This window comes from Streptococcus suis (assembly GCF_002964575.1).
Lineage (GTDB): Bacteria > Bacillota > Bacilli > Lactobacillales > Streptococcaceae > Streptococcus > Streptococcus suis_R.
In genome coordinates, this window is record NZ_POQQ01000021.1 from 1 (window position 1) to 46,265 (window position 46,265).

Here is a 46,265-nt window from a genome sequence, read left to right on the forward strand (position 1 = left end):
GGGTTGCCCCCTGTGAGATACGGTAGTCGCTTAGCGCAAGGGAGTTTAGCTCAGCTGGGAGAGCATCTGCCTTACAAGCAGAGGGTCAGCGGTTCGATCCCGTTAACTCCCATAGGTCCCGTAGTGTAGCGGTTATCACGTCGCCCTGTCACGGCGAAGATCGCGGGTTCGATTCCCGTCGGGACCGTTCGAAATATCTAGGAGATATTTCGAAGTTGGAAATAGAGTAAACGAAAGTTTGCGACATATTTACGACTCGTTAGCTCAGTTGGTAGAGCAATTGACTTTTAATCAATGGGTCGCTGGTTCGAGCCCAGCACGAGTCATATGCGGGTTTGGCGGAATTGGCAGACGCACCAGATTTAGGATCTGGCGCTTTCAGGCGTGGGGGTTCAAGTCCCTTAACCCGCATATGGAAATACTAATAGGCCGGCTTAGCTCAGTTGGTAGAGCATCTGATTTGTAATCAGAGGGTCGCGTGTTCAAGTCATGTAGCCGGCATTTAGAATAGGTTGCGAACGTAGTTCAGTGGTAGAACACCACCTTGCCAAGGTGGGGGTCGCGGGTTCGAATCCCGTCGTTCGCTTTGAGAGGCCGGGGTGGCGGAACTGGCAGACGCACAGGACTTAAAATCCTGCGATGGCAACATCGTACCGGTTCGATTCCGGTCCTCGGCATGGACTTTATAGAAGCACCCTTAGCTCAACTGGATAGAGTACCTGACTACGAATCAGGCGGTTAGAGGTTCGAATCCTCTAGGGTGCATAACTCGCTTAATGATCACATTAGGGGAGCTTTATTTTTAATGATAGCGGGAAGTAGCTCAGCTTGGTAGAGTACTTGGTTTGGGACCAAGGTGTCGCAGGTTCGAATCCTGTCTTCCCGATTGATATTTTGGCGGTGTAGCTCAGCTGGCTAGAGCGTCCGGTTCATACCCGGGAGGTCGGGGGTTCGATCCCCTTCGCCGCTATTTACTCTTGTTTGCTGGACCTTTAGCTCAGCTGGTTAGAGCTCTCGGCTCATAACCGAGCGGTCGTAGGTTCAAGTCCTACAAGGTCCATAATTGGAGGATTACCCAAGTCCGGCTGAAGGGAACGGTCTTGAAAACCGTCAGGCGTGTAAAAGCGTGCGTGGGTTCGAATCCCACATCCTCCTTTCATTCATTTGGGATGGAGTAGCTAGGACTTGAGGCTCTTAGGTTCAAATTCAGGTCCCGCAATAATCTTATGGCTCGGTAGCTCAGTTGGTAGAGCAATGGATTGAAGCTCCATGTGTCGGCGGTTCGATTCCGTCTCGCGCCATTATTTACTTGTCCAAGTATATGTTCTTGGGCGCGTAGCTCAGATGGTTAGAGCGCACGCCTGATAAGCGTGAGGTCGGTGGTTCGATTCCACTCGTGCCCATTATTTTCAATAAATGGAGAATTACTCAAGAGGCTGAAGAGGACGGTTTGCTAAATCGTTAGGTCGGGTAACTGGCGCAAGGGTTCGAATCCCTTATTCTCCGTAATGAACGAGATTATCATTTGATACTCTCGTTTTATTGTATCTTGTTGGAGGAGTTATGAATAAATTTTCTAAATTGTTGATTGCAATTTCTGTTTTTCTCTTATTATCTTTTTCGTTGTTGTTTTTAACTTTTTCAAAGGGAGCAGAATTACCAGTGGTAAATTCTGCTGTAAATGCCTTAGTAAGTCCCATTCAAACCTTTTTATCTGTACCTACTCGTTTTTTCTCTGAACAACAATCATCTATTTCTGATTTATTGGCTACTTATGAAGAAAATAAGGATTTAAAACAATCCTTGCTTTCTGTGCAAGATTTTGCAAATGAGAATACTAGTTTGAAAGCTGAAAATGAATCATTAAGAAAGAGTTTGGAAATGGCTTCGGCTTTTCCAGAAAAGTCCTATATTCCAGCTTCTGTTTTGGTAAGAACGCCTGCTTCATGGTCAGAACATTTGACGATAGATGTTGGTCAGAATTCGGGTGTCTCTGAGAATGCTCTTGTTCTTGCGAATGGAGGCTTGGTTGGTGTTGTTAGTTCCCTTGATGCTAACTCATCAGTTGTAAAATTATTTACTAATGCTGATGAATTTACAAAACTTCCTGTAAAGATTACAATCAATTCGAAAGATGTCTATGGCATTCTATCTGGCTTTGACTTGGATTCTAATAGTTTTATCGTCAATCAGTTGAACGCTACGGATGATATTGCTGTCGGTAGTAATGTGGTGACAAGTGATTTGGCTGGTGCAACTCCTGCAAATGTTCAAATTGGTAAGGTTCGTTCGGTCAAGTCTAGTAGCAATAATCTAAATCGCGAGCTGTATGTAGAGCCTTCGGCAAGCTTTTCAGCTATTTATTCAGTATTAGTAGTGGGACAATCAGATGCACAATAGAGTTTTAGAATTTTTCATGTTTCCTGTTCTACTTTTTATCTTATTGATAGATGGTCAAGTATCAACCCTTTTGTCAAATATGTCTGTAGGTCTATTTGCCATATCTAGCCATATTTTGCTCATGTTTGCTATTTTTTATGCAAACTATGTTCCCTTATCTATTTCTTTAGTTGTTTTTGCACTTTTGGGCTTAGTTTATGATGTTGTTTATCTTGGCTTCATTGGGATGGCAACAACTACTCTGCCCTTGGTTATTTTTTGTATTTATTTTTATTTTCAAGGTGTGGGAAGTAAGAGGGCAATCAATTTATTGATTTTATTGGTTTCAATTTTTCAGTTTGAATTCATTAGTTATTTATTTGCTCGTGTTTTTCAGATGACAAACCTGTCTGTTTTCATCTTTGTTTTTAACAAATTACTGCCTAGTCTATTGTTTAATCTTATTTTATTTTTACTTATCCAGCCTGTGTTAGAGCGTATTTTTGGAATTACAAATAAGACATAGAAATGTAATAATTGCGTAATATACTTACGCAATTTTTTTGTTAAAATGGTATAGTCAGAAAGTATAGAGGAGTTAGTATTAGTTTATGAAGAAAAAAATCTTAGCTACATTACTGTTAAGCACAGTCGTTCTTACAAGTTTGAATGATGTGGCTGTGATTGTTGCGAATGATATTGATAGTCAGATTGCAGCTAAAAATCAACAAATTAGTGAACTTACAGCTCAACAAGCAGAAGCTCAACAACAGGTTGATGTTATCCAAGGGCAAGTAGATGAGATTGTTGCTGAACAGGCAAAATTGACAGAAGAGAATACACGTTTGGAGGCTGAATCACAGGCTTTGGCTGCTGATATTGAGCGTCTATCGGCAGATATTGTTTCACGCGATGGTGCTTTGAAGGAACAAGCTCGTAGTGCTCAAACAGATGCATCTGCATCTAGCTATATCAACACGATTTTGGACTCTAAATCAATCGTGGATGCTGTATCGCGTGTCAATGCCATGCGTGAGATTGTTGCTGCTAACAACCGTATGTTAGAACAACAAAAGACGGATAAAGAAGTTATTGTAGAAAAACAAAAGGCAAACCAGGAAGCAATCAATACTTTAGCAGCTAACCGTCAGAAATTAGAAGACGACGCCCAAATCTTGCAGGTTCGTCAGGCAGAATTACAAGTTGCTCAATTAAATCTTGCGGCTCAAAAAGCAACTGCTGAAGATGAGAAAAATTCTTTGCTTGAGCAAAAAGCTGCTGCTGAAGAAGCAGCACGTCAGGCTGCGGCGCGTCAGGCAGAATATGAAGCTCAACAACGTGCCTTAGCAGCACAACAGGCTGCATCAGTTGCGGCTCCAGTAGTAGCTGCATCAGAAACTGCTCAGGCAGCAGTGGCTAGTGAGCCTGTTGTTACACCAACTGTTTCTACTCCAGTGGTATCCTCTTCATCTGGTTCAGGTAGCTCAGCAGCAGCTCGTAATGCTAGCTTTGATGCTTCATCTTACCCGGTTGGTGAATGTACTTGGGGTGTTAAATCACAACTTTCATGGGTTGGTCCATACTGGGGTGATGCGAAACACTGGTTAGCTTCTGCAGCTGCGGAAGGTTTCCGTACAGGTTCTACTCCACAGGTTGGAGCAATTGCGGTATGGACTGGTGGCTACTATGGTCACGTTGCGGTTGTTACTGCGGTTGAATCTTCTACAAGTATTCAAGTTGTAGAGTCTAACTATATGGGTCGTCGTTATATTGGCAACCACCGTGGTGGCTACTTCAATCCAACAACAACTTCAGAGGGTGCTGTTTATTACATTTATCCTCCATATTAAGATTTTTCATAGGGGCGTAGTGAAACTGCGCTCTATTTTTGTTTGAAAAATGAAAGAAAAAGCGTTAGAATAGTAAAGGTAGAAATATAGAGGAGGCTGTCATGGCGTTTACTGACTTAAAATTGTTCGCTCTTTCGTCAAATCAAAAGTTAGCTGAACAGGTGTCGAAAAAAATAGGAATTCCTTTGGGAAAATCAAGTGTTCGTCAATTCTCAGATGGTGAAGTTCAAGTAAATATTGAAGAATCAATTCGTGGAACCCATGTCTTCATTCTTCAGTCAACTAGCTCACCTGTTAATGATAATTTAATGGAAATTTTGATTATGGTAGATGCCCTAAAACGTGCATCTGCTGAATCAGTAAACGTAGTAATGCCTTATTATGGCTATGCACGTCAGGATCGGAAAGCTCGTGCTCGTGAGCCAATCACTTCTAAATTAGTAGCCAATATGTTGCAGACTGCTGGTGTGAATCGTTTGTTAACCATTGACCTTCATGCTGCCCAAATTCAAGGTTTCTTCGATATTCCGGTGGACCATCTGATGGGGGCTCCTTTGATTGCTGATTATTTTGAACGTCGTGGTATGGTTGGTGATGGCTATGTGGTTGTTTCACCAGACCATGGTGGTGTGACACGTGCCCGTAAATTAGCACAATTCTTGAAAACACCGATTGCGATCATTGATAAACGCCGTAGTGTTGATAAGATGAATACGTCGGAAGTCATGAACATTATTGGCGATATTAAAGGCAAGACCTGTATCTTGATTGATGACATGATTGACACTGCTGGTACCATTTGTCATGCGGCAGATGCTTTGGCGGAGGCAGGTGCAACGGCTGTTTATGCATCATGTACCCATCCTGTTTTGTCAGGACCAGCTATGGATAATATTACAAAATCAGCAATTGAAAAATTGGTTGTTTTGGATACAATCGAAATTCCCCAGGAACGTTTGATTGATAAGATTGAACATATTTCAACAGCAGATTTGTTGGCGGATGCTATTATTCGTATCCATGAAAAACGTCCACTATCACCTTTGTTTGAAACTAGAATTGCTAAATAATAAGTTGGAAGAGCCTGATGGCTCTTCTTTTTGGTATAATGTTCTTATATAAGTAATGAGAGCGTTAAGAAAAGCGTATGATGTTAGGAAATCTGTGAGGAAGTCGGTAGGACTTTAAGGGGATTTATCTACATCACTAGCTTTTTAGTTCGCATACAATTATGAGTTTAAGGGAGCCGGCTATGAAGTTACATGACCGTTTTAATAAAAATTTGAATCGCATTGAGGTTTCAATGATTCGTCAGTTTGATCAGTCCATTTCAGACGTTCCTGGGATTTTGAAACTGACCTTGGGAGAGCCTGATTTTACAACGCCAGACCATGTTAAAGAGGCAGCCAAGGCTGCCATTGATGCTAACCAGAGCTATTATACAGGGATGGCTGGTCTTTTGGAGTTGCGTCAGGCTGCGGCGGAGTTTGTGGCAGAAAAATACAACTTGCACTACAATCCAGAAAATGAAATCCTCTCTACAATCGGTGCAACAGAGGCTTTGTCAGCCAGTTTAGTTGCAATTTTGGAAGCTGGAGATACGGTACTTCTACCTGCCCCTGCCTATCCTGGTTATGAGCCGATTGTCAATATGGTGGGAGCAGACATCGTTGAAATCGATACGACGGCAAATGATTTTGTGTTGACACCTGAGATGTTGGAAGAGGCGATTATTGCCCAGGGGGACAAGCTAAAAGCGGTCATTCTAAACTATCCTGCCAATCCAACGGGTGTGACTTATTCACGAGAACAAATTCAAGCTTTCGCGGATGTTTTGCGTAAGTACCCTATCTTTGTCTTGTCGGATGAGGTTTATGCGGAGTTGACTTATACTGGTCAGCCTCATACTTCGATTGCGGAATTTTTGCCAGAGCAGACCATTTTGATTCAGGGTTTGTCCAAGTCCCATGCCATGACAGGTTGGCGGATTGGCTTGATTATGAGTCAGGCTCCCATCATCGCTCAAATTATCAAGAGCCATCAGTATCTTGTGACAGCGGCGTCAACTGCTATGCAGTATGGTGCAGTTGAGGCCCTGAAAAATGGTAAGGATGATGCTCTGCCAATGCGGGCGGAGTATATCAAGCGTAGGGATTACATCATCGAGAAGATGACGGACTTGGGCTTTGAGATTATTAAGCCTGATGGTGCGTTTTACATCTTTGCAAAAATCCCTGCGGGTTACAATAAAGATTCCTTTAGTTTCTTACAGGACTTTGCGAGAAAGAAAGCGGTGGCCTTTATTCCAGGTGCAGCCTTTGGCCAGTATGGGGAGGGCTATGTGAGGATTTCCTATGCAGCAAGTATGGAGAAAATTCAAACAGCCATGGCTCGTTTGAAGGAATATCTAGAAGAAAATGGAACGAATTGAAACTAGAGGATTAGTCCTTTACAATCGGAATTTTCGAGAAGATGACAAGCTGGTCAAGATTTTTACAGAGAAGGCTGGCAAGCGAATGTTTTTCGTGAAACATGCCTCTAAGTCCAAGTTGGTAGCTTCTATCCAACCTTTGACCTATGCGGATTTTATCGTTAAAATCAATGATGATGGTCTGTCTTATATTGAGGACTTTCATCAGGTAGAGCCATTTAAGAATATTAACGGTGATATTTTTAAACTTAGCTATGCTACCTATATCTTGGCCTTGGCAGATGCGGCCTTGCAGGACAAGGTCTATGACCCAGCTCTTTTTGCATTTTTGGTCAAGACTTTAGACTTGATGGAGTCGGGTCTGGATTATGAAATTTTAACCAATATCTTTGAAATTCAGCTATTGGGTCGATTTGGTGTTAGTTTGAATTTTCATGAGTGTGCTTTCTGCCATCGTGTTGGTTTGCCTTTCGACTATTCCTACAAGTATAGCGGGGTCCTGTGTCCGCAGCACTATCAGGAAGATGAGCGACGGGCTTATCTGGATCCCAATGTACCTTATCTACTTGATCAATTTCAGGCTATTTCCTTTGATGAGCTGGAAACCATTTCCATCAAGCCTGAGATGAAGCGAAAATTACGGCTCTTTATTGACCAACTTTATGAAGAATATGTGGGTATTCACTTGAAATCCAAGAAATTTATAGATGATTTGTCTTCTTGGGGGCAGATTATGAAGTCAGAAGAATAAGAACAGCCTTCTCAATGGAGAGGGCTGTTTTGTAGATAATCTGTTAATTCTGTTTGGGCTTGGTGTGGTGTCAGGACAGCTAGGAAGGAGAGGTGGCTTCGGAAGCAGACTTGGTAGTCAGGCTCTTCATCAATCAGGATGAGTTGTCCAGTGTCATCCCGCTGGCGAATGGTTTTTGCTACCTTCATTCCATCCCAGAATATATTTTGAGGGGTATTTATGATAAAATAGTAGTTAATTTGATGGGCGACGGGAAAATCTTCCTTGTGTTTAACTTGGAAGGGTCGCCCAAGTTGGTTTAAAATCCTTTCTATCGTGTTTGGATAGAAGAATGGTTTTAGGATATAAATCATGTAGGTTCCTTTCCTTTCTTTGATATATCTTAGTATAGGAAATTTTAGAGAAAATGGGGTGGAGCTGTCATGAACAGTCTTTATTTTGTCATGAATGGGGGATGAGATGTTACGGATTTTTATCTTGGAAGATGATTTTATGCAACAAGCTAGGTTGGAGCAGGCGATTGAGGAAGTTGTAAAAACGAGTGACGTTGCCTACAAGACCTTGGAAGTATTTGGTAAACCTCAGCAGTTACTTGAGGCTGTGACAGAGACTGGAAATCATCAGCTCTTTTTCCTAGATATTGAGATTAGGGGTGAGGAGAAGAAAGGGATGGAGATTGCACGGGATATAAGAGCGCGTGATCCGCATGCTGTGATTGTTTTTGTGACGACGCATTCGGAATTTATGCCTTTGACCTATAAATACCGTGTGTCAGCTCTTGATTTTATTGATAAGGGGTTGGATGAGCTTGCCTTTAAGGAAGCGGTAGCAGATGTTCTCCAACATGCTTATAGTCATATCCGTCAGACTGTGAGCGATGATGCTTTTGTTTTCAAGAGTGAGTTTTCTCAAATTCAGGTTCCTTTTTCAGATATTTTGTATTTTGAAACCTCTTCAACGCCTCATAAGGTCGTCTTGACAACCAAGTCAGGTCATACAGAGTTTTATGGCAAGGTGTCGGATATTGCTAAAACGGATGAACGCTTGTACCAGAGCCATCGGGCTTATGTGGTCAATCCTGCTAATATTCTTCGTGTGGATGCTGTGGAGCGGATGGTTTATTTTGAACAGGAGGAATCTTGCTTGGTCTCTCGAATGAAACTGAAAGGTTTGCTGGAGAGGGTGGGTAAATGATAGCGATTGTTCTCATTTTTCTAGTGTCCTTCATCGATTGGTTTATCAAGCTTGGAGTGTTTAATCAGTTGAGTCAGCTGAGCTTGAAATGGTGGCGATTGCTTGCTTTCTCAGGTCTATTTTCTGGGTTATTCATCCTTTTTCCAGATAGTATTCCTTACCTTGAACCCTTTTATTTCCTGGTCTATCTCTTGGTGTTTCAGCGGTCTTGGACTTGGTCTCAATCCTTGTTCTACGGTTTGGCACCTTTTGTCTTGGTTGATTTATTTCAGCGAACCTTTGGGATTTACCAGCTTAAGTGGACAACATTTCAACTATGGCAGACGAATCTGGAATGGCTTGATATTCTCTTTGTGGTAGTGGTCCTTTTGCTCTTTATTCCTTTTTATCGAACCTTTATCCGTTTGCTGGGAATTGATTTTCAGCACATGAAGAAGGTCTTTGCTTACCCTAAGTTTAAAAAGAGTCTCAAGAACCTAATTTATTCTATGCTCTTCTATGTTGTTGTGGTGCATGCGTTGCTCGTTTTTGGGCAATCAGTAGGCGAAATGGACTTTTCGGTAGCTATTGGCATAGGGGACAGTCAGGTTTATCTAGATTTTATTAAGATTTACTTTGCTTACTTTATTGGTAGTCTCTTTTTCCTCAATACCAAGCTAAAAGAGCAGTTGACTGAGGAATTGCAGGAGGCCAAGGATACTCAATTATCTTCTTTAGAAGACTACAGTCAGCATGTGGAAAGCCTGTATAAGGACATTAGAAGTTTTCGACATGATTATACCAATATCTTGGTCAGTCTCAATGAAGCTATCAAGCAGGAAGATGTCAGTGAAATCAAGGCAATCTATCAAACGGTATTAGCAGGGACAGACCAGAAATTTTATCAAGATGCCTATGATATTGGAAATCTAGCTCATCTGGATAATACTGCGATGAAAAGTATTTTATCTGCTAAGCTGATGGAAGCTCAAAGTCGGGGGATTCAGCTGACCATTGAGATAGAAGAAGCCAGCACCGCTCCAGTAGGAATCGAATTGCTGGATATGGTGACTATCCTATCAGTCTTTTTAGACAATGCCATAGAGGCAGCCAGTTTGTCAGCTGAGAAGAGTCTGCTTGTGGCTTATTTTGAAGACCAAGGTGAAAAAATCCTTATCATTGAAAATAGCACAGCGGAAGAACGGATTCAAACAAAATCTATCTTTTCTTATGGAAAATCCAGTAAGGGAGAGGGGCGAGGGATTGGTTTGGCCAATGTGCAGAAAATCCTGTCACACTATCCGTCTATTAGACTGGTGACGACTAGTCAGGCTTTTCGATTCCGTCAAGAACTACATGTGCCACAGACGGTTGAAATATAACATTTACCGTTCATGACAAATAAACGACCATTCATTAGAGTGGTCATTTTTTATTGCTCTTTTGGGGTATACTCTTCTTGTAAAATAAATCAATACTCTTAGAAAATCAAAATCAGGCGTTGTTGACTTGATTTGATGACTGAAAAGCTCCAGTGGAGGTTTTCAGCCTGTTACTTGAAAATATGAAAAGTAACAGAGTTCTATCTGCACCATATAGACACGAACGATGTTCGCTCTATTTCCAACCTCCAAAGGTTCCCCAAACCTTTGGAGCTAGCCTGATTTTGATTTTCATTGAGTAGTAGTCCTAAGGAGTTAAATTATGAATCTGTTTCCTTCAGTATTTCAATCCGTTTTTAAAAGACGTGATGTGAATATTCTTTTAGCCTTTGCCTTCTTGCCCTTGTTGGTAACTAGCTTGGCTGGTATAGGAGCTCAAATCAACACAGATGTGGCAAGTAGTTGGCTTTCCTTTATCGTGTCGGCTTTGGAGTTGCAATTCCAGTTGGTCTTACCTGCCTTAATCATGGGTTTTATCGTATCGTCGGTCTTTCGTGATGAGATTGGTTCAGGAATCCTGTTTCTTTACAAGGATATCAAGAAATCTAGTATTCTTCATGCCAAGTTACTCAGTCTCTTTGCTGTCTATTTGATTTACTTCTTGGGGACGGTTCTTATCGCTAGCCTGACCTATGTCGTTACAATTGCTCCCCGGTATGGTTTTCACTGGCTTCCTGCTCATCAAGCTGCTTATAGTTGGCTCTATATCTTGACGATGATTGGCTTAAATCTGATTTTAATCAGTCTGGTAGTGGCAGTATCCATCAAGCGAACAACCTTACTGGCTGTCTTGACTGGGGTACTTTTTAACATTTTTGCTCAAATCGCTCCACTTTTAAATGGTTTTCGCTATACTTTCCCACAGACCTATGCGACCAAACTGGCTGGACAGTTTCCATTTGGACTTGCTCTTGCTATTAGTCTAGGTTTGCTCCTGCTATATTTTGGATTAGCCTATCGTTCGGTACGCAAGAATTTTGAAAAAATTGAATATTAAAAGATATCTAAGAAAGAGAGAATAACAATGCTTACAATCAAGAACCTATCAAAACAATTTGCTGGAAATGACTTTTACTCATTGAAAGATGTGAGTTTGGAGATTAAAAAAGGTGAAATAGTTGGCCTGATCGGTAAAAACGGAGCTGGGAAATCTACCTTGATGAAATTGATGGCCAAATCCCTCAAGCCGACAACAGGAACCATTACCTATAATGGTGTGGATATTCATACGGCAGATAACTTGCTCAAGGATTTTGGGATTATGATTGACCCTGTTTTCTATCCAGAGATGTCGGTTATTGATAATTTGAAGTTTTACCTTACTTTGCATGGTCGGACAGAGATGTTTCCAAATATTGAAAAGACTCTCAAGCTCTTAGACTTGTGGGAGGCTCGCAATCGTAAGCCAAAAGGGTTCTCATTTGGTATGAAACAGCGGACGGCTTTGGCTATCGCGATGGTAGCAGAGCCAGACTTCCTCATCTTGGATGAGCCTTTCGTGGGCCTGGACCCTGTCGGTGTCCAACAGTTGATCGATATTCTCAAGTCTTGGTCACAGGAGCGCAATATCTCTATGCTGATTTCCAGTCACCAGCTTGGCGAGTTGGAAGCTCTCTGTGAGCGCTATGTCTATATCGAAAAAGGTCAGTTGGCAGATGAGTTTGCTGGGCAGTTAGCTCCAAGCGTCTTGGTAGAGGTCAATAGCAGAGCAGATAAGGAAGCTCTCTCAGCTTATCTGACAGGGACGATTACTCTGGATGGGGATGTCCTAGAGATTTCCACTCAGGCAAGTAGTGGAGAACTCAATGCTGTCCTAGCCTACCTAGCTAGTCAAAACTTGATCAGCAAGCTTCATGTAAAAGAAAACCACTTGAAAGAAATTTTTAGTCGAGGTGAATAATATGTTAGCAATTTTTAAACCTGTTTTTGTCAGTGTTTGGAAGAGGAAGGAAACCAAGATTTTCCTTGCCTTTGCCCTCCTCTTTCCGACTCTTTTTCTGGCTTCAACCTTTTTACCAAAAGGTTCCAACTTCATGGTGCCTGGTGCAAGTGACGGCTATCTTTATTCATTTGTAGCTTTGACTGGTAGTTTATTTAAGTCTTCAAATGACTTTACTCTACCTATCCTTGCCCTTTTCTATCTAACCTATACAGTCTTCAAGGGTGAGGCGGATAGTCATACTATGTTTCTCTATAAGGACATCAAGCGTCAGGACATCTTTTGGGCCAAGGTCTTGAGTCTGGTGACGATTGTCCTTATTTATACAGGAATCTTCCTATTGGTGATGGTGCCTTATTACTACACACGTTTTGGACATATGGATTATGCTACCTTGACTTTCTGGGATCAACTGGCGGATGAAAATGCAGGGTTTGTTCAAAGTATCCTTGGTGGCATGCTAGATATGTTGGTCTGTGTCTTGCTGGCTGCTTGTGTTTCCTTGTACTCAGGGGTCGGAGCGACTATGGCAGTTGCCTTTGGTTACTCACTTGGGTCAAGTATTTTAGGTGTATTTGGTTTGGCTAGTTTCTTTCCAACTGGTAACATTAATGCCTTGTATGAAGGAGCAAGCCTGTTTTCAACATTAGGAACATCTGTTTTGGTTACTTTGGTTTATTCGACAGTATTAGCCTATCTGACCTTAAAGTATTTTAAAAAGATGGAATTTTAAGATCTTATTCCCTTTCTTGCTGTGAGAAGGGGGATTTTTGTTTTGCTCTGCTATTTTCAATAATAGGAAAAAAGCTGAAATCGTGCTATAATATCTCTAAGACTAAAGTGAAGGAACTAGATAGATGAAACGTATTGCAGTAGATGCTATGGGTGGGGACCACGCCCCTCAGGCAGTGGTAGAAGGTGTCAATCAAGCTTTGGCTACCTTTCCAGATATTGAAATTCAGCTCTATGGCGATGAGGCAAAAATCAAGCAGTATTTGACAGCGACAGAACGTGTCAGCATCGTCCATACGACTGAGAAAATCAATTCAGATGATGAGCCTGTCAAGGCCATTCGTCGGAAGAAAGAGGCTTCTATGGTCCTAGCGACCAAGGCTGTCAAGGATGGCCAAGCAGATGCGGTCTTGTCAGCTGGAAATACAGGTGCTCTTTTGGCGGCAGGCGTCTTTGTGGTCGGTCGGATCAAGAACATCGACCGTCCTGGTCTTATGTCTACCTTGCCGACTATGGACGGTAAGGGATTTGATATGATGGACTTGGGGGCAAATGCTGAAAATACAGCTCATCACCTCTATCAGTATGGTATTCTCGGCTCATTTTACACGGAGCACGTGCGTGGTGTCAAACAACCTCGTGTGGGACTTTTGAACAACGGTACGGAAGATACCAAGGGCACGCCAGTTCACCAAGAAGCCTATAAACTTTTGGCGGAAGACAAGTCGATTAACTTCATCGGAAATGTGGAGGCGCGTGAGTTGCTCAACAGTGTGGCGGATGTGGTCGTGACGGATGGTTTCACGGGAAACGCTGTGCTGAAAACAGTCGAAGGGACTGCAAAATCCATCGTCGGTCAGTTGACTGGCTCAATCAAGAATGGTGGTCTGCGTGCTAAATTGGGTGGTCTTTTGGTCAAGCCAACCTTGAAAAAAGCCTTGGGGGCTATGGACTATAAAACTGCAGGGGGAGCTGTCTTGCTTGGTCTGAAAGCACCTGTCATAAAGGCCCATGGATCCAGCGATGCTCAATCAATTTTCTACACTCTTAAACAGACGCGTTCAATTTTGGAGGCCGGTATTGTGGATAAATCAGTTGCCAAATTTTCTGTAGTGGAGGAAGACAATGAATAGAGAACAAGTCTATCAGCGGGTTGTTGAATTGATTCAAGATGAAAAAGGTGAGGATTTCAATGTTCAACCTGAGTCTACCTTGGCCGATAATATTGCTGCAGATTCGGTGGAAATCATGGAATTTGTCCTGACCTTAGAGGATGAGTTTGGAGTAGATGTGCCGGATGCGGCCATTGAACGCTTTGAAACCCTATCTGATATTGTGGATTTTATTTATGAAGAATTACAAAAACGTTCGTAGTTTACGGGCGTTTTTCTTTTTATTCGACAGTATTTTAGATTTTTGTTTGTTAACACGAATATTGTGTGATAGAATAAACGAAAAGACTAGAATATTTTACGAAAGGCGAACATTCTCATGAAAACAGACCTTCTCTATTCAGGAAAAGCCAAAGACATCTACGCTACGGCTGATAGTGACCAGATTGTTGCGGTTTATAAGGATCAGGCGACGGCTTTTAATGGTGGTAAGAAAGAACAGATTGTAGGTAAGGGCCGGCTCAATAATCTGATTTCATCTTTGATTTTTGAAAAGTTGAATGCTGTAGGTGTCCAAACACATTTCATCAAGCGCTTGTCGGATACGGAGCAGTTGAATAAGAAGGTGGAGATCATTCCTCTTGAGGTGGTTTTGCGAAATGTGACAGCTGGGTCTTTCTCAAAACGCTTCGGTGTGGAGGAAGGGATTGCCTTATCTACTCCTATCGTGGAATTTTACTATAAAAAAGATGAATTAGACGATCCTTTTATCAACGATGAACACATTGCTTTCCTTAATCTAGCTAGTTCAGAAGAAATTGCCTATATCAAGGAAGAAACAAGACGAATCAATGGGTTCTTGAAGGACTTGTTTGCGCAGATTGGGCTGACTTTGGTGGACTTCAAGCTAGAATTTGGGGTCGACTCGTCTGGTCAGATTTTATTGGCGGATGAGTTTTCGCCTGATAATTGTCGTTTGTGGGATGCGGATGGCAACCATCTGGACAAGGATGTTTTCCGTCGGGGTCTCGGGGAATTGACCGAGGTTTACGAGGTCGTATTGGCAAAGTTACAAGAAGTGAAGTAAGGATTGGAAAAATGGCGAAGCGGATTTTTGTTGAGAAGAAGGCGGATTTTCAGATTAAGGCGGAGGCTCTTCGCAAGGAGTTGACCCATAATTTACAGTTGACAAGTTTGATGAGTGTACGTCTGGTGCAGGTGTACGATATTTTCAATCTTGAGGAGGACTTGCTGGAGCAGGCGATCAAGCATATCTTTACCGAGCAGGTGACGGACAAGGTCTTGTCAGAAGCTGAGCTTGACTTGGAGGGGGCTGCTTATTTTGCGATAGAGGCTCTTCCTGGGCAGTTTGATCAGCGGGCGGCCAGCAGTCAGGAGGCCCTTCTCTTGTTGGGCAGTCGTCAGGAGGTGCGTGTCAATACAGGTCGGCTTTACATCTTGAATGGCAATGTGCAGGAAGAAGAGTTAGCTGCTATCAAGAACTATTTGCTCAACCCTGTGGATTCACGTTTCAAGGACTTGGATGCTCCTTTGGTGGCCCAGGAGTTTTCGGTGTCAGATGCGACTATTCCAAACTTGGACTTTTTTGATAGCTATGGGACAGAGGAATTTGCGTCTTACAAGCGTGAGGCTGGCTTGGCTATGGAAGTGGAAGATTTGCTCTTCATTCAGGACTACTTCAAGTCAATCGGGCGAGTGCCAACTGAGACAGAACTCAAGGTCTTGGATACCTATTGGAGTGACCACTGCCGTCATACGACTTTTGAAACCGAATTGAGGTCTATTGACTTTTCAGCTTCAAAATTCCACAAGCAACTGCAGGCGACTTATGACAAGTATCTGGCTATGCGAACAGAGTTAGGTCGGACAGACAAACCGCAGACGCTTATGGATATGGCGACGATTTTTGGTCGTTACGAGCGGGCAAACGGACGTCTGGATGATATGGAAGTGTCGGACGAAATCAATGCTTGCTCGGTGGAGATTGAAGTGGATGTGGACGGCGTGAAAGAGCCATGGCTCCTCATGTTCAAGAATGAGACCCATAATCACCCAACAGAAATCGAGCCTTTTGGTGGAGCCGCAACCTGTATCGGTGGAGCCATTCGTGATCCTTTGTCAGGACGTTCCTATGTCTATCAGGCCATGCGGATTTCAGGTGCGGGTGATATTACCCAGCCTCTGACAGCTACTCGCCCAGGGAAATTACCACAGCAAATCATTTCTAAAACAGCAGCACATGGTTATTCTTCATACGGTAACCAAATCGGTCTTGCGACCACCTATGTACGTGAATATTTCCACCCAGGCTTTGTCGCTAAACGTATGGAGTTGGGTGCCGTAGTCGGTGCAGCTCCAAAGGAAAATGTGGTCCGTGAAAAACCAGTCGCAGGCGATGTGGTCATCTTGTTAGGAGGCAAAACAGGTCGCGACGGTATCGGTGGAGCAACAGGTTCGTCCAAGGTACAGACAGTCGAGTCTGTCGAAACAGCTGGTGCGGAAGTCCAAAAAGGAAACGCTATTGAAGAACGCAAAATCCAACGCTTGTTCCGCAATGGTGACGTGACTCGCTTGATTAAAAAATCCAATGACTTCGGTGCAGGCGGTGTCTGCGTAGCCATTGGGGAACTGGCAGACGGTCTTGAAATCGACTTGGACAAGGTACCGCTTAAGTATGCAGGCTTGAACGGAACGGAAATTGCTATTTCGGAATCACAAGAGCGGATGAGCGTCGTTGTTCGTCCTCAAGATGTCGATGCCTTCATCGCAGCCTGCCGTCAGGAAAATATCCATGCGGTTGTCGTAGCTAAAGTCACTGAAAAACCAAACTTGGTCATGACCTGGAATGGACAGACCATTGTTGATTTGGAACGTTCCTTCCTTGATACCAACGGGGTGCGCGTGGTGGTGGATGCCAAGGTCGTTGACAGCCCTGTCAACTTGCCAGAAAGACGTACAACATCTGTCGAAACACTACAGGAGGACTTGAAAGACCTTCTTTCAGACCTCAACCATGCTAGTCAGAAAGGTTTGCAGACGATTTTCGACTCATCTGTTGGTCGTTCAACCGTCAACCACCCTCTCGGAGGACGTCACCAGCTGACACCGACAGAAAGTTCTGTGCAGAAACTACCTGTCCAACACGGCGTGACGACGACGGCTTCTGTCATGGCTCAGGGCTATCATCCCTATCTGGCAGACTGGTCTCCTTATCACGGGGCTGCCTATGCGGTCATTGAAGCGACAGCTCGCTTGGTGGCAACAGGGGCTAACTGGTCCAAGGCTCGCTTCTCCTATCAAGAATACTTCCAACGCATGGACAAGCAGGCGGATCGTTTCGGCCAGCCAGTAGCGGCCCTGCTTGGTTCGATTGAGGCTCAGATTCAGCTTGGCCTACCATCTATCGGTGGCAAGGACTCCATGTCTGGTACTTTTGAGGACTTGACAGTTCCGCCGACCCTGGTTGCCTTTGGTGTGACCACGGCAGACAGCCGCAAAGTCCTCTCGCCTGAGTTCAAGGCGGCTGGTGAGCACATTTACTACTTACCAGGTCAGATTTTGTCCGAAGATATTGATTTTGCCCTGATCAAGTCTAATTTTGAGACTTTTGAAAAATGGCAGAGCGATTATGTGATTACGGCTGCTAGTGCAGTCAAGTATGGTGGTGTTCTAGAAAGCCTAGCCCTCATGTCCTTTGGAAATCAAATCGGAGCAAGAGTCGAACTTGCAGATCTTGAAACTAGCTTGACAGGTCAGCTTGGCGGCTTTGTCTTCACATCGACAGAAGACATTCCAGATGCTGTAAAAATTGGACAAACCACTGCTGACTTTACACTCCTTGTCAACGGTGTCAACCTAGCTGGACAGGATTTGCAGGCAGCCTTTGAAGGCAAACTAGAAGAAGTATATCCAACAGAATTTGAACAGGCGACGGAGTTGCAGGATGTTCCGGCAGTCACAAGTTCAGCGGTTATAAAAGCAAAAGAAGCCGTTGAGGTTCCTGTAGTTTACATTCCAGTCTTCCCAGGTACCAACTCAGAATATGATTCTGCCAAGGCCTTTGAACAGGCTGGTGCCAAGGTTAATCTGGTGCCATTCGTGACTTTGGATGCAGAGAGTATTGAAAAATCAGTTGACACTATGGTTGACAATATTGCTAAGGCACATATTCTTTTCTTTGCAGGAGGATTCTCGGCTGCGGATGAGCCAGACGGGTCTGCCAAGTTTATTGTGACCATCCTACGAAACGCCAAGGTCCGCTCTGCTATTGACCAATTTATAGAAAAAGGTGGCCTCATCATCGGTATCTGTAATGGTTTCCAGGCCCTTGTCAAATCGGGCTTATTGCCGTATGGAAACTTTGAGGAGGCAGGTGAAACCAGTCCGACCCTCTTCTACAACGATGCCAACCAGCACGTTGCCAAAATGGTGGAAACGCGGATTGCCAATGTCAACTCACCATGGTTGGCAGGTGTCCAGGTCGGTGATATTCACGCTATTCCAGTTTCCCACGGGGAAGGAAAATTTGTGGTGACGGACGAGGAATTCGCTATCTTGCGGGATAATGGGCAAATTTTCAGCCAATACGTTGACTTTACTGGTCAGCCAAGCATGGATTCTAAGTACAATCCAAATGGATCCAGCCATGCCATTGAGGGTATTACCAGCCGCAACGGTCAGATTATCGGGAAAATGGGGCATTCGGAGCGGTACGAGGACGGTCTTTTCCAAAACATTCCAGGTAAGAAAGACCAAGGGCTCTTTGTTTCAGCGGTTCGCTATTTTACAGGAAAATAAATATGACATACGAAGTTAAATCACTCAATGAAGAGTGCGGTGTTTTCGGTATTTGGGGACATCCACAGGCTGCTCAGGTTACTTATTTTGGGCTCCATAGTTTGCAGCACCGTGGACAAGAAGGGGCAGGGATTTTAGCCAATGATGGTGGGCATTTACGTCGCCATCGTGGAACTGGCCTGATTGCAGAAGTCTTCAAAAATCCAGCAGATTTAGAAGCCTTGACAGGAAGGGCTGCTATTGGTCATGTCCGCTATGCAACTTCTGGCTCTGCTTCTATCAATAATATCCAGCCCTTCCTCTTTGATTTTGCAGATATGCAGGTGGGTTTGGCACACAATGGGAATTTGACCAATGCGGTTAGTTTGAAGGCTGAACTTGAAAAAAATGGTTCTATTTTCTCTTCTTCTTCCGATACGGAAATTCTCATGCACTTGATTCGCCGCAGTCACAATCCAGATTTTATGGGCAAAATCAAGGAAGCCCTCAATACTGTTAAAGGTGGTTTTGCCTACCTGATTATGCTGGAAGACAAGCTGGTCGCAGCTCTGGATCCAAATGGCTTCCGACCACTTTCAATAGGCAAAATGAAAAATGGTGCTTGGGTTGTTGCTAGTGAGACCTGTGCTTTTGAAGTAGTGGGGGCTGACTGGGTTCGAGATGTGGAGCCTGGTGAAATTGTCGTCATTGATGATTCAGGAATTCAATATGATAGCTATACAAGGGATACGCAACTGGCAGTTTGCTCCATGGAGTATGTCTATTTTGCCCGCCCAGATTCCGTCATTCATGGTGTCAATGTCCATACAGCCAGAAAAAACATGGGACGTCGTTTGGCCCAGGAATTTCAACAGGAAGCAGACATTGTCGTTGGTGTGCCCAACTCCTCCCTATCTGCTGCTATGGGATTTGCAGAAGAGTCTGGCTTGCCAAATGAAATGGGGCTGATCAAAAACCAGTATACCCAGCGGACCTTTATTCAACCGACCCAGGAATTGCGGGAGCAGGGTGTGCGCATGAAGTTGTCAGCCGTTTCAAGTGTTGTCAAAGGCAAGCGCGTGGTTATGATTGACGACTCTATTGTTCGCGGTACAACTAGCCGCCGCATTGTCCAGCTTCTTCGTGATGCAGGGGCAAAAGAAGTCCATGTGGCTATCGGTAGCCCAGAACTCAAGTACCCGTGTTTCTATGGCATTGATATTCAGACCCGTCGGGAGCTGATTTCAGCCAACCATACTGCTGAGGAAGTTTGTGAGATTATCGGGGCAGACAGTCTGACCTACCTTTCTCTTGAGGGGATGATTGAGGCTATCGGTATTGAAACAGACGCTCCAAAAGGCGGGCTCTGCGTAGCCTACTTCGACGGAGAATTTCCAACTCCTCTTTATGATTACGAGGAAGAATACCTCCGAAGCCTAGAAGAGAAAACGAGTTTTTATATTGAAAATGTCAAGTAAGTAACAGAGGTGTCAATGTTACTTGACAGACCTGTAAACTGTTGAAAGGAATCAAAATGACAAATAAAAATGCCTACGCCCAGTCGGGCGTTGACGTCGAAGCGGGATATGAAGTTGTCGAACGCATCAAGAAGCACGTAGCTCGGACAGAACGCCTGGGTGTTATGGGAGCCCTTGGTGGTTTTGGCGGGATGTTTGACCTGACTAAACTGGATGTCAAAGAGCCGGTCTTGGTATCAGGAACAGACGGCGTCGGCACCAAGCTCATGCTGGCGATTCAGTACGACAAGCACGACACCATTGGTCAGGATTGCGTGGCCATGTGTGTCAACGACATCATCGCAGCAGGTGCGGAGCCACTTTACTTCCTCGACTACATCGCGACAGGAAAAAACGAACCAGCCAAGCTGGAGCAGGTGGTGGCCGGTGTGGCTGAAGGCTGTGTCCAAGCTGGTTGCGGCCTGATTGGCGGTGAAACGGCTGAAATGCCTGGTATGTACGGAGAGGATGACTATGACCTGGCTGGCTTTGCCGTCGGCATTGCGGAGAAGTCCCAGATTATCGACGGCAGTAAGGTCCAGGAGGGCGACATTCTCCTCGGCCTAGCTTCCAGCGGCATTCACTCCAACGGCTATTCTTTGGTCCGTCGCGTTTTTGCAGATGTTTCTGGCGACGCTCTGTTGCCAGAGTTCAATGGCAGAGCTCTAAAGGATGTTCTCTTAGAGCCGACACGTATCTATGTCCAGCAGGTATTGCCTTTAGTAAAAGCAGGGCTAGTCAACGGTATTGCCCATATCACAGGCGGTGGTTTCATCGAAAATATTCCCCGTATGTTTGCTGATAATCTTGCGGCTGAGATTGAAGAAGATAAGATTCCAGTCCTCCCAATCTTTACGGCCCTTGAAAAATATGGCCACATCAAACATGAAGAAATGTTTGAAATCTTCAATATGGGTATCGGAATGGTCCTGGCTGTCAGTCCAGACAAGGTTGACAGCGTCTGTCAACTAGTTGACGAGGAAGTTTACACCATTGGTCGCATCATCGCCAAGGAAGATAAGAGTGTGGTCATCAAATGAAACGAATAGCAGTGTTTGCATCAGGCAACGGCTCCAATTTCCAGGTCATCGCAGAGCAGTTTGAAGTAGACTTTGTCTTTTCAGACCGTAGAAACGCCTATGTCTTGGAACGAGCTGAAAAACTAGGGGTTCCTGCCTTTGCTTTTGAATTAAAAGAGTTTGCAGATAAGCAGGCCTACGAAGAAGCCATTATCCAACTGCTAGACCAGCACCAGATTGACTTGGTGGTCTTGGCAGGCTATATGAAGATTGTGGGACCAACCCTGCTGGCTCAGTATGAAGGTCGGATCATCAATATCCACCCCGCCTACTTGCCTGAATTTCCAGGAGCCCATGGGATTGAAGATGCCTGGCAGGCTGGCGTGTCTGAAAGTGGCGTAACAGTCCACTGGGTTGACAGTGGCATTGACACAGGACAAATTATCCAGCAAGTCCGAGTGCCCCGATTGGCTGATGATACTTTAGAAACCTTTGAAGCCAGAATACATGAAGCAGAATACCAACTCTATCCAGCAGTCTTGGAGGAGTTGGGGGTAGTGAGAAAATAAGGAGAAATCATGACAAAACGTGCGTTAATTAGCGTATCTGACAAGGCGGGCATTGTAGAGTTTGCCCAAGAATTGACCAAGTTTGGTTGGGAAATTATCTCCACCGGTGGTACCAAGGTTGCCTTAGATCAGGCTGGTGTGGGCACTATTGCCATTGACGATGTGACAGGTTTTCCTGAGATGATGGATGGCCGCGTCAAGACCCTGCACCCCAAAATTCACGGGGGCTTGTTGGCTCGTCGGGATTTGGACAGCCATTTGCAAGCAGCTAGCGACCATGAAATCGGCTTGATTGACTTGGTGGTGGTCAACCTTTATCCCTTCAAAGAGACCATCTTGCGTCCAGACGTGACCTACGACTTGGCGGTGGAGAACATCGACATCGGCGGGCCGTCTATGCTTCGTTCAGCAGCCAAAAACCACGCCAATGTAACCGTTGTGGTGGATCCGGCAGATTATCCGACGGTTTTAGGGGAAATTGCAGAGCAGGGTGAGACGACCTACTCAACGCGTCAGCGATTGGCTGCCAAGGTCTTCCGACACACCGCAGCCTACGATGCCCTGATTGCAGATTATTTCACCAAGCAAGTCGGTGAAGACAAGCCTGAAAAATTAACCATTACTTACGACCTCAATCAGCCTATGCGTTACGGAGAAAATCCTCAACAGAATGCGGATTTCTACCAAAATGCCCTTCCAACAGCTTATTCCATTGCCTCTGCTAAACAGTTAAATGGCAAGGAATTGTCTTTCAATAACATTCGTGATGCGGATGCGGCCATTCGGATTATCCGTGATTTCAAGGACCGTCCAACTGTTGTGGCTCTTAAACATATGAATCCTTGTGGTATCGGACAGGCAGAAACGATTGAACAGGCTTGGGATTACGCTTATGAGGCTGACCCAGTATCGATTTTCGGAGGCATCGTCGTGCTGAACAGGGAAGTAGATGCTGCGACGGCTGAAAAGATGCACCCGATTTTCTTAGAAATCATCATCGCACCGAGCTACTCGGCAGAAGCACTAGCTATTTTGACCAATAAAAAGAAAAATCTTCGGATTTTAGAGTTGGCTTTTGATGCACAAGATGCGAGTGAAGTTGAAAAGGAGTTCACAGGCGTTGTCGGCGGGCTCTTGGTGCAGGATCAGGACGTGGTGGTAGAAAGCCCAGCGGACTGGCAGGTGGTGACCGAGCGTCAACCGTCCGATCAGGAGTGGGCGGCCATGGAGTTCGCTTGGAAGTCCTCCAAGTACGTCAAGTCCAACGGCATCATCATCACCAATGACAAGATGACTTTGGGCGTGGGACCGGGGCAAACCAACCGTGTAGCGTCCGTCCGTATCGCCATCGAGCAGGCCAAGGACCGTTTGGAAGGAGCTGTTTTGGCGTCGGATGCCTTCTTCCCATTCGCTGATAACGTGGAAGAAATCGCTGCGGCAGGCATCAAGGCTATCATTCAGCCAGGTGGCTCCGTCCGTGACCAAGACTCCATTGATATGGCTAACAAGTACGGCTTGACCATGGTCTTTACAGGAGTCAGACATTTTAGACATTGAGAAATTTGCTCACCTCGTGTGAGCTTTTTCCATTCCCGAACATTCTTCTGTTCTTTCTATCAAAATCCGTCTGTTTTTGCTATACTATTCATAGAAAATCCGTTTTTGAGGTGTAAAAAATGAAACTTTTGGTTGTTGGGTCTGGTGGTCGTGAACACGCTATTGCAAAGAAGTTGTTAGAGTCTGAGCAGGTAGAACAGGTCTTTGTCGCTCCTGGAAATGACGGAATGACTTTAGACGGAATTGAGTTGGTTAATATCGGAATTTCCGAACATTCTGCTCTCATCAACTTTGCCAAGGAAAATGACATTGCCTGGACTTTTGTTGGTCCAGACGATGCTCTGGCAGCAGGTATCGTTGATGATTTTGAACAGGCGGGACTAAAAGCTTTTGGTCCCAGTCGTCTCGCCGCGGAGCTGGAGTGGTCAAAAGACTTTGCCAAACAAATCATGGTCAAATACGGCATTCCAACAGCAGCCTTTGGCACATTTTCCAACTTCGAAGAAGCCAAAGCCTACATCGAAGAGCAGGGGGCTCCAATCGTGGTCAAGGCGGACGGCTTGGCACTGGGCAAGGGCGTGGTCGTGGCGGAAACCGTCGAGCAGGCGGTCGAAGCGGCACGGGAGATGCTCTTGGACAACAAGTTCGGTGACTCGGGTGCCCGCGTGGTCATCGAGGAGTTCTTGGCGGGCGAGGAGTTTTCCCTCTTTTCCCTGGTCAACGGCGACCAGTTCTACATCCTGCCGACAGCCCAGGACCACAAGCGTGCCTTTGACGGCGACCAGGGGCCTAACACAGGTGGCATGGGGGCCTACGCTCCTGTTCCCCACCTGCCTCAAAGCGTGGTGGACACAGCGGTTGACAACATTGTCAAGCCCATTCTGGACGGCATGATTGCGGAAGGGCGGTCTTATCTTGGCGTGCTCTATGCTGGCTTGATTCTGACCGACCAAGGTCCCAAAGTCATCGAGTTTAACGCCCGTTTCGGCGACCCAGAAACCCAGATTATCCTGCCTCGCCTGACCTCTGACTTTGCTCAGAACATCGACGACATCCTCCACAAACGCCCGACCCAGCTGACCTGGCTGGATAGCGGCGTGACGCTGGGCGTTGTCGTGGCTTCAAACGGCTACCCACTGGACTACGAAAAAGGCGTAGAGTTGCCAGCGAAGACTGAAGGCGACATCACGACCTACTATGCAGGGGCTCGTTTTGCGGAAAATAGCAGAGCACTGCTCTCAAACGGCGGTCGAGTTTATATGCTGGTCAACACAGCAGACACCGTCCAAGAAGCCCAAGAAAAAATTTACTCAGAGCTGAAAAATCAGGATATAACAGGCCTCTTCTATCGGACAGATATTGGAAGTAAGGCCGTGAAATAAGGGATAAAGAAAAGGAAGTACAAGCATGAACATTCCAATTTCCATCATCATGGGCTCTAGCTCCGACTGGAAAACCATGAAAAAAGCAGCAGATGTGCTGGATAAATTTGGCATAGCCTACGAAAAGAAAGTGGTTTCTGCCCACCGCACACCAGACCTCATGTTCCGTCACGCCGAGGAAGCACGTGGCCGTGGCATCAAGGTCATCATCGCAGGAGCGGGTGGTGCGGCTCATTTGCCAGGTATGGTAGCAGCCAAGACGACCCTGCCTGTCATCGGTGTTCCCGTCCAATCTCGTGCCCTCAGCGGTGTGGATTCCCTCTATTCTATCGTGCAGATGCCGGGCGGTGTGCCTGTTGCGACCATGGCAATCGGTGAAGCAGGTGCGACCAATGCAGCTCTGACAGCTCTTCGCATTCTCTCTATTGAAGACCAAACCATTGCAGCTCAGCTGGCAGACTTTGCCAAGGAGCAGGAAAAAATTGCGGAGGCGATGACAGATGACCTCATCTAAGACAATCGGAATTATCGGTGGCGGTCAGCTAGGGCAGATGATGGCTATTTCCGCTATTTACATGGGTCACAAGGTTATCACGCTGGATCCTGCGGTGGACTGCCCAGCTTCCAAGGTCAGCGAGGTCATCGTCGCTCCCTATCACGATGTAGCGGCTCTCAAACAGCTGGCGGAGCGGTGTGATGTCCTGACCTACGAGTTTGAAAATGTCGATGCCGACGGACTGGACGCGGTCATCAAGGACGGCCAACTCCCTCAGGGGACAGACCTGCTCCGCATTTCCCAGAACCGCATTTTTGAAAAAGAATTTCTTGCAAAAAAAGCAGGTGTACAAGTCGCTCCTTACAAAGTTGTCACTTCTAGCCTGGATTTAGAAGGCTTGGATCTTTCTAAGCGGTATGTCTTGAAGACTGCTACCGGGGGATATGATGGACATGGTCAAGTTGTGATAAAGTCGGCTGCATCAGTCCTGATGGCAAACAAATTAGCTAATTCTGCCGAGTGTGTCTTGGAAGAGTTTGTGAATTTCGACCTGGAAATCTCCGTCCTTGTGTCTGGGAATGGCTCCGACTACACAGTCTTTCCTGTGCAGGAAAATATCCACCGCAATAATATTCTTTACAAAACTATCGTGCCTGCCCGTATTTCAGATGAACTAGCTGAAAAAGCCAAAACAATGGCCTTGCAAATCGCGGACAAGCTTCAATTAGCAGGCACCCTTTGTGTTGAAATGTTTGTGGCAGGTCAGGAAATTCTTGTGAATGAGATTGCCCCTCGACCACACAATTCAGGACATTATTCCATTGAAGCCTGTGATTTTTCACAGTTTGATACCCATATCCGAGGCATTTTAGGGGAGCCTCTACCTCCTATCCGCCTGCTCTCTTCAGCTGTCATGATTAACGTCCTCGGACAAGACATGGAAGCCATCCAAACCTTTCTTCAAGAAAACCCTACCGCCCATCCCCACTTTTATGGTAAACTAGAAGCGAAGCACAATCGCAAAATGGGACATGTGACGGTGTTGACGGATGACGTTGAGGTGGCCTTGTAGTAGTATGGTTACAGTATCAATGCTATTTAGTTGCTAGCTTTGCATTGATGTTTTATTTATGGAATTAAATCGTCAAGTTGTTAAAGGAAATCTGAGATAGATTGGATAAGCAATAAGTAAACTTTTTAAATGTAAGGAGAAACAATGATCAATCGTTATTCCCGCCCTGAGATGGCGGCTATTTGGAGTGAAGAGAACAAGTACAAGGCTTGGTTGGAGGTGGAAATCCTTGCAGATGAGGCTTGGGCTGAGTTGGGTGAGATTCCCAAGGAAGATGTGGCCTTGATTCGTGAGAAGGCGACCTTTGACATCGACCGCATTTTAGAGATTGAAGAGGAGACCCGTCACGATGTGGTGGCTTTCACGCGTGCGGTTTCGGAAAGTCTTGGTGAGGAACGCAAGTGGGTCCACTATGGTCTGACCTCGACCGACGTGGTGGATACGGCTTACGGCTACCTCTACAAGCAGGCCAACGACATTATCCGTCGTGACCTTGAAAACTTTACCAATATCATCGCCGAAAAGGCGCGTGAGCATAAGTACACCATCATGATGGGGCGGACCCACGGTGTCCATGCGGAGCCAACGACCTTCGGTCTGAAATTGGCGACTTGGTATAGCGAAATGAAACGCAACATGGAGCGTTTTGATGTAGCAGCTAAGGGCGTTGAAGCTGGTAAAATTTCAGGTGCGGTTGGAAACTTTGCTAATATTCCGCCGTTTGTGGAAGAGTATGTTTGTGGCAAATTGGGCATTCGTCCGCAGGAAATTTCAACTCAGGTCCTTCCTCGTGACCTCCACGCAGAATATTTCTCAGCCCTAGCCTTGATCGCAACGTCTATCGAACGTATGGCGACAGAAATCCGTGGGCTACAAAAATCTGAACAACGTGAAGTCGAAGAGTATTTCGCCAAAGGCCAAAAGGGCAGCTCTGCTATGCCCCATAAACGCAACCCTATCGGCTCTGAAAACATGACCGGTCTGGCGCGTGTGGTGCGTGGTCACTTGGTGACGGCTTTTGAGAATGTGGCTCTCTGGCACGAACGCGATATTTCCCACTCGTCAGCGGAGCGGATTATCACGCCGGATACGACCATTCTTATCAACTATATGCTCAACCGTTTTGGTAATATTGTCAAGAACTTGACGGTCTTCCCTGAGAATATGAAACGCAATATGGAGTCAACTTTTGGCTTGATTTACAGCCAGCGTGTCATGCTCAGTTTGATTGAAAAAGGCATGACCCGTGAGGAAGCCTATGACTTGGTGCAACCAAAAACGGCACAGTCTTGGGATAACCAGGTGGACTTCAAGCCTCTTCTTGAAGCGGATGAGCGTGTGACAGCTAAACTCAGCCAGGAAGAAATCGATGAACTCTTCAACCCAGACTACTATGCTAAGCGGGTGGATGACATCTTTGCTCGACTTGGATTATAAAAAATCAAAATTCTTTGGATTTTCCAGAGAATTTTTTAGTTTCCCTTACGTTTGGCGCGCTATACTATATCCAAGCTAGAAATAGCAGAAAATCTTTTCACCTAAAGGTGTCCCTAGCTCTAAGTCGCAAGCGACAAGAGCTAGGTATCATATAATCTCCTGGAAATACTGGGCTCACTGAGTCTGGTATTTTCATTTTGTGCTATAATAGTCCCATGACTAGAATTTTAGATATGGAACAAATGCAGGACGAGGAATACGTTGAGCGTACCCTGCGTCCGCAGAAATTAAATGAATACATCGGTCAGGACAAGGTCAAGGACCAGCTGAAAATCTTTATCGAGGCAGCAAAACTCCGTGATGAAGCCTTGGACCATACGCTTCTTTTTGGTCCTCCGGGTTTGGGTAAGACCACCATGGCTTTCGTTATTGCCAACGAACTAGGTGTCAATATCAAGCAGACCAGTGGTCCTGTCATTGAAAAGGCAGGCGATTTGGTGGCCCTACTCAATGATTTGGAGCCTGGTGATGTCCTCTTTATCGATGAAATCCACCGTATGCCCATGGCGGTTGAGGAGATTCTCTACTCTGCTATGGAAGACTTTTACATCGACATCATGATTGGGGCTGGGGAGGCCAGTCGCTCTGTGCATCTGGAGTTACCACCGTTTACCCTGATTGGAGCAACCACTCGTGCTGGGATGCTGTCCAATCCCCTGCGGGCTCGTTTTGGTATCACCGGGCACATGGAGTATTACGAACTGACTGATTTGACGGAGATTGTCGAACGGACAGCGGACATCTTTGACATGGAGATTACCCATGAAGCAGCGATCGAGCTGGCTCGTCGTTCGCGTGGGACTCCTCGTATCGCCAACCGCCTGCTCAAGCGGGTGCGGGATTTTGCCCAGATTATGGGCGACGGCCTGATTGACGATAGCATTACGGACAAGGCTTTGACCATGCTGGACGTGGACCGTGAGGGGCTGGACTACGTGGATCAAAAGATTCTCCGTACCATGATTGAGATGTACGGTGGCGGTCCTGTCGGCCTCAACACCCTATCGGTCAATATCGCTGAAGAGCGTGAAACGGTGGAGGACATGTATGAGCCTTACCTGATTCAGCAGGGCTTCCTCATGCGGACACGGACGGGGCGGGTTGCGACAGCCAAGGCTTACGAGCACTTGGGTTATCCCTATACGGAAAAATAATGGCAGAGCAGATGAGACGAGTAGCTAGTTTATTTGGAGATTGGCCTGAGGCAATTATATGGACCTGTTTAGAAGGCAGAATGGGACAGATTCATGTTGATGACAGCCAGTCGCCCCAGTCAGCCTTAGCTCTCTATGGACGGCAGAGCTTCTTTGGTTTTTTGGCCGGAAAACCAAATGTAGACTTGCTAAAAATGTGTGAGGGAAAGGATATTATTTTAGTACCCCAAAACCAGGCCTGGTCAGACCTGATAGAAGGGACTTACGGAGACAGAATCCGGTCCTTTACCCGTTATGCTACGAAAAAAGATACTAGTTTTGACCTTGGGCATTTGCAGAAACTGATTGACGCCCTACCTGAAGAGTTTGACCTGAAAGTGATTGACCGTAATCTGTATGATGCCTGTCTGGTAGAAGACTGGTCACGCGATTTGGTTGGTAATTATGCTGATGTGGAGCAGTTTTTAGACTTGGGTCTAGGCTATGTCATCTTGCATAAGGAACGGGTGGTGTCAGGTGCCTCATCCTATGCCAGTTATTCAGGTGGGATTGAGATAGAGGTGGATACTAGGGAAGACTATCGAGGTTTGGGTTTGGCTAGAGCTTGTGCTGCTCAGTTAATCTTAGCTTGTTTAGACCGTAATCTCTATCCTAGCTGGGATGCCCATACTCTGACTTCCTTGAAACTGGCTGAAAAATTGGGTTACCAATTGGACAAGCCCTATCAAGCATATGAATGGAGATAAGATGACACCGACATTTATTTGGGATTTGGATGGAACCCTTTTGGATTCCTATGAAGCGATTTTGGCTGGAATTCAGGAAACCTATGAACAATATGATCTTCCTTTTGACCGCGAAGAAGTAAGAAATTTCATTCTTCGCTATTCTGTCAAGGATTTGCTGGTGCGTGATGCGGACAAGTACGGTCTGGATAGCGATGAACTTAATCGTGTGCGTGCGACTTCCTTGAAGGAGAAAAATACGCAGATTCCATTGATGGCTGGTGCGCGTGAAATTCTGGACTGGACAGCAGAGAAAGGAATTCAAAATTTCGTTTATACCCACAAGAGTGACAATGCTTTTCAGGTTTTGGAGGATTTGGGTGTCCGTCACCATTTCACAGAAATCTTGACCAGTGATTCTGGTTTTGCCCGCAAACCAAGTCCAGAAGCTCTGCTATTTCTCATCGAAAAATACGGACTGGACAAGGAAAAGACCTACTATATCGGTGACCGTCTGCTCGATGTGGAAACGGCTGTCAATGCAGGGATTCATAGCATCAACCTGCAAATTGATGGTGTGGAGCAGAATTGGAAGATTGAGAAGTTGGTGGATATAAAATCGTTGATAGATTAAAAACAGTATGGATTTTATGTAATTGATTTGATATAATTGGATTATCAAAGTATATTTGGAGGTGTTTTGTGAACGATAAGGAATTTGGACAACGTGTGCGCCAGCTACGAGAAACAGCCAGTCTGACGCGTGAACAGTTTTGCGATGATGAACTGGAACTCTCCGTCCGCCAATTAACCCGTATTGAAGCAGGTACTTCCAAGCCGACTTTTTCAAAAATCCAATATATCGCAACCCGCTTAGGTATGGGACTTTATGAACTTATGCCAGATTATGTGTCCCTACCCGAACGATATTCCAAACTGAAGTTTGATGTACTCCGCACACCGACTTATGGCAATGAGGAATTGATGGAAAAACGGGCAGATATGATGACAGAAATCTATGATGACTATTATGATGACTTGCCTGAAGAAGAGAAAATAGCGATAGATGCTATTCAATCTACAATTGATGTACTTGAAACGAGGACTGCAGAATTTGGTCAAGATATTCTAAATGACTATTTTGAGCAGATACAAAGAAAAAACCAATTTTCAGCCAATGATTTATTAATCATTCGACTATTTTTAATGAATTTAAGGATGGAAGTCAAACAGGATAATGACTTTCAACGCTTTTTAGAGTTGGTTGAAAAATTTCCAGGTCAAATAGAATTAGTTGAGTCTGGTGATTTATTTATTTTAAGGGATGTGATGCTGACGTCGATAGGGATTCTTGGCGAACATGAAGAATATGGCAAGATACCTCCGCTTTTTGATGCTCTAGACAGAATCATGGTTTCAACTCAAGATTTTCAAAAGAAACCCATTCTCAATCTGCTTAAGTGGAAATATGAGTTGTATGTGAACAATGATAGCGAGGAGGCTAGACGGTTTTATGAAGAAGCAGTTATGTTCGCAAAATTAATTGGCAATGAGCACCTAATTGATAAATTAGAAGAGGATTGGCAGATAGATAGGAAAACAGCAGAATATTCAGGTGGTGTGTAAGGCCTAGGTACTCATCCACGATTAACAGCGTTGAAAAACTTTGTTTTTTATAATATTTTAAAAAAGTATATTTGGAGGTGTTTTGTGAACGATAAGGAATTTGGACAACGTGTACGTCAACTGCGAGAAACTGCTAGTCTGACGCGTGAACAGTTTTGTGACGATGAACTGGAGCTCTCCGTCCGCCAATTAACCCGTATTGAAGCTGGTACCTCTAAGCCGACTTTTTCAAAGATTCAGTATATCGCAACCCGCTTAGGCATGGGGCTCTACGAGCTTATGCCTGATTATGTATCCTTACCAGAAAGATACTCTAAGCTGAAATTTGATGTCCTCCGTACACCGACTTATGGCAATGAGGAATTAATTGAAAAACGTGATGCTATCATGACGGAAATTTATGATGATTATTATGATGACTTGCCTGAGGAGGAGAAAATCGTTGTAGATACCCTGTGCTCTCTATTTGATGTATTGGATACAGATAGTCAGGAATACGGCAAAGAAATTCTTGATGATTATTTGCATCAAAGTTACCATCGTGCCAAACTGTCTATAAATGATTTAATGATTTTGCGGTTATTTGTCGAACACTGTGAGTTAGAAACTTTAGCTTCTGGAACCGCAAATTATACACTATTTATAGATCTGGTAGAGAAATTACCTCAAGCGACTTACGATGTGCATTCGGAATCCTTATTTATTGTTAGGGATTTATTGCTAGCTATTGTTCGTATTTTGTTTTCGAAGGAGTTGTATACTTATATTCCGGTTTATATAGAAACAATTGAGAATATTATGGAATTGTCACAAGATTTTCAGAAAAAACCAATTTTAAATCTGGTAAAATGGAAATATGAAGTAAAGGCACAAAATAATCGCGAAGGAGCCGAGAGATATTTTAATGAGGCTGTAACACTTGCTAGTTTATTGAATCAAGTTCATTTAAAAGAAAAACTTCAAATGGAATGGGAAAAAGATACCCAGAGTTAAATAAGTGACATTTTTGTCCTGTTGAGAACTTATAGTTTATTTTATACTAGGTTCATAAAACAAAAGGAGATTATGTTATGTTTCAATTTTTAAAATTTTTTGGTGGTTTTGGTCAATTTGGTGAAGATAATTGGTGGGTGAAGTAATAACGTTTATGTTCTTTCAAACAATATAGTAAAAAGCCAACATCCGTTTGGCTTTTTTGTTATACTAGACAGTATGTAGGAGGTGGCTATGTTAGAAAATTGGTTAAATACCAAACAAGGTCAGGTGTTTCATTACAAGATGGAGAAGATTGAGTATGCCCTAGAACTGCTAGGAAATCCCCAGTTTGCAGTGCCGGTCATTCATGTCGCTGGGACCAATGGCAAGGGATCGACCATTGCTTTTCTGCGCCAGCTATTTCAGGCACACGGCTTGCGTGTCGGTAGCTTCGTGTCACCCCACATGGTGAGCGTACACGACAGGATTTGTATCGACAGCCAGCCCATTTCTGACCATGATTTTCAGCACTACTTACAGAAAGTCTATGACTTGGAGCAGAAAGTCGCCGCTCGTTATGAGCCTTTTCGCTATTTTGAGGTCATGGTGCTCATCATGTTCCTCTATTTTCAAGACCAGCAGCCTCATGTGGGACTAGTAGAGGTCGGTATCGGAGGGCTTTTGGATACGACCAACGTCGTGGCACCAACCCTAAGCGTGATCACCTCCATCGGCATGGATCATCAGGATTTACTAGGCTCGACTTTAAGGGAAATAGCAGAGCAGAAAGCAGGGATTATCAAGGAAAGCGTGCTTGTCGTCCTAGGACCACTTTGTCCAGAAACCACAGCCATCTGTCGCCAAATTGCCATTGAAAAACAAGCGCCTGTCTACCAATTTGGTCAGGAATTCACCTATAAAGCAGGACAGTTCAGCAATGCGGACATTGATCTGTCAGAATTGGTTCTGGGTCTGGCTGGCCATCACCAAGAAGAGAATGCGGCAGTAGCTCTACAAACTTTTCTACTCTATATGACCAATATCCAAAAAGACATTCAACCTCAGTTGATTCAACAAGCCCTTGCCCTAACCAGCTGGCCTGGTCGTTTGGAATTGGTTGCTCAAGAGCCAACAATCTATTTGGACGGAGCCCATAACGTCCCAGCTATCGAACGCTTGATTGAATTTATTCAAGAACAAGAAGAGCTTGTTACTATCCTCTTTTCTGCTCTTCGACGCAAGGATTTTCAGGAAATGCTGGAATTATTGGAAGAAAAGTTACCACATACTCCTCTTGTATTGACCAGCTTTGCTTATGACGGTGCCTTGTCCGAGGAAAACCGTCAGGGACGAGATTATGTTGCGAACTACCAGCAGTTTATAGAAGATTGGCAATCTAGCGCGCAAGGTATTTTGATTATCACAGGCTCCCTCTACTTTATCTCAGAGGTTCGTCAGCTATTTAAAAAATAAAGTAACTTTTGCGAATAAATAGGTATGACACATGCAGAAACAGTAGCATTTTTAAAGGAATTTGAAAAAACCAAACGCCATACCTTCCGCCAACTAGAGCAGTTTGCAAAAATTTCCAGAACTCCCGATAGGAAATGACATCGGGAGGGCTTTTTGATATAATAAAAAAAGCACATCTAAGGAGGAGAACATGACAGAAGTAGATGCAGTTGCTCGCGAAGTATCTCATCAGCCTCGGCGCCGTAGAAGGGCAAGGCGCTCACAAGTTTATCAGTTAAACGAAGATTTTAAGGCCAGGATGCCCAAAACGAAGATTTGGCCAGCACTTATTTGGAGTATATTGCTAAGTATCATCAGTATTGCCAATCCCTTTCTGACTTTTTTGGCTACAAATGTACAGACACAAAATTTGTATGCAGGGATGGCTATGATGGCTGGTCAGAATCCCTATGGAGATTTCTTCGCAACAAATGGCGTTCTATATTACTTACTAGCCTGGCTAGGCCATATGGATGGAGGATTTATTGTATTTGGTTTTCTCCAAATGATTGCGCTGTTTATCGCAGGAATTTATTTTTATAAAATCATGGTCTATTTTAGTCAGTCAGAACGATTGGCGACCAGTTCAAGTCATTGGTTTTATTTGTTTATTGCTTCTTTAGGATTTGGCGGCTTGTATGCAGAAATCTTTGTACTCCCGTTTGTTTTGGGCAGTATTTGGTTCCTAGTCCGCTATTTTGCAAATGCTGTAGCTGATGAGGCTTTTATCCTTTATGGAATTGAGGCAGCACTAGCCTTTCTGATTTATCCAAAGAGTGTGCTTCTTTGGTTGATTGCTGGGCTGGTATTGTTTGTTTTTAACACACAGCATCGGCAAATGGCTCGTGGTTTCTATCAACTCTTAGCAAGTATTTTCGGACTTCTGTTCATCTTATATTCAGTTGGCTACTATGCTTTTGAAGCACAGATTCTAGGAACAGCTATCCAGCAGACTTTTCTTTACAATTTAGGCTTGGATTTCCAATATGCTGGTTTGTATGTGACACTGGCAGTTGTAGGTGGATTTTTGTTGCTATCTGGTTTTTTCAAGGGGCTTATCCAAACAGTATTTTCTTTTGGTCAAGGTCGACATAATCATATCAAGGTTTTGATGTCGCTTGTTTTTATCGTTCAGTTGGTATCTATTATCGGCACCTCCAATAGTCACTACAGTCAACTGCTCAGTCTTTTGCCTTACGGCTTTGTACTGACAGTCCTTCACTTAAGCGGTGATTCAGCAGTTGAAGAACGAGGCTATCTTCGTCATCAGTTTTTCTTGCCTCTGTTGATGATTTTTGGAATAGTGGCGCAACCAGCCTATACTTATTTTGTAGAGGGGGACTTGGTAGCGGACCGAGCGAGTATTGCTAGCTATGTGGAGCAAGAAACCAATGAAGATGATAAGATTTATGTTTGGGATGATAGCGCTAGTATCTATCTTGATAGCCAACGTCTGTCATCCGCAACTATTACCACAGCGGAGCCCTATCTGACTACGACTGACAATCAGAATAGCCTGGTTTATGACCTCAATAAAAATGAAGCAAGTTTGATCATTGTCAATAAGAATATCCCACTCTTAGACGATGTGAAAGCAAATGTAGAGCTACAGTATAAGTCTGTCAAAACTACTGACTATTTTACTGTCTATCAAAAGAATGAATGATTGCTTAGGCAGTCATTTTTTCATTGGCTTGGGAAAATGGGGAAGACTAGGATGTGTGGTATAATGGAACAATAAGTAAACAGGAAAAGAATGTCTAAAGAAATGTAGGAAAAAGTATGGCACAAATTATTGAATTACCAGAAATTTTAGCCAACCAGATTGCAGCAGGTGAGGTCATTGAACGTCCAGCCAGTGTGGTCAAGGAGTTGGTGGAGAATTCTATTGATGCAGGGGCTAGCCAGATTGAAATTCGTATCGAGGAAGCTGGGCTCAAATCCATTCAGATCACAGACAACGGCGAAGGCATTGCTCCTGACCAAGTGTCTTTGGCTTTACGTCGCCATGCGACCAGTAAGATCAAAAATCAGGCAGACCTTTTCCGCATTCGGACCTTGGGTTTTCGTGGTGAAGCCCTGCCCTCCATCGCCTCTGTCAGTCAAATGGTCATTGAAACGGCGACAGACCAGCACGCTCACGGTTTGCGTCTGGTTTCCAAGGGTGGTGTCGTTGAGTTAGAGGAGCCAATCAGTCGACCAGTCGGTACCCAGATGACCGTTTCGGACTTGTTTTACAATACCCCTGCTCGTCTCAAGTATGTCCGCAGTCAGCAAGCGGAGTTATCGCATATCGCAGACATCATCAACAGACTGAGCCTGGCCCATCCTGAAATTGCCTTTACTCTGGTCAACGAAGGGCGGGAATTGATGCGTACAGCAGGAACAGGCAAGCTCCGTCAAGCTATTTCAGGGATTTACGGGATTGCTTCTGCTAAAAAAATGGTGGAGATAGAAGCCGAAGACTTGGATTTTCACATTTCGGGTTATGTTTCCTTGCCCGAATTGACCCGTGCCAACCGCAACTACATTTCCATTTTCATCAATGGTCGCTACATCAAGAATTTTCTGCTCAACCGTGCTATTTTGGAGGGCTACGGTAGCAAGCTCATGGTAGGTCGTTTTCCGCTGGCTGTGATTTCTATTGAGATTGACCCCTATCTTGCCGATGTCAATGTCCATCCGACCAAGCAAGAAGTCCGTATTTCCAAGGAAAAGGAACTCATGACTCTAATTCGCGAGGCCATTATCAAGGCTCTCAAGGAACAGGACTTGATTCCTGACGCCCTTGAAAACCTAGCCCAGTCTAGCACCCGTCCACGTGTAAAGGTCAAAGCAGAGCAGGGAACCTTGCCTCTCAAGGAAAGCAATCTTTACTATGACACAGTCAAGCAGGATTTTTTCCTCAAACCGGAAGTGGTTGCAGAGGATATCAAGCCTTTGGAGGAAGACAAACAGGCTCCTCAAGAAGTGCCCGAGGAAAATGCGGTCAAGTCTGTTCAGTTTGCAGAACGCCAATCAGGTGAAAGTGCAGACCCAGAACATCCTAACTTAAGTGCTAAAGAGTTGACCAAATTAGCAGACAAACTGGACCAAGAAGAAACTTCAACCTTCCCAGAGCTAGAATATTTTGGTCAGATGCACGGGACTTACTTGTTTGCACAAGGGAAAACAGGACTCTATATTATTGACCAGCACGCCGCACAGGAGCGTGTCAAATATGAATACTACCGTGAGAAAATTGGTCAGGTAGATAACTCTGCCCAGCAACTCTTGGTGCCTTACATCTTTGAATTTCCTCAAAATGATGCCCTCAACCTCGCACATAAGATGGATGCCCTCCGTCAAGTTGGTGTCAACTTGGAAGAGTATGGTGTCAACCAATTCATCTTGCGTGAACATCCTATTTGGATGAAGGAAGAGGAGATTGAGTCTGGCATTTATGAGATGTGCGATATGCTACTCTTGACCGACCAGGTGTCCATCAAGCAGTATCGGGCAGAATTGGCCATCATGATGTCTTGTAAACGGTCAATCAAGGCCAACCATGCTTTGGATGATTATTCGGCGCGTGATTTACTACGGCAATTAGCGCATTGTCAAAATCCTTATAACTGCCCGCACGGTCGCCCAGTCTTAGTGCATTTTAGCAAATCGGATATGGAAAAAATGTTCCGTCGCATTCAGGAAAATCATACAAGTTTGCGTGAATTGGGCAAGTATTAAGGATTTTAACACCCATGTAAAAGCATTTGAACTAGCTATTTTTACCGCCAACTTGTAAAGTAAAGGAGGAAACATGACTCATCTTGGACAGCTTATTCACATGGAGCGAACAAAACGACAGGAATCTCAAGAAACCTTGGCAAAAGCAATCGGAGTGTCACGGCAAACAGTCTTAAACTGGGAAAAAGGTCGCACCTTACCTGATAGTGCCAGTCTAGTCAGCATTGCCCAACGTTATCACCTATCTTTTGACCAGTTAATTGGCTTACAAGTCAAGGCTAAGGAAAGGCGAGTCTGGATAAATTACTTGATTCTCCTAATCCTATTCAGTCTTGGTATATTTGTTGGTGGTAATGCCATGTTCTTGCTTCCAGTCCTCATCGTTTTTCTTCTCATCGTTTTCCTTATCCAAGAATTCATGTTGACCAAATCTTTATAAAGCGAGGTCATTGTATGGTCCGAAAGGATAGACTATTTATTGCATTTATTGTTCTTGGCATACTCCATCTGCTAGTCAAGCTTCACCGCTATTTAGGATTTAGTCCGACTTATAGTCTTTACTACCAACTTGCTAGTTATGTCTTGCTATTTGCACTTGGCATATACTACTATAAAGAGCTTCTTTGGACTGATTTTGGAAAAATGCGGAGCTGGAAACTGCTTTATCAATTCCCCTTGTTTTATCTCGCAGACTTTTTGGTCATGTATGGCGGAAGCTTTTTCCAATACATGCTAATGAAATCACTTCATATCTCAGAAGGTATAGGTAACGTTACAGCAGTTGACAAGATCAACCAAATCGTCCCACTTCCAATCTTTTTGCTAATAGTGGGCATCATTGGTCCGATTGTTGAAGAACTTTTTTATCGGAAATTTTTACAGGATAGTCTGAAAAATATTTTGAATCCATGGTTGGCTATTGTCTTGCAAGGTCTCGTTTTTGGATTAGGACATGCTAGATCTCTGGACAGTTCAGAAATTATCAGTACAATTCCTCAGATTTGTTCAGGTATTTACTTGGGCTATCTCTATCAGAGAACAGATAATCTTTTCTACCCAATGTTCGTTCATTGCTTAGGTAACCTATCCATCGGATATTGAAACCCAGCTTCGCTATCAATAGCGAGGCTTTTTATGGTACAATAAAGGGAATTAATGGATAGATAGAGGAAAATATGTACGACTATATCAAAGGAATGTTAACCAAAATCACTGCAAAATACATTGTAGTAGAAACGTATGGAGTTGGTTATCTTTTACAGGTAGCCAATCCCTACGCTTATTCTGGGCAGGTCCAGCAAGAAGTGACGGTCTATACCCATCAGGTGATCCGAGAAGATGCTCACTTGCTCTACGGATTTATGACAGAAGCTGAAAAATCTGTTTTTCTCAGCCTGATTTCAGTATCAGGTATTGGTCCGACAACGGCTCTAGCAATTATCGCTGTTGATGACAACGACGGTTTGGTGCGGGCTATTGAGCAGAAGAATATCACCTATCTAACCAAGTTTCCAAAGATTGGCAAGAAAACAGCCCAGCAGATGATTTTGGACCTGGAAGGCAAGTTTGTCATGAGCGAAGAAGCGGGTCCTGTTCAACCAGTAGCACCTGCCAGTGAGAATGTCGCCCTCGATGAAGCTATGGAGGCCATGGAGGCCCTTGGTTACCGACCAGCCGAACTCAAGAAAATCAAGAAATTCTTTGAAGGTACCAACGATACCGCAGAAAACTACATTAAGTCAGCCCTTAAAATGTTGATGAAGTGAGGATAGTGATGAGATTAAATTTGATACATGCTGGGACTAGCCATATACCAAATTATCCTTTGTCAGGGAAAGAATTTTCTATTGATTATCACTATATGCCTCATGAAGAGGTTGTCGTCATAGGACGCATAGACCCCAATTACCACTTTTTTGAAGCTCGAGCATCTTTGAAAGACACGGAAAAAATATCGTCCATCTATAAGGCCTTGATGGCGGATCAACAGGACTATGTTCGCCTTGGGACACTCCATCATCTCGGCTATACCTATTCTGGTCGTCTGACTGCTTCTCTAATACCGAATTATGTCGGTTATTGGGATACATACACGGGTCTGCAAATTAAACAGAAAGATGAACATTCTGGCGGACATTTTGCTTATTTTTTACAAAGACACTATCGTGAACAAGTGAGAAAGGCGGAGCTACGCGATAGGAGTGGTTCATATGTATCAATCCTGGAAAATTATCAAGCCTATCTAAAAACAGTTGATTATATGGCCTATGAGGGTAAGGTAGAACCTCTGAGGCAGATATTGGAGCAAGAGGCTTATGTACTTCTGTCTCAAAATGAAGAGCTCGTTCAAGCTTATAAAGCTTGTCTAGATTTGATAGGAATGCTCTATAATGCTTATCAGACTGCCATTCGTTAATGCTAGAAAGGGAAAATATGAACCGCTGTTCTTGGGTTAATCTTAATAACCATCTTTATATAGCTTATCATGATGAAGAATGGGGCAAGCCACTTCACGATGAGCAGGCTCTGTTTGAGTTGCTCTGCTTGGAGTCCTACCAAGCAGGACTCTCCTGGGAAATTGTCCTCAACAAACGCCATGCTTTTCGCTCTGCTTTTTTCAACTATGATATTCAAAGGGTTGCTACTATGACAGATAGCGAGTTAGACGGTCTTCTTGCCAATCCCAACATCATTCGTCACAAGGCAAAGCTGTACGCTACCCGTGCCAATGCTCAGGCCTTTCTTCGAGTACAAGAGGAATTCGGAACTTTTGATCACTATCTCTGGTCTTGGGTTAACTTTACATCGCTTGCTAACCCTGTCAAGTCCTTCCGAGAATTGCCAACCAAGAATGAGCTATCCGAACGCTTGTCCAAAGATTTGAAAAAGCGAGGTTTCAAATTCGTCGGTCCTGTATGTGTTTATTCCTATTTACAGGCGGCGGGTCTTTTAAATGAACACGAAGAATCTTGTGATTTTTGAAATCCCTTACGAACTAATTAGATGAGCGAGCAATCGCACCTTGGACAGAGGAGGAATATGAAAACAGAACTAATCGCCGTTGGAACGGAAATCCTGACAGGTCAAATCGTCAATACCAACGCCCAGTTTCTTTCGGAGAAATGTGCAGAGCTGGGAATTGATGTTTATTTCCACACAGCTGTTGGTGACAATGAACAGAGGCTTTTGTCTGTACTGGAGATAGCCAGCAAACGCAGTGATGTGGTTATCTTGTGTGGAGGTTTAGGTCCAACGGAAGATGATTTGACCAAGCAGACCCTGGCGACTTTCTTAGGTAGAAAATTGGTCTTTGATGATGAAGCTATGGCAAAATTAGACCGTTTCTTTGCCAGTCGTCCAGGTCGTGTCCGTACACCAAATAATGAACGTCAGGCACAGATTGTTGAAGGTAGCCTCGCCTTACAGAACCCAGCTGGTTTAGCTGTTGGTGGTATGATTGAGCAAGAGGGTGTAACCTATGTAGTATTGCCTGGTCCGCCAAGCGAACTCAAGGCTATGTTTACAGAAAGTTTACAGCCCTTGCTTCATCAGTCAGGTCAACAACTCTACTCTCGTGTTCTACGTTTTTTTGGAATAGGTGAAAGCCAGTTGGTGACTGTTTTGGCGGATTTGATCGACAATCAAACAGACCCAACTCTTGCACCCTATGCTAAGGTTGGAGAGGTGACCCTGCGATTGTCCACCAAGGCGACCAGCCGGGAGGAAGCAGACTTACGTTTGGATCAATTAGAAGAAGAAATCTTGCAACGGGACAAACTGGCAGACTATTTCTATGCCTACGGCGAGGACAATAGCTTGGTCAAAACGGTAGCGACTGGTTTGGTGGAGAAAAAACAAGCCATCGCCATCGTCGAGCAGGGAACAGGTGGACTTTTGCAGTCAGAAGTCAGTTTGGCTTTGGCTGGGCAACCTTATTTTAGCGGTGGAAAAGTCATCGGTCAGTTAGGTACAGAATCGGGCAGGTGCTGGGAAGAAGCTGATGGTATTCGAGAGGAGCTACAGGCTGATTTGGGGCTGGCTGTGTCGGTACTTATCAAGCCTGAGTCGACAGAGGATAACGTCCTTGCAAAAGTATATCTGGCTTTGGCTGACACCTCTGGCATTTCCAAAAAAGAGGTTGATTTGGGTGGTTATTCATGGCAACACATCCGTCAGTTAGCTTGCTTACAGGCTTTAGATTTTGTACGAAACACTTTGTGAAATAGCAGATATTTGCTATAATAGTTTGATTAAGAAAAGAGGAGAACAGCATTGGCTAAAAAACCTGCGAAAAAATTAGAAGAAATTACAAAGAAATTTGGTGATGAGCGTAAAAAGGCGCTTGACGATGCCCTCAAAGCCATTGAAAAAGATTTTGGTAAGGGTGCAGTAATGCGCTTGGGAGAGCGTGCGGAACAGAAGGTTCAGGTTATGAGTTCGGGTAGCTTGTCTATTGATATCGCCTTAGGTGCAGGCGGCTATCCTAAAGGGCGTATTGTGGAAATCTATGGTCCTGAAAGTTCGGGTAAGACAACCGTTGCCCTACACGCAGTGGCTCAAGCTCAAAAAGATGGTGGTATTGCTGCCTTTATCGATGCGGAACATGCCTTGGATCCAGCCTATGCAGCAGCTCTTGGTGTCAATATTGATGAGTTGCTCTTGTCGCAGCCAGACTCAGGGGAACAAGGTCTTGAAATCGCTGGTAAGTTGATTGACTCTGGCGCTGTTGATCTGGTTGTTGTTGACTCGGTTGCAGCCCTTGTACCACGTGCAGAAATCGATGGCGATATCGGTGATAGCCACGTTGGTCTACAGGCACGTATGATGAGCCAGGCCATGCGTAAACTCGGTGCATCTATTAACAAAACCAAGACAGTAGCTATTTTCATTAACCAGTTGCGTGAAAAAGTTGGTGTTATGTTTGGTAACCCAGAAACAACACCTGGAGGACGTGCTCTCAAATTCTACGCTTCTGTTCGTATGGATGTCCGTGGAAATACGCAAATCAAGGGGACTGGTGACCAAAAAGATCAAAACGTCGGTAAGGAAACCAAGGTCAAGATCGTCAAGAACAAGGTGGCTCCTCCCTTTAAAGAAGCTGTTGTTGAAATCATGTACGGTGAAGGCATTTCTCGCACAGGGGAATTGATTGAAATCGGAACCGATCTTGGTTTTATCAAAAAAGCAGGTGCATGGTACTCCTATAATGGAGAAAAAATCGGACAAGGTTCTGAGAATGCTAAGAAGTATCTTGTTGAACATCCAGAAGTCTTTGAAGAAATTGACCGCAAGATTCGTGTTCATTATGGCTTGATCGAAGGTGAGGAAACCCCGGAAGTCGTGACAGAAGAAGCTCCTGTTGCAACCGAAGAAGTTCAAGATGTGATTTTGGACCTAGATGGTGGTATCGAATTAGAAGAATAAAAGCGAAAAAGTTTGGGGAGACCAAACTTTTTTCTTACCAAAACCCGAATTTTCCCCCAAAAATTTAAAGTTTTTTTAAAAATAGGTCTACAGACGGATGGAATATGTGGTATAATAGACTATAATGTGCTTAGTAAGATGTAGCAAAGGAGTGACTACATGATTAAAATTTATACAGTATCTAGTTGTACTTCTTGTAAGAAAGCAAAGAACTGGTTGAATGCCCACCAATTATCCTACAATGAACATAATCTGGCTAAAGAGGCAATCACCAAGGAAGAAATTTTAAACATCCTGACCAAGACGGAAAATGGTATTGCGAGCATTGTATCGTCAAAAAATCGCTATGCAAAAAGTTTGGACTTCGATATAGAAGATTTGAGTGTCAACGAAGTGATTGACTTGATTACTTCTAACCCACGTATTTTGAAAAGTCCAATTCTGATTGATGAGAAGCGCTTGCAGGTGGGATATAAGGAAGATGACATTCGTGCCTTCTTACCACGAGCGGTTCGTAATGTAGAGAATGCCCAAGCTCGTATGCGAGCAGCCTTATAAGAGTGAGGAGAACTCTGTTTCAGGGTTCTTTTTACACTTTCTTTGTGCTTGCTCTGGAAATATGATATAATGAAAATGAATAAAAATTGAAAGAAGGTGTAAGTATGGGATTCACAGAAGAAACAGTTCGTTTTCGTCTTGATGACACAGATAAACAAGAAATCAGCCAAACCTTGACTAGTGTTTATCGTTCATTGGAGGAAAAAGGTTATAATCCAATCAACCAAATCATTGGCTATGTATTAAGTGGGGACCCTGCTTATATTCCTCGCTACAATGACGCCCGCAATCAAATTCGTAAACACGAACGCGATGAAATCATTGAAGAATTGGTGCGCTATTACCTGAAAGGAAATGGGATTGACCTCTAATGAGAATAATGGGATTAGACGTCGGTTCTAAGACAGTTGGTGTAGCCATTTCAGATCCTTTGGGCTTCACGGCTCAAGGCTTGGAAATCATCCAAATCGATGAGGAAAAGGGTGAATTTGGTTTTCAACGTTTAACCGAGCTGGTTGAACAATATAAGGTTGATAAATTTGTTGTCGGCTTGCCAAAGAATATGAATAATACTAGCGGACCCCGTGTGGAAGCTAGTCAAGCCTATGGTAATTTATTGATAGAACGTTATAACCTACCAGTTGATTACCAGGATGAACGTTTGACAACTGTTGCTGCGGAGCGTATGCTGATTGAACAGGCAGATATTAGCCGCGGAAAACGTAAGAAAGTTATTGATAAATTGGCTGCCCAGCTGATTTTACAAAATTATTTAGATAGAACATTTTAAAGGAGATACTAATGGCACATCATCATGACCATGAACACGACCACAATCACGACGAACGTGAATTGATTACTTTGGTAGACGACCAAGGAAACGAAACGCTTTTTGAAATCTTGTTGACCATTGACGGTCAAGAAGAGTTTGGTAAAAACTACGTCCTCTTAATCCCTGCAAGTGCAGAAGAAGATGAGAACGGAGAAGTTGAAATCCAAGCCTACTCATACATTGAAAATGAGAACGGCACAGAAGGCGACCTCCAACCAATCCCAGAAGACGCAACGGCAGAATGGGATATGATTGAAGAAGTCTTCAACAGCTTTATGGAGGAATAAAAAGGTCCAGTGGACCTTTTTATCTTTGTCTGGGGGAGTGAAACAGTCTGGGGATAGACTGTTTCAGCCCGAGCCGAGAATTAGGATAGCGAGGTAACAGTCTGGGGATAGACTGTTTCAGCCCGAGCCGAGAATTAGGATAGCGAGGTAACAGTCTGGGGATAGACTGTTTCAGCCCGAGCCGAGAAACAGAATGCGAAGTCGAAACGTCAGTCTCAAAAAAGATTATGATCTAGTTTTTATATAAATCATAAGGTAAAGTCGTTAGAATGGGATATCTAACGATTTTTTCATCTGTAAAGGAGTATAATAGTAAGTGAAGGGAGAAAATGGCGATAATTTCCGCCTGAATATTTCAAATGCCGTATCATAAAATAGAAGAGTTAGAAAAATATTTATTAGAAGACCCTGATTTAGTTAGAATTTTGGGAATCGTGAGGGATTTAGGTTTAACTGATTCATGGCTTTGCGCAGGAACAATTCGAAATTTCATTTGGAATCGATACTGTTTTGATAAGAATACGGATGTTGACATTGTTTTCTTTGATGAAAGCATAACCTATGAAGAGACACTAGAGTTAGAAACTAAGTTGCGCCAAATGTATCCAAATTATCAATGGGAGTTGAAAAATCAGACACTCATGCACATTCATAGCCCGGACAGCCTTCCTTATCAATCGTCACAAGATGCAATAGAAAAATTTCCTGAAAAGTGTACCGCAATTGGTGTTCGTCAGACAGAGAAAGGGGCTATAGAACTATTTGCCCCTTATGGATTAGATGACATTTATAATTATATAGTACGACCAACTCCTCATTTTCTGGCCAATTCTAAACGTATGGACATATATAAGAAACGAATGAAAAAGAAAAATTGGAAAAAACAATGGCCTGCAATAACCATAAAATGCGAAGAATAAAACAAAATAAAATCCGATAGACAAAAATGTCCTGTAGAAAAACAATCCTTTTCGATAGAATGAAACCATCAACCAAAGGAGATAAGATGATGGAATTTGAAAAAATCTATGATAGCGTAAAAGGGATTGTCAACAAGGCTCGAAAAGAGTTTTACATCAAGCTGTGGGACAGAGATGATTGGGAACAGGAAGGTATGATCACCTTGTTCGAACTATTGGACGATCAACCATGGTTAATTGGGGAAAGAGCCCAGTTGTATTGTTACTTCAAGGTCAAATTCCGAAATCGGATTAAGGACCGTGTTCGTAAACAGGAAAGTCAAAAGCGCAAGTTTGACCGCATGCCTCATGAGGACATTCACAACCTATCTCATATGATCCAATCACCTGGTCTGGTTAATGATGAATTGTTGATGTTGAGAAGTGCCTTGAGAGATTATCGGAAAAATTTATCTACGGACCAATTGGAAAATTATGAAAAATTGATAAGTGGGCAATGCTTCAATGGTCGACGTGAAATGATACGTGACCTGCAAATACATTTAAAAGATTTTCGCTAAAAATCTTCCATATAAAAAGAGTAGTAGATAAAAATCATGAAACAAGTTTGTACTGACCCCAAAAACAAAAAGTTAGACAAAAAATATTAGTGAAAGGATTTAGTTCTGTACTGAACGAGGCTGGGCAAAAACTAGCTTCTCACATATAAAAAAACGAGCAATTCCAATTAGGATTTGCTCGTTTTCCATTTCATGCTTTATAATTATAATAACGACAAAACAACTAGAAAGGCATGAAAATGTATAAACAG

Annotated in this window: 45 protein-coding genes and 15 tRNA genes; 59 read left to right on the forward strand and 1 reads right to left on the reverse strand. The window is 44.0% G+C overall.

From position 1 onward, the window contains the following. The first annotated feature begins 39 nt into the window (after positions 1 to 39). The 21 genes from C1E58_RS01110 to recO all read left to right on the forward strand — a co-directional run bounded on the left by C1E58_RS01110 (position 40) and on the right by recO (position 7,411). Positions 40 to 112 (forward strand) — tRNA-Val (locus C1E58_RS01110). A 2-nt stretch (positions 113 to 114) separates the two neighbouring features. Next, positions 115 to 187, forward strand: a tRNA-Asp gene (locus C1E58_RS01115). A gap of 66 nt (positions 188 to 253) precedes the next feature. Further along, positions 254 to 326, forward strand: a tRNA-Lys gene (locus tag C1E58_RS01120). A gap of 3 nt (positions 327 to 329) precedes the next feature. Next, positions 330 to 411 (forward strand) — tRNA-Leu (locus C1E58_RS01125). A 17-nt stretch (positions 412 to 428) separates the two neighbouring features. Further along, positions 429 to 501 (forward strand) — tRNA-Thr (locus tag C1E58_RS01130). Positions 502 to 514: 13 nt separating this feature from the next. Then, positions 515 to 586: transfer RNA gene (locus C1E58_RS01135), tRNA-Gly, on the forward strand. A gap of 7 nt (positions 587 to 593) precedes the next feature. Continuing rightward, positions 594 to 677: transfer RNA gene (locus C1E58_RS01140), tRNA-Leu, on the forward strand. A gap of 14 nt (positions 678 to 691) precedes the next feature. Continuing rightward, a tRNA-Arg gene (locus C1E58_RS01145) sits at positions 692 to 765 on the forward strand. Between the two features lie 47 nt (positions 766 to 812). Continuing rightward, positions 813 to 886 (forward strand) — tRNA-Pro (locus C1E58_RS01150). Positions 887 to 896: 10 nt separating this feature from the next. Next, positions 897 to 970: transfer RNA gene (locus tag C1E58_RS01155), tRNA-Met, on the forward strand. A 16-nt stretch (positions 971 to 986) separates the two neighbouring features. Then, a tRNA-Ile gene (locus tag C1E58_RS01160) sits at positions 987 to 1,060 on the forward strand. Positions 1,061 to 1,065: 5 nt separating this feature from the next. Continuing rightward, positions 1,066 to 1,155, forward strand: a tRNA-Ser gene (locus C1E58_RS01165). A 73-nt stretch (positions 1,156 to 1,228) separates the two neighbouring features. Beyond that, positions 1,229 to 1,301, forward strand: a tRNA-Phe gene (locus tag C1E58_RS01170). 28 nt (positions 1,302 to 1,329) lie between these two features. Further along, positions 1,330 to 1,403, forward strand: a tRNA-Ile gene (locus C1E58_RS01175). A 15-nt stretch (positions 1,404 to 1,418) separates the two neighbouring features. Further along, positions 1,419 to 1,506 (forward strand) — tRNA-Ser (locus C1E58_RS01180). A 57-nt stretch (positions 1,507 to 1,563) separates the two neighbouring features. After that, a complete protein-coding gene (gene mreC, locus C1E58_RS01185; protein WP_105209047.1) occupies positions 1,564 to 2,400 on the forward strand; it encodes a rod shape-determining protein MreC in 837 nt (278 codons plus the stop codon). Further along, positions 2,390 to 2,905 carry a rod shape-determining protein MreD gene (gene mreD, locus C1E58_RS01190; RefSeq protein ID WP_105209048.1) on the forward strand — a complete coding sequence of 172 codons (516 nt, stop codon included), beginning with the start codon at positions 2,390 to 2,392 and terminating at the stop codon, positions 2,903 to 2,905. Before mreC ends, mreD begins: the two co-directional genes overlap by 11 nt. 85 nt (positions 2,906 to 2,990) lie before the next feature. Next, the gene (gene pcsB / locus C1E58_RS01195; RefSeq protein WP_105209049.1) at positions 2,991 to 4,229 is read left to right on the forward strand and encodes a peptidoglycan hydrolase PcsB; all 1,239 of its coding nucleotides are present in this window, start codon (positions 2,991 to 2,993) and stop codon (positions 4,227 to 4,229) included. A gap of 101 nt (positions 4,230 to 4,330) precedes the next feature. Beyond that, positions 4,331 to 5,299 carry a ribose-phosphate diphosphokinase gene (locus C1E58_RS01200; RefSeq protein ID WP_105209050.1) on the forward strand — a complete coding sequence of 323 codons (969 nt, stop codon included), beginning with the start codon at positions 4,331 to 4,333 and terminating at the stop codon, positions 5,297 to 5,299. Positions 5,300 to 5,481: 182 nt separating this feature from the next. Then, positions 5,482 to 6,660 (forward strand): pyridoxal phosphate-dependent aminotransferase, encoded by a 1,179-nt coding sequence (locus C1E58_RS01205; protein WP_105209051.1) that lies wholly within the window; start codon positions 5,482 to 5,484, stop codon positions 6,658 to 6,660. After that, the gene (gene recO / locus C1E58_RS01210) at positions 6,647 to 7,411 is read left to right on the forward strand and encodes a DNA repair protein RecO (RefSeq protein ID WP_105209052.1); all 765 of its coding nucleotides are present in this window, start codon (positions 6,647 to 6,649) and stop codon (positions 7,409 to 7,411) included. Before C1E58_RS01205 ends, recO begins: the two co-directional genes overlap by 14 nt. Before the next feature lie 11 nt (positions 7,412 to 7,422). On the opposite strand, the gene C1E58_RS01215 is transcribed toward recO, so the two are convergent. Next, a complete protein-coding gene (locus C1E58_RS01215) occupies positions 7,423 to 7,764 on the reverse strand; it encodes a hypothetical protein (protein ID WP_105209053.1) in 342 nt (113 codons plus the stop codon). 106 nt (positions 7,765 to 7,870) lie between these two features. On the opposite strand from C1E58_RS01215, the gene C1E58_RS01220 reads away from it, so the two are divergent. The 38 genes from C1E58_RS01220 (at position 7,871) to C1E58_RS01410 (ending at position 46,014) form a co-directional block, all read left to right on the forward strand. After that, on the forward strand, positions 7,871 to 8,605 hold the full coding sequence (locus C1E58_RS01220; protein WP_105209054.1) for a response regulator transcription factor: 735 nt from the start codon (positions 7,871 to 7,873) through the stop codon (positions 8,603 to 8,605). Further along, a complete protein-coding gene (locus tag C1E58_RS01225; RefSeq protein ID WP_105209055.1) occupies positions 8,602 to 9,966 on the forward strand; it encodes a sensor histidine kinase in 1,365 nt (454 codons plus the stop codon). Before C1E58_RS01220 ends, C1E58_RS01225 begins: the two co-directional genes overlap by 4 nt. A 322-nt stretch (positions 9,967 to 10,288) precedes the next feature. After that, positions 10,289 to 11,023 carry a hypothetical protein gene (locus tag C1E58_RS01230; RefSeq protein ID WP_105209056.1) on the forward strand — a complete coding sequence of 245 codons (735 nt, stop codon included), beginning with the start codon at positions 10,289 to 10,291 and terminating at the stop codon, positions 11,021 to 11,023. Positions 11,024 to 11,050: 27 nt separating this feature from the next. Beyond that, positions 11,051 to 11,926, forward strand: coding sequence for an ABC transporter ATP-binding protein (locus tag C1E58_RS01235; RefSeq protein ID WP_105209057.1), 876 nt, complete (start codon positions 11,051 to 11,053; stop codon positions 11,924 to 11,926). 1 nt (position 11,927) lies between these two features. Continuing rightward, a complete protein-coding gene (locus C1E58_RS01240; protein ID WP_105209058.1) occupies positions 11,928 to 12,698 on the forward strand; it encodes a hypothetical protein in 771 nt (256 codons plus the stop codon). Positions 12,699 to 12,822: 124 nt separating this feature from the next. Continuing rightward, positions 12,823 to 13,830: a phosphate acyltransferase PlsX gene (plsX, locus tag C1E58_RS01245; protein ID WP_105209059.1), complete on the forward strand. Its 1,008-nt coding sequence runs from the start codon at positions 12,823 to 12,825 to the stop codon at positions 13,828 to 13,830. Next, complete coding sequence (locus C1E58_RS01250; RefSeq protein ID WP_105209060.1) at positions 13,823 to 14,071, forward strand: phosphopantetheine-binding protein; 249 nt, start codon at positions 13,823 to 13,825, stop codon at positions 14,069 to 14,071. The genes plsX and C1E58_RS01250 overlap by 8 nt, the downstream gene beginning before the upstream one ends. Before the next feature lie 117 nt (positions 14,072 to 14,188). Next, positions 14,189 to 14,896 (forward strand): phosphoribosylaminoimidazolesuccinocarboxamide synthase, encoded by a 708-nt coding sequence (purC, locus tag C1E58_RS01255; protein ID WP_105209061.1) that lies wholly within the window; start codon positions 14,189 to 14,191, stop codon positions 14,894 to 14,896. An 11-nt stretch (positions 14,897 to 14,907) separates the two neighbouring features. Further along, a complete protein-coding gene (locus C1E58_RS01260) occupies positions 14,908 to 18,627 on the forward strand; it encodes a phosphoribosylformylglycinamidine synthase (RefSeq protein WP_105209062.1) in 3,720 nt (1,239 codons plus the stop codon). A gap of 2 nt (positions 18,628 to 18,629) precedes the next feature. Further along, complete coding sequence (purF, locus tag C1E58_RS01265) at positions 18,630 to 20,084, forward strand: amidophosphoribosyltransferase (protein WP_105209063.1); 1,455 nt, start codon at positions 18,630 to 18,632, stop codon at positions 20,082 to 20,084. A 56-nt stretch (positions 20,085 to 20,140) separates the two neighbouring features. Further along, positions 20,141 to 21,163, forward strand: coding sequence for a phosphoribosylformylglycinamidine cyclo-ligase (gene purM, locus C1E58_RS01270; protein WP_105209064.1), 1,023 nt, complete (start codon positions 20,141 to 20,143; stop codon positions 21,161 to 21,163). Then, positions 21,160 to 21,711 carry a phosphoribosylglycinamide formyltransferase gene (gene purN, locus C1E58_RS01275; protein WP_105209065.1) on the forward strand — a complete coding sequence of 184 codons (552 nt, stop codon included), beginning with the start codon at positions 21,160 to 21,162 and terminating at the stop codon, positions 21,709 to 21,711. Before purM ends, purN begins: the two co-directional genes overlap by 4 nt. 9 nt (positions 21,712 to 21,720) lie before the next feature. Continuing rightward, positions 21,721 to 23,268, forward strand: a complete 1,548-nt coding sequence (purH, locus tag C1E58_RS01280) for a bifunctional phosphoribosylaminoimidazolecarboxamide formyltransferase/IMP cyclohydrolase (RefSeq protein WP_105209066.1) — start codon at positions 21,721 to 21,723, stop codon at positions 23,266 to 23,268. Positions 23,269 to 23,387: 119 nt separating this feature from the next. Next, entirely contained in the window at positions 23,388 to 24,650 is a 1,263-nt protein-coding gene (gene purD / locus C1E58_RS01285; RefSeq protein ID WP_105209067.1) for a phosphoribosylamine--glycine ligase, read from the forward strand. A 25-nt stretch (positions 24,651 to 24,675) separates the two neighbouring features. Continuing rightward, positions 24,676 to 25,164: a 5-(carboxyamino)imidazole ribonucleotide mutase gene (gene purE, locus C1E58_RS01290; protein WP_105209068.1), complete on the forward strand. Its 489-nt coding sequence runs from the start codon at positions 24,676 to 24,678 to the stop codon at positions 25,162 to 25,164. Next, entirely contained in the window at positions 25,151 to 26,218 is a 1,068-nt protein-coding gene (gene purK / locus C1E58_RS01295; RefSeq protein ID WP_105209069.1) for a 5-(carboxyamino)imidazole ribonucleotide synthase, read from the forward strand. The genes purE and purK overlap by 14 nt, the downstream gene beginning before the upstream one ends. A gap of 144 nt (positions 26,219 to 26,362) precedes the next feature. Beyond that, positions 26,363 to 27,655, forward strand: coding sequence for an adenylosuccinate lyase (gene purB, locus C1E58_RS01300; RefSeq protein WP_105209070.1), 1,293 nt, complete (start codon positions 26,363 to 26,365; stop codon positions 27,653 to 27,655). Positions 27,656 to 27,870: 215 nt separating this feature from the next. Next, the gene (gene ruvB, locus C1E58_RS01305) at positions 27,871 to 28,869 is read left to right on the forward strand and encodes a Holliday junction branch migration DNA helicase RuvB (RefSeq protein WP_105209071.1); all 999 of its coding nucleotides are present in this window, start codon (positions 27,871 to 27,873) and stop codon (positions 28,867 to 28,869) included. After that, on the forward strand, positions 28,869 to 29,615 hold the full coding sequence (locus C1E58_RS01310; RefSeq protein WP_105209072.1) for a GNAT family N-acetyltransferase: 747 nt from the start codon (positions 28,869 to 28,871) through the stop codon (positions 29,613 to 29,615). Before ruvB ends, C1E58_RS01310 begins: the two co-directional genes overlap by 1 nt. A gap of 1 nt (position 29,616) precedes the next feature. Beyond that, entirely contained in the window at positions 29,617 to 30,228 is a 612-nt protein-coding gene (locus tag C1E58_RS01315) for an HAD-IA family hydrolase (RefSeq protein ID WP_105209073.1), read from the forward strand. Positions 30,229 to 30,296: 68 nt separating this feature from the next. Beyond that, positions 30,297 to 31,220 carry a helix-turn-helix domain-containing protein gene (locus tag C1E58_RS01320; protein ID WP_105209074.1) on the forward strand — a complete coding sequence of 308 codons (924 nt, stop codon included), beginning with the start codon at positions 30,297 to 30,299 and terminating at the stop codon, positions 31,218 to 31,220. 84 nt (positions 31,221 to 31,304) lie between these two features. Beyond that, the gene (locus C1E58_RS01325; RefSeq protein WP_105209075.1) at positions 31,305 to 32,213 is read left to right on the forward strand and encodes a helix-turn-helix domain-containing protein; all 909 of its coding nucleotides are present in this window, start codon (positions 31,305 to 31,307) and stop codon (positions 32,211 to 32,213) included. Positions 32,214 to 32,447: 234 nt separating this feature from the next. Continuing rightward, positions 32,448 to 33,668: a bifunctional folylpolyglutamate synthase/dihydrofolate synthase gene (locus C1E58_RS01330; RefSeq protein WP_105209076.1), complete on the forward strand. Its 1,221-nt coding sequence runs from the start codon at positions 32,448 to 32,450 to the stop codon at positions 33,666 to 33,668. A gap of 190 nt (positions 33,669 to 33,858) precedes the next feature. Next, the gene (locus C1E58_RS01340; RefSeq protein WP_105209077.1) at positions 33,859 to 35,373 is read left to right on the forward strand and encodes a quinol oxidase; all 1,515 of its coding nucleotides are present in this window, start codon (positions 33,859 to 33,861) and stop codon (positions 35,371 to 35,373) included. Positions 35,374 to 35,489: 116 nt separating this feature from the next. Beyond that, on the forward strand, positions 35,490 to 37,433 hold the full coding sequence (mutL, locus tag C1E58_RS01345) for a DNA mismatch repair endonuclease MutL (RefSeq protein ID WP_105209078.1): 1,944 nt from the start codon (positions 35,490 to 35,492) through the stop codon (positions 37,431 to 37,433). 73 nt (positions 37,434 to 37,506) lie between these two features. Then, positions 37,507 to 37,872: a helix-turn-helix domain-containing protein gene (locus C1E58_RS01350; protein ID WP_105209079.1), complete on the forward strand. Its 366-nt coding sequence runs from the start codon at positions 37,507 to 37,509 to the stop codon at positions 37,870 to 37,872. 14 nt (positions 37,873 to 37,886) lie between these two features. Beyond that, the gene (locus tag C1E58_RS01355) at positions 37,887 to 38,534 is read left to right on the forward strand and encodes a CPBP family intramembrane glutamic endopeptidase (protein ID WP_105209080.1); all 648 of its coding nucleotides are present in this window, start codon (positions 37,887 to 37,889) and stop codon (positions 38,532 to 38,534) included. 74 nt (positions 38,535 to 38,608) lie between these two features. Then, on the forward strand, positions 38,609 to 39,199 hold the full coding sequence (ruvA, locus tag C1E58_RS01360; protein ID WP_105209081.1) for a Holliday junction branch migration protein RuvA: 591 nt from the start codon (positions 38,609 to 38,611) through the stop codon (positions 39,197 to 39,199). A gap of 5 nt (positions 39,200 to 39,204) precedes the next feature. Continuing rightward, entirely contained in the window at positions 39,205 to 39,849 is a 645-nt protein-coding gene (locus tag C1E58_RS01365) for a hypothetical protein (RefSeq protein ID WP_153055808.1), read from the forward strand. A gap of 17 nt (positions 39,850 to 39,866) precedes the next feature. Further along, entirely contained in the window at positions 39,867 to 40,415 is a 549-nt protein-coding gene (locus C1E58_RS01370; protein ID WP_105209086.1) for a DNA-3-methyladenine glycosylase I, read from the forward strand. A gap of 57 nt (positions 40,416 to 40,472) precedes the next feature. Continuing rightward, positions 40,473 to 41,654, forward strand: coding sequence for a competence/damage-inducible protein A (locus tag C1E58_RS01375; protein WP_105209083.1), 1,182 nt, complete (start codon positions 40,473 to 40,475; stop codon positions 41,652 to 41,654). Positions 41,655 to 41,705: 51 nt separating this feature from the next. Then, positions 41,706 to 42,857 (forward strand): recombinase RecA, encoded by a 1,152-nt coding sequence (gene recA, locus C1E58_RS01380; RefSeq protein ID WP_105209084.1) that lies wholly within the window; start codon positions 41,706 to 41,708, stop codon positions 42,855 to 42,857. A gap of 159 nt (positions 42,858 to 43,016) precedes the next feature. After that, positions 43,017 to 43,415 (forward strand): transcriptional regulator Spx, encoded by a 399-nt coding sequence (gene spx / locus C1E58_RS01385; protein WP_029177692.1) that lies wholly within the window; start codon positions 43,017 to 43,019, stop codon positions 43,413 to 43,415. A 104-nt stretch (positions 43,416 to 43,519) separates the two neighbouring features. Continuing rightward, the gene (locus tag C1E58_RS01390) at positions 43,520 to 43,786 is read left to right on the forward strand and encodes an IreB family regulatory phosphoprotein (RefSeq protein WP_029177693.1); all 267 of its coding nucleotides are present in this window, start codon (positions 43,520 to 43,522) and stop codon (positions 43,784 to 43,786) included. After that, entirely contained in the window at positions 43,786 to 44,205 is a 420-nt protein-coding gene (gene ruvX / locus C1E58_RS01395; RefSeq protein ID WP_105125512.1) for a Holliday junction resolvase RuvX, read from the forward strand. Before C1E58_RS01390 ends, ruvX begins: the two co-directional genes overlap by 1 nt. 11 nt (positions 44,206 to 44,216) lie before the next feature. Beyond that, complete coding sequence (locus tag C1E58_RS01400) at positions 44,217 to 44,534, forward strand: DUF1292 domain-containing protein (RefSeq protein ID WP_004195480.1); 318 nt, start codon at positions 44,217 to 44,219, stop codon at positions 44,532 to 44,534. Positions 44,535 to 44,893: 359 nt separating this feature from the next. Beyond that, complete coding sequence (locus tag C1E58_RS01405; protein WP_105209085.1) at positions 44,894 to 45,454, forward strand: nucleotidyltransferase family protein; 561 nt, start codon at positions 44,894 to 44,896, stop codon at positions 45,452 to 45,454. Positions 45,455 to 45,543: 89 nt separating this feature from the next. Next, positions 45,544 to 46,014, forward strand: a complete 471-nt coding sequence (locus tag C1E58_RS01410) for a sigma-70 family RNA polymerase sigma factor (protein ID WP_105209087.1) — start codon at positions 45,544 to 45,546, stop codon at positions 46,012 to 46,014. The last annotated feature ends 251 nt before the right edge of the window (positions 46,015 to 46,265 follow it).

What these genes read in the sequence shown, in the direction of transcription:
- mreC (WP_105209047.1), top strand. Translation starts at nt 1,564, where the DNA reads ATGAATAAATTTTCTAAATTGTTGATTGCAATTTCTGTTTTTCTCTTA.
- mreD (WP_105209048.1), top strand. Translation starts at nt 2,390, where the DNA reads ATGCACAATAGAGTTTTAGAATTTTTCATGTTTCCTGTTCTACTTTTT.
- pcsB (WP_105209049.1), top strand. Translation starts at nt 2,991, where the DNA reads ATGAAGAAAAAAATCTTAGCTACATTACTGTTAAGCACAGTCGTTCTT.
- C1E58_RS01200 (WP_105209050.1), top strand. Translation starts at nt 4,331, where the DNA reads ATGGCGTTTACTGACTTAAAATTGTTCGCTCTTTCGTCAAATCAAAAG.
- C1E58_RS01205 (WP_105209051.1), top strand. Translation starts at nt 5,482, where the DNA reads ATGAAGTTACATGACCGTTTTAATAAAAATTTGAATCGCATTGAGGTT.
- recO (WP_105209052.1), top strand. Translation starts at nt 6,647, where the DNA reads ATGGAACGAATTGAAACTAGAGGATTAGTCCTTTACAATCGGAATTTT.
- C1E58_RS01215 (WP_105209053.1), bottom strand. Translation starts at nt 7,764, where the DNA reads ATGATTTATATCCTAAAACCATTCTTCTATCCAAACACGATAGAAAGG.
- C1E58_RS01220 (WP_105209054.1), top strand. Translation starts at nt 7,871, where the DNA reads ATGTTACGGATTTTTATCTTGGAAGATGATTTTATGCAACAAGCTAGG.
- C1E58_RS01225 (WP_105209055.1), top strand. Translation starts at nt 8,602, where the DNA reads ATGATAGCGATTGTTCTCATTTTTCTAGTGTCCTTCATCGATTGGTTT.
- C1E58_RS01230 (WP_105209056.1), top strand. Translation starts at nt 10,289, where the DNA reads ATGAATCTGTTTCCTTCAGTATTTCAATCCGTTTTTAAAAGACGTGAT.
- C1E58_RS01235 (WP_105209057.1), top strand. Translation starts at nt 11,051, where the DNA reads ATGCTTACAATCAAGAACCTATCAAAACAATTTGCTGGAAATGACTTT.
- C1E58_RS01240 (WP_105209058.1), top strand. Translation starts at nt 11,928, where the DNA reads ATGTTAGCAATTTTTAAACCTGTTTTTGTCAGTGTTTGGAAGAGGAAG.
- plsX (WP_105209059.1), top strand. Translation starts at nt 12,823, where the DNA reads ATGAAACGTATTGCAGTAGATGCTATGGGTGGGGACCACGCCCCTCAG.
- C1E58_RS01250 (WP_105209060.1), top strand. Translation starts at nt 13,823, where the DNA reads ATGAATAGAGAACAAGTCTATCAGCGGGTTGTTGAATTGATTCAAGAT.
- purC (WP_105209061.1), top strand. Translation starts at nt 14,189, where the DNA reads ATGAAAACAGACCTTCTCTATTCAGGAAAAGCCAAAGACATCTACGCT.
- C1E58_RS01260 (WP_105209062.1), top strand. Translation starts at nt 14,908, where the DNA reads ATGGCGAAGCGGATTTTTGTTGAGAAGAAGGCGGATTTTCAGATTAAG.
- purF (WP_105209063.1), top strand. Translation starts at nt 18,630, where the DNA reads ATGACATACGAAGTTAAATCACTCAATGAAGAGTGCGGTGTTTTCGGT.
- purM (WP_105209064.1), top strand. Translation starts at nt 20,141, where the DNA reads ATGACAAATAAAAATGCCTACGCCCAGTCGGGCGTTGACGTCGAAGCG.
- purN (WP_105209065.1), top strand. Translation starts at nt 21,160, where the DNA reads ATGAAACGAATAGCAGTGTTTGCATCAGGCAACGGCTCCAATTTCCAG.
- purH (WP_105209066.1), top strand. Translation starts at nt 21,721, where the DNA reads ATGACAAAACGTGCGTTAATTAGCGTATCTGACAAGGCGGGCATTGTA.
- purD (WP_105209067.1), top strand. Translation starts at nt 23,388, where the DNA reads ATGAAACTTTTGGTTGTTGGGTCTGGTGGTCGTGAACACGCTATTGCA.
- purE (WP_105209068.1), top strand. Translation starts at nt 24,676, where the DNA reads ATGAACATTCCAATTTCCATCATCATGGGCTCTAGCTCCGACTGGAAA.
- purK (WP_105209069.1), top strand. Translation starts at nt 25,151, where the DNA reads ATGACCTCATCTAAGACAATCGGAATTATCGGTGGCGGTCAGCTAGGG.
- purB (WP_105209070.1), top strand. Translation starts at nt 26,363, where the DNA reads ATGATCAATCGTTATTCCCGCCCTGAGATGGCGGCTATTTGGAGTGAA.
- ruvB (WP_105209071.1), top strand. Translation starts at nt 27,871, where the DNA reads ATGACTAGAATTTTAGATATGGAACAAATGCAGGACGAGGAATACGTT.
- C1E58_RS01310 (WP_105209072.1), top strand. Translation starts at nt 28,869, where the DNA reads ATGGCAGAGCAGATGAGACGAGTAGCTAGTTTATTTGGAGATTGGCCT.
- C1E58_RS01315 (WP_105209073.1), top strand. Translation starts at nt 29,617, where the DNA reads ATGACACCGACATTTATTTGGGATTTGGATGGAACCCTTTTGGATTCC.
- C1E58_RS01330 (WP_105209076.1), top strand. Translation starts at nt 32,448, where the DNA reads ATGTTAGAAAATTGGTTAAATACCAAACAAGGTCAGGTGTTTCATTAC.
- C1E58_RS01340 (WP_105209077.1), top strand. Translation starts at nt 33,859, where the DNA reads ATGACAGAAGTAGATGCAGTTGCTCGCGAAGTATCTCATCAGCCTCGG.
- mutL (WP_105209078.1), top strand. Translation starts at nt 35,490, where the DNA reads ATGGCACAAATTATTGAATTACCAGAAATTTTAGCCAACCAGATTGCA.
- C1E58_RS01350 (WP_105209079.1), top strand. Translation starts at nt 37,507, where the DNA reads ATGACTCATCTTGGACAGCTTATTCACATGGAGCGAACAAAACGACAG.
- C1E58_RS01355 (WP_105209080.1), top strand. Translation starts at nt 37,887, where the DNA reads ATGGTCCGAAAGGATAGACTATTTATTGCATTTATTGTTCTTGGCATA.
- ruvA (WP_105209081.1), top strand. Translation starts at nt 38,609, where the DNA reads ATGTACGACTATATCAAAGGAATGTTAACCAAAATCACTGCAAAATAC.
- C1E58_RS01370 (WP_105209086.1), top strand. Translation starts at nt 39,867, where the DNA reads ATGAACCGCTGTTCTTGGGTTAATCTTAATAACCATCTTTATATAGCT.
- C1E58_RS01375 (WP_105209083.1), top strand. Translation starts at nt 40,473, where the DNA reads ATGAAAACAGAACTAATCGCCGTTGGAACGGAAATCCTGACAGGTCAA.
- spx (WP_029177692.1), top strand. Translation starts at nt 43,017, where the DNA reads ATGATTAAAATTTATACAGTATCTAGTTGTACTTCTTGTAAGAAAGCA.
- C1E58_RS01390 (WP_029177693.1), top strand. Translation starts at nt 43,520, where the DNA reads ATGGGATTCACAGAAGAAACAGTTCGTTTTCGTCTTGATGACACAGAT.
- ruvX (WP_105125512.1), top strand. Translation starts at nt 43,786, where the DNA reads ATGAGAATAATGGGATTAGACGTCGGTTCTAAGACAGTTGGTGTAGCC.
- C1E58_RS01400 (WP_004195480.1), top strand. Translation starts at nt 44,217, where the DNA reads ATGGCACATCATCATGACCATGAACACGACCACAATCACGACGAACGT.
- C1E58_RS01405 (WP_105209085.1), top strand. Translation starts at nt 44,894, where the DNA reads ATGCCGTATCATAAAATAGAAGAGTTAGAAAAATATTTATTAGAAGAC.
- C1E58_RS01410 (WP_105209087.1), top strand. Translation starts at nt 45,544, where the DNA reads ATGGAATTTGAAAAAATCTATGATAGCGTAAAAGGGATTGTCAACAAG.